The organism is Bacillus sp. FJAT-27001 (assembly GCF_019039175.1).
Taxonomy (GTDB): Bacteria; Bacillota; Bacilli; order Bacillales; family Bacillaceae; genus Bacillus; species Bacillus velezensis.
Map to the genome: position 1 here is coordinate 397,651 of NZ_JAHOAA010000003.1, position 57,376 is coordinate 455,026.

A 57,376-nucleotide genomic window follows, 5' to 3' on the forward strand; every position below is an offset into this window, starting at 1 on the left:
AGATCGTCATGCCAGCCGATTCCCTCGAGAAAATCATCTTCATCCAAAAAGGAGCCTTTAAACGTATGAACGGCCGGTGAGCGGGTTTCGATCCGCCGCCATTTTTCCAGCAGGTCATCATTGTACTGAATGTAGTCCTGGACCGCGGCTGAGAACCAGTCTGCCGTAAAGCCTTCCAGCAAAAGCTCGCGGTCTTTGAAGCGCAGGACGCCATTTTGCCAAGCCTCATAATCTGGAAGAAAATCGCCGTCGGCAATAAATTCGTATATCGTCGAAGCCGCTTCGATTAACGGTTCCGTTTCCTTTGTCAGCTGCACGGTGCTGAATGAATTGAACGAGTTTTTTCCGAGCAGCTCGACGGTCATCCACGGGCTGAGCAGAACGGCCGGAGTGCCGATGAAGCTGACGTCTTCAAGAAACGTTCCGTAAAAGGTGGACTCATGCCATTGGAACAAATGAGTCTTCATCTGACTGAGAGTAAGCGGCTGCTCCTTCTCATCATGGCTTGACAGCGTAAATGTCCAATCTTCCATTTGTTCTACATGAATGAAAATTTCCTTAAGACTCGCCATCAATCAACTTTCCTTTCTGCAATTCTTCTTGAAGGGCGCGCAGCCTCTTGTAGCTTGCGCTCAGCCGGCTGATATACCGCTCCCATACCTGCTGTTTTTTTGCCTTTTTATAAAGCGTCCGCAGTTTTTTCAGATGGCGCGCAGCCTCTTTATAGGCGCTGCGGTTTTTTTGGTCGATAAAAAAGGCCGCCGCCCGGTGATAGGAGGGGATGAGCGCTTCCGGATCACTGGCGGCAATTTCCTTCAGGATGTCCTTTTCGATTTCCCAGACGGAAAAACCGACGAGGCTGTGAATCTCCACCCACTCCGCGTACCGTCGTTTTTCGTACAGGTACTGGCTGTATTCGGTAAAGGTATAGGGAAGGCAGCCGGAAGCAAACCGTTCAAACAGCTGATCATCCCGTGAGTGCCGCGCATAATCCGCCAATAGCGCAAACAGCTCTCCGATAATGTCGCGCATTTCTTTAAACGGCTTATCAAGCTTCGTATAGTTGACGGCAAGCGGTTCGATCCGGCCATACCATGCTTTCAGCCGTTTCCAGTCTTTTTTCGCGGTGAGTTCACCGAGCCATTGAAAGGTATACGGCAGCGCTTCAGGAGGGAAGCGGGACATATCTTGGAAGACCGCTTCATCATCTTTTTGCAAAAAGGCCAGATGAAGCCGTCCGAACCGCACTTCCGGCGAAAAACGGCGCCCGCTTTCCTGTTCGAGAATCTCCTGTTCACGCGCAACCCATTTCGGCCGGTTCAAAAGCGCGCTCCACATTTCACCGAATACCCGGAGGCGTTCGTATTGAAAAAGCTCTTCTTTCACAAGCAGTCTGCGGAGCACCGGGGGCGTCCGGTCTAAAAAGGGATCGAGTGAAAAAGACAAAGCGTACGTTTTCAGTCTGTCAATGGAGGAATAAATCGTATCCATCAGCTGTTCCACGTATGGATTGATGCTGTAATAATCTTTTTCGGCATCCAATCTGCCTGACTCAATCAAAGTGAACATGTGAAGCCAGACGGCAAGCGCCGAATGAATCTGATATAAGCTTTTAAGCTCGGGTTTTTTCGGGGCGTGTTTTTTGAGCGCTGACAGATAGCCGTAATAAAGGCCCTGCATCGTCTGGCTTCCGGCCGGCGTCCGCGCCTCCCACAGCGAGAATTCCGAATCAAAAAAAGCGAGCCAGCTTGACAGCGACTCTTCATTCGGCAGCACTTTTTCCTGAAACTGCCGGCGGACAAGCTCCCTGCTGTCCTCAAGCTTTTCTCTTTCCAGCCAATGTTCGGTAAAGGTACCGACCCGCTCGAATTGGGCATATACGTAAAGAAAAACGGCCAGCACGTGGCGGCAGATCGCCTCAGACGGGCATGCGCAGCCGCTTTTCACCATGAAAAATAAGTTCAGCGTGACCCTTACAGGCACAACATCCTGCACATATGCGGAAATCTCTGTCGGGGTTTGAACCTGTATACGATAGACGGAATCCTGCCGATATAAAATGAGTGCTTTCTTCATCAGCTGAACATTGTCTTCATTGTAAGGAAGAAGTTCTTTAAGCTGTTCAGCCGCTGCGAGCACATCTTCTTTAGCAATCATATCCTGAAGCATGATTATCGCTCCTAACGAGTCACAAAATAAAAAGATTCCAATTCCTCTATTATATCGCAACACATGGCCCGGAAAAAGTTTTTCCTAAAAAAGGACATAAAAACCCGAATGTGTCGAATGATGTATTAGAGATTGCAAAACAGCACCCGACAGCATATAATAATCTTGTTTTCAATTTAATGGAAGCCGAAAGGAAACGAATGATGAAGAAAACGAAGTTAGATCAAGAGGAGTTTCTGAAGATTTTAATGCATGCGCACGACATTGGTGAGCAGTCCTCTGAGATGACCACAAAAGAAATGCTTGAGAATTTGATTTCTTATATTAAAAATGGATATGCAACATAAAATCCCGCAGGCTCTTGGCCGCGGGATTTTTTAATCTTCCTGTGACACCAGTATTTAAAGCGCTTACAAAATTAAAACAGATTGAAGTGATTGTCTATTTTTGTCGAATTTTGTCATTTGAAAAGGTTAGAAATGACAGTTTAAAACTGTATAATCGTAATTGGAAAAGATCATTGGAGGGAATGGGAATACGCGGAAAGTGATATGGAGGTTATATGGGAGAATCTACAAGCATAAAGGAAATATTCGCAATACTGAGAAAGCGTCTGCTGTTTATACTTATTATTACCGCGGCGGCATCTGCCGCAGGCGGACTCATCAGTTTCTTCGCTCTTACGCCGGTCTATGAAAACTCAACTCAAATTTTGGTCAGCCAATCCAAAAACAATCAAAAAGAAGTCCAATTCAATGATGTTCAAACCAACCTCCAATTAATCAACACGTATAATGTCATCATCAAAAGTCCGGTCATCCTCGATGAGGTGATTAAACAGCTGCATCTGTCCATGACTTCGAAAGAGCTGGAATCGAAAATCACGGTGTCCAGCGAGCAGGATTCACAAGTCGTGACGATTGCCGTGAGGGATACGGATGCTAAGCGGGCGGCCGTTATGGCAAATGCGGTTGCAGCCGTTTTTCAGGACAAGATCACCGCCATCATGAACGTGGATAATGTCAGCATCCTTTCAAAGGCCGAAGCGGCGGACAGCCAGTCACCGGCAGAGCCTAACCGTAAGCTGAACATCGCGATTGCGTTTGCCGCCGGACTTTTGGGCGGAATCGGTCTCGCCTTTTTGCTGGAACATCTGGATAATACGATCAAATCGGAAGAACAGCTGGAATCGCTGCTCGGCATCCCGATCCTGGGAACGGTTACTTCAATCAGTACTAAAGACAGCGTTGCCAAAAACTTGAGGATGGCGGAAACCAAACAAGCGGGGGGCGGACATGTTGACGCGTAAAAAAGACAAACCCGGAAAACGAAGCGTGATTGCGATGTCTGAACCGAAATCCATCAACTCAGAACAATATCGCACGATCCGCACAAACATTGAATTTTCTTCCGTTGATACGGAGGTGAAGTCCCTTTTGATCACATCCGCCGGTCCGGAAGAAGGAAAATCGACAACCGCGGCCAATCTTGCCGTCGTATTTGCACAGCAGGGGAAAAAAGTGCTTTTAATTGATGCGGATCTGCGCAAACCGACGGTTCATTTCACCTTCAAATTGGATAACGGAACCGGATTAACGTCACTGCTGTTAAAACAGATGCCGTTTCAGAAAGCCGTCCTGCCGGCTGATGAAGCAAACCTGGATATTTTAACGAGCGGGCCGATCCCGCCCAATCCGGCGGAGCTTTTATCGACGGGTGCCATGAAAGATCTTCTGTCAGAAGCCGCCGAAGTTTATGATAAGGTGATTTTGGATACGCCTCCCGTTTTGGCCGTAGCCGATACGAAAATATTAGGCAGCTACACTGACGGGGCCATTATGGTGATCTCAAGCGGGAAAACGGACAAGGAACAAGCGGCCAAGGCAAAAGAAGCGCTCGATTACTGCCCGTGCAAGCTCCTTGGGGCCGTGATGAACGGGAAGAAACAAACGAAACATTCGGACTACGCCTATTACGGACAATAATGTCATAATGGGCGCGGTCCATTCTTTTTAAGGAGGGATTGAAATATGATAGATATCCATTGTCACATCCTTCCTTCCATAGACGACGGCGCGGCGGATGATACAGAAAGCCTGAAGATGGCGAGAGAAGCGGTCAGACAGGGGATTGATACGATCATCGCGACGCCGCATCATGTGAAATACCGCTATGACACGGACCGGCATACGGTCAACGAAGCGGTCAGCCTGTTAAACAAACGTTTGAATAAGGAAGGCATTCCGCTGACTGTTCTGCCCGGCCAGGAAATCAGAACAGACGGAGATCTGCTGGCAGGTCTTCAAAGCGGCTCGCTTGTCCCGCTCCATGATACAAAGTATGTGCTGGCGGAATTTCCGGCGGATCATGTCCCGGCCTACGCTGAAAGGCTGTTTTATGAACTGCAGCTGAACGGATATGTCCCCGTCATCGCCCATCCGGAGCGGAACAGGGAAATTCGCGAAAACCCTTCCGTCCTATACAGTCTTGTGAAGAAAGGCGCGGCCGCCCAAGTGACGGCCGGCTGCATTGCCGGAGCATTCGGGCGGAAAGCGAAATCCTTTTCGCTGCAGCTGATTGAAGCGAATTTGATCCACTTTCTCGCATCTGACGCCCATAATCTCGGACCGAGAAATTTTTATTATCAGGAGGCGCTCGGCGTTCTGAAAAAAGAAGCAGGGGCGGAGCTGATTTACATGCTCACGGAAAATGCGGCGCTTCTCGCTGAAAACAAAGCCGTTTATAAGGAACCTCCGCTGCCTGTGGCCCGCCGTAAGCGCTGGGGTCTTTTTTAATCGTCGTCTCCATCCCGTTTAAATGAAGCATAAGCGGCTGTTTTGCAAGATGATTCTTTTATGCTTATGCTATTATCAGCGGCCGGCGCCGTTTTTTCCTATCATGACCTCAGGCTTCCGGCATTCAGCCGGCGCCGGGATCATATGATAATAACGGTAAGCTGCCCAGCAGCAATTTCTAAACGGTTGGGGGAACACGATGAAAATAACAGTGATCGGAACAGGCTACGTCGGTCTTGTGACAGGAGTGTCTCTTTCAGAAATCGGCCATGACGTAACATGCATAGATATTGACGAACGTAAGGTTGAGCAGATGAGAAAGGGGTTGTCCCCTATCTTTGAACCGGGCCTTGAAGATATGATGAAACGAAATATCGGCCGGCATCGGCTGGCATTTGAAACGAGCTACGAAAAAGGGCTTGCGGAAGCGGACGTTATTTTTATAGCGGTCGGAACGCCGCAAAAAGAAGACGGGCACGCAAACCTTACTTATATTGAAAATGTCGCCGAACGGATTGCCGAACATATTTCTAAAGATGCGATCGTCGTGACAAAAAGCACGGTTCCCGTGGGAACGAATGACAGGATCAGCGAAGTTATTCATTCACGGCTGAAAGCGGACGTGAACATTTCAATCGCCTCGAATCCGGAATTTCTCCGTGAAGGTTCGGCGATTCACGATACCTTTCACGGCGACCGCATCGTGATCGGGGCTGAAGACCGGCAGACGCGGGAAACGCTTGACCTGGTTTTCGCGCCGCTTGCGATTCCGGTATATCATACGGACATCAGAAGCGCTGAGATGATCAAATATGCGTCAAACGCATTTTTAGCGGCGAAAATCAGTTTTATTAATGAAATTTCTCATATATGTGAAAAAGTCGGTGCGGATGTGGAATCAGTCGCACACGGAATGGGATTGGATAAACGGATCGGCAATCAATTCTTAAGAGCCGGCATCGGTTACGGCGGTTCCTGCTTTCCGAAGGATACAAACGCCCTCGTGCAGATCGCGGGACATGTGGAGCATGATTTTGAATTGCTGAAGTCCGTCATTAAAGTCAACAATAACCAGCAGTCCATGCTGGTTGATAAAGTGCTGAACAGGCTCGGCGGTGTGACGGGGAAGACTATCGCGTTATTAGGGCTGTCTTTTAAGCCGAATACAGATGATATGCGGGATGCCCCGTCCATTGTCATTGCGGATCGTCTGGCGGCTCTTGACGCCCGGATGACAGCGTACGATCCGATCGCTTCATTCCGGGCTTCCGGGCTGCTTCCGGCTGAAGTTTCCTATCGGGAGTCCATAGAAGAAGCCGTCAGGGGAGCGGATGCCGTCCTGATTCTGACAGATTGGGAACAAATTAAACACTTCCCGCTTGAAGCGTACAAAGAGCTGATGGAAACCCCGGTTATTTTCGACGGGAGAAACTGCCACTCGCTTGAGGAAGCGGAACAGGCGGGCGTGGAATATATCTCAATCGGAAGAAGAGCCGTCGTGCCTCAGACTGATTCTGTCACTTGAAAGGCCGGCGGACCGCGCCGGCCTTTTATCATACAATCATTAGAGACGAAGGGGATATTAATCGTGGAAAAAACATGGAAACTGCCGAAGCAAATGGAATCATCCCGCGGTCTGCTGGAAACGTCAGCACGGCCTTTTATCAAACTGCACGTCAAAAAAGCTGAAACGGGGCGGTATGACAGTAAAATTGCCGGAGACCCCTATTTTCCGAAACATGAACCATATCCTAAAGATGAAAGCGGCAGGCCGATGAAGCTTCTCGCTCAAATCAATTTTGCGGATATGCCCGGACTCCCTGATTTTCCGGACACCGGCATTCTTCAGTTTTACATATCGGTCAGTGATGACGTATACGGTCTGAATTTTGACGACGGGTGCGCGCAAACGGGTTTCTGTGTCAAATATTTTGAATATGTGACAGCAGAAGAAGCGGAGCTCATGGATGATTTTTCTTTCGTTCAGGTTGAAGAGGAGTACGATTTTCCGATTCAATCAGAAGCCCTGATCACCCCTGAGCTGTCTGCTGAATGGGTGCTCCCGTCTGATTTTCAATTCAGGCAGTATGCCGGGATGGATGCCTTTGACTATTTCGAGCAGTTTGACGATGAGGTGTATGACGAATATACGGCGAACGCATTCGGCCATAAAATCGGCGGTTATGCGTCCTTCACCCAGGAAGATCCGCGGTCTTACTCCCATCAAAACCATACGATCCTGCTTTTGCAAATTGATTCAGATGATGACATTGATTCGATGTGGGGAGATGTGGGAATCGCCAATTTCTTTATCAGACCGGAAGATTTGAAGAAAAAAGATTTCTCAAACGTTTTGTACAACTGGGACTGCAGTTAACGACAGTATGATGATCATGATACAAGGCAAAGGAGACGGTTAATCACTGTCTCCTTTTTTTAGGGAATTTATCATGGATACATAGAGGAGATCAATGAATGGATATGCCGTTTATGTGAGTCTTTTGGCGTTAATGGTGAGCATCTCGGCTGCTGAAAATAAGCCATTTAACCTATTTAAGCTGCTTTCTGTCTATTTTAAAATATAATATATGGAAATATAGTATGGAAAAGTCTGTGCTTTTTGTACGACTTTTTGCGTAAGACGAGGTGAAAACAGATGAGCCATTCAAGCACATTAAGCCATATTAACAGCACGATCAGCCATAAACTGGGCGAGGTTGAACACCAAATTGATAAATTAAAAGAAGCGAAAAGAGAGATAGAATCTCTGCAGGAAGAGGGCGTATCTGAAATCAGGGACATCCTGAGGCCGCACCTGGACCATCATTGGACCGGCACTTTTGCTGAAGAATTTGATGACCGGCGCGATCAGGCCCATACAGAAGCATACAGAATCGTCACAGACAAATACGACGGTTATATTTACCGAATCGGCTTAAAGATGACACAGCTTGAAATTGAAAAAGGAGGGCTCCTTGCCGCCAGAAGCATTGCGAGAGAGGCAGAGCACCTGCTGACGCTGGGAGAAGAAGCCCTTGACACGGTCGGAGAAAAAATACAATCAATCAAAAGAAGCTGGAGTTGGTTTTAATGGCAGAAATAAAACTCAAATACGGAACCGTCATGAAGCAGCTTGAATCCGTCAGCAGCGCTTTGGAGGCCGTCTCGATCGGGAACGCCGGTTCAAACGGAAAAAACAAGCTCGACTATACCTCCAAATACCAATCCCGCGAGGCAAAGCTTGTATCGATGATCAGCGAATACAAGCAGGCCGTTCATAAGAATATCGCGGACGTTAAAGACAACGTAGATTCTTTGAAGGAACAGGACGAGGCGATCGCCGTAAAATAACGAAAGAAAGGACTTGCCGATGAGCAAAGTGTTTGAATCACAATCGTTAACGGACGAAGCAGATAAGAGAAAGAAACAATACGAAGCCCTTGAAGAGCAGCTGCGTGCGCTCAAACAAGCCTTTCAAGGCGTGGCCGATCTGGGTGATGCTTTGAAAGGGAAAGGCGCAGACAATATAAAAGATTTTTTTCAGGGACAAGCGGAAATCGCCGACAGCTGGCTGACGCTTGTCTCTGCTCAAATTGCGTTTTTAAATGGCATTTCAGGTGACATTAAAGATCAAGAACTCAGCGATACATATGTGGAGACTTCATTTTTGGAGCATGAGCTGCCCAACGCGGATTTGAAAGCTTCAGAGATTGTCTCCGCTCATAAAGCAGAAATCGATTCAATTTTGTCAGGCATCAGCGATATTATTCATCTCGACACATATACGCTGGATGATTACGCTGATAAAATGGGCGATGCCCAGAAAACCAGACGCGACACGATCACGGCAGTCGATACGCTTGATGAATCCCTGACCGCTGAATATCAAAACTTAGAATCTCTGGACAACGCAGTGCTCAGCAAATATTCTGTTCTCATGCAGGCCACCAGCAACGGGAAAAGCGCATCCCCTATGTACTATGACAAAAAAGCCTTCCACAGCAATGAAATCTACAAAAGCGTCACGGCGACAGAAAAACAGGGAACGGACTATATTGACGCAAAAGCCCAGCAGGCTGAAGCAAGACGGCTTCAGGAAAAGGCTGAAGAAGAAGCCAATAAACCATGGTACGAAAAAACATGGGACGGAATCTGCAACTTTACCGGCGAAGTCACCGGCTATTATGATTATAAAAGAGCAGCCGAAGGCGTTGATCCGGTGACCGGAGAAAGGCTCTCCACCGCAGAACGCGTCACAGCAGGAGCGATGGCCGCCGCCGGATTCATACCGGTCGTCGGCTGGGCGGGCCGCGCTTTCAAAGGCGGAAAAGCCATTTACAAAACCGGAAAAGCCGTCATTGCCGCAGAACATGCTTTAGATGCCTATAAAACAGGAAAATCCTTAGACATTCTCAAAATGACAGAAATGGGCGCATACGGCCTTGTCGCCTCAAACGGATTCTCCGAAGCCGTCACAGGCAGAGATATGTTCGGAAACAAAGTGTCCGAGGAGAAGCGGAAGCAAGGGGCACTGGAAGCTGCGCTGAGTTTGGTTGGAGCCGGTGCATTGGCGAAGCATGTAAACAAAGGCATACCGCTTGCAAAATCGCCACAAGCATCAAAAGTTGAAAAAGGAAAAAAGATTCTAGACCAAGTAAAAGAATTCAAAGTACCGACGAATGTAAAAATTCGTGTCCACAAGACTGTCACACCGGATGGCGAAACTTTCCCAATCATTCATGCTGATGTGAAAACGACTGCTGTGAAAGATCTTGGGATTGTGAAGATGGTTAGTGATGGCGTCCGTAAGGGAAAATCTCATAGTCCTAATATTTCTAAAAATCACGATAAAGTAGCGCATGATGGATATTATGGTCGCAAAGAATTTAGAACGATGCTTAATAATGCTTCGTTTACTCCGCATGGACATAAACATGTTAAGGCTAAAACACCTGAAGAAGCAAAACGTTTTAGTATGACAGGTAAAAAATCTGCTCAGTACTTACCAAATGTGAATAACAAAGCTTTAGAGAAAGAGGCACTTCTAAAAGGTCATATTATTGATAATGGAAATAACAACTATTATTTTATTTATGATGCAGGAAAAACAGTCGGTTATGATCTAGGTACACCAACAAGCTGGATTAGAGCGGAGTTTTCTGGTGGTGAATATCATGGTCATCCGATTGCTGGAAGTCGATTGGGTAAGTATTTAAAACAACTTGGTATTGATAAGTAATAGGAGGCTTTTATGAGAAAGATAAAAAAAATGCCAGAAGTAAGTTTACAATCCTTAAGGATTCCAAAAGGGTGGACCATAAATCAAAACAGTTTTAGAGAAATTGATCCGAAAAACCTAGATCCAGACGATGAAAAGTGGTTATTTTTTTCACAAGATTTATTGCAATTAACATACTCTCGTAAAAATTATTTACTTGATTTAGGGTGGTATCCAGATGCGGATGCTAATGGATTTTATCAACTAGTTTTGATACAAAATGAGGATTGGGATCAACCTGTGTGTGAATTTCAGTCAAATAGCCATATTGAAATAGTTGAAAATATAGAATCTTTATTAAACAAAGTTACGAATAATGAAATGTAGTTAAACATTCATTTAAACTATTAAAAAAGCTTGCAGGGCCTGAAGCTGCAAGTTTTTAAACTAGAATTTTTAAAGTGAAAATAAATACAAAAAAAAGACACTAGTTAACAAGAGGTAGGATTGATTTTAGATGCATGTTAAACAAATACATCTTTTCAAACTAAGCAAAGAAGAATTTGTTCAAACACAACAATCCCTAATACATAAAATCAACCTATCCCCCGTCATCCATCCAGACTCCGTCAACCTGCGCAGGCGTCGACCTCGCTTATTGGGATCAGGACGGGGAACCGTACGGCGTATGCAGTATCATCGTGATTGACGCTGATACAAAAGAAGTGATTGAAAAAGTGCACAGCATGGGGAAAATCAGCGTGCCGTATGTTTCCGGTTTTCTTGCGTTTCGCGAGCTGCCGCTGATCATTGAAGCGGCCGAAAAGCTGGAGGCGGAGCCGGATGTGTTTTTGTTTGATGGCAACGGGTATCTGCATTACAATCATATGGGCGTTGCCACCCATGCGGCTTTTTTTCTGGGTAAGCCTACAATTGGGATTGCGAAAACCTATCTCAAAATCAAAGGCTGCGATTTTGAGATGCCCGAAAATGAAGTCGGCGCCTACACCGATATTCTCATTGACGGCGAGGTATATGGCCGGGCGCTTCGGACACGGCGGGACGTGAAGCCTATCTTCTTGTCTTGCGGACATAACATTGATTTAGAAAGCAGCTATCAGATCACAATGAAAATGATCAATCGAGACAGCAGGCTGCCGATCCCTGTCCGTCTGGCTGACCTTGAAACGCATGTTTTGCGAACGTTTTATCGGAAAAATCACGTGTAACACTTGCAGTCCGGGAGGCTGCAAATGTTTTTTATTGATCAGGCCATCTGGGGGGATGACAGGAACCACATGTAAGAAGCATAGACGAAGAAACAGTTATCTATATCGAACAACATATCGGGACTGAAACAAAAAGCACCTGTCCAGGTGCTTTTTTCTATAAATGAGGAACCACAAGACCTCCATACAAAAACGCCGCGATAATCAGGAAGGCCGGATGCATCTTGAATTTTGTCAAGGCAAGGAGGGAAATCCCCGCAATCATTATCGCTTGAACCCAGCCGATCGCTTTGATGCCGTCTGCGCCGATTTGCCAGGTAAGAATGAGCATCATGACGGCGATGACAGGCTGGACGGACAGCGTCATACCTTTGATGACGGGAGATTGGCGGAAGCGCTGAATGATGCGCAAGAGGACGATCAATGCGAGCGCCGACGGTACGACGGTGGCGATCAGCGCAATCAGGAACCCGGGCCACCCGCCTGCGCTGTAGCCGACATACGCGGCGATTTTGGTGGCGATCGGGCCCGGCAATGCGTTCGCAAGCGCGAGCATATTTGAGAATTGATCGTTTGAGAGCCAGCTGTATCTGTTGACGACTTCTTCAAACATCAGCGGGATCGACGCCGGTCCGCCTCCATATCCGAGTACGTTTGCGGCAAAAAACGCCATAAATACATAAATCATGATCATGAGGCAGACATTCCTTTATCTTTTGAACGTTTATTTGTGATTTTGTCCTTTAATTTAAAATGAAACGCACCGTACGCTAAGAAAATGATAATGACAAAGCCGGGATTGATCTGTAACGTTTGCAGGCCGATAAAAGCGATGATAAAAAACAGAATGCCCGTGACCCAGCCGAAACCTTTTAGCGCTTTTTGGCCAAACTCGTACGCCATGATGCCGAGCATGACGGCGATCACCGGGGTGACGGCGCCAATCATGCCGGCAACAATTGCTGAGTGGCTTAAGACATTGACAGCGGCAAACAAGCCCGCCATAGCAAGGCATGTAGGCAGAATGTGGGCGAGGGTTGCCAAGATTGCGCCTAACGTGCCTTTCAGCTTGAAGCCCAGATACGCAGCCATTTTTGTGGCAATCGGTCCGGGAAGCGCATTAGCGATCGCTAATATTTCTCCGAATTCATCATCATCTATCCATTTGTACTTATTGACGGCTTCATGGCGGATGAGCGGGATCACCGACGGGCCGCCCCCGAATCCGAGAATGCCCGTTCGGACCATCGCCGCCGTAATGTCCCAATAGGGATGTTTCATGGCTATGTCCTCCTTACAGCTTCATGCCCGTTCTGCTTTTATACCGTTTAATCAGCATTTGGCAGTCGACGCTGACGACGCCTTTTTGCGTATAGAGCCGTTTTGTCAAAAACTCTTCCATCTCCTGATCATTTGCGAAAATGCCGTGCATATGCAGCTTGCTCGGTCCGGTCATATGATAAAGGCTTGTCACGGCCGGCTCCTTTTCAAGCTTTAATGCGGTTTCCTCCAAATACTGCGGCTCCACCTCCACATTAAAAAACACGGACACATGGCGGCCGATTTTCGCCGGGTTGATGACAGCGGTGAATTTTTCAATCACACCGGCATCCAGTAAATGCTGAATGCGGTGCTGAACCGCCACTCGCGACAGGTTAACCCGCTTTCCTACGTCTGTATAGGAAATCCTCCCTTCCTCGTGCAAAATCGAAAGAATCTGTTTATCCGTTTCATCAAGGACAAGATTCGGAATGCTGTATTCATGTTCCAACCCGCTTCACCTTCCTTCATTTGGTAAACATTATTGTATCATGAAACGTTACGGTATGAAGGAAGAAAATTTGTATTGTTTTCGATACGTAATGACTTAGAATTATTTCTTATCGAAAAGTAAATAGTGTGTGAGATTTTCTTTCAGGAATGTGGATGGCCGCGAAGCCGCTTTTTATAATTGAGAAAATTTGTAAAGGGGCTTGCCATGAATACTTCAACCATCGGAACGAAACAAATGGTCGTCAGTCCGCATTATCTCGCTTCTCAGGCGGGGGCCGGCATTCTGGAAAAGGGCGGAAACGCGTTTGACGCGGCAGTGGCGGTCAGCGCCTGTCTGGCAGTCGTGTATCCGCATATGACGGGTCTTGGCGGGGATTCATTTTGGCTCACTTACCATAAAGAAACGGGACGAATCAAAGCTTATAACGGGAGCGGCCGTTCAGGGAAGCATGTGACGAGAGACTTGTATCGGGGCAGAGAAGCGATCCCTCTGCGCGGGACAGAAAGCGCCATTACCGTTCCGGGAATGGCGGACAGCTGGGATGCCGTGCTTTCGGCGTACGGGCGTCTTTCGCTCGCTGAGGTGCTGAAGCCAGCTCTTGATTATGCGGCAAACGGATTTCCGGTGTCCGCCGACCAGTGCGCCCACACAGAACGTAATCTCGCTCTTTTAGCCTCGACGCCTTACACCTCGGCCATTTTTACGAGAAACAAAAAAGCGCCCATGCCCGGTGAACGGTTTGTCCAGAAGGATCTGGCGGCCAGCTTGGAGCAGCTTGCCGAGAAAGGCAGAGGCGCTTTTTATGAAGGAGATCTCGCTCAACGCATTACATCCTTTTTGCAAAACAACGGCGGCCGTCTGACACTTGATGACTTTAAAGCCCACCGCGGCGAGTGGACGAACCCGGTATCCTCCGATTACCGCGGGTGCAAAATCTATCAGGCTCCGCCGAATTCACAGGGTTTTACAGGCTTAATGACGCTCAATATATTGGAAAACTATGATTTTTCTCAGATCGAACACGGTTCCTTTGACTATTATCATCTGCTGATCGAGGCGCTGAAGAAGAGTTTTCAGCACCGGAATGAAGTGCTGACTGATCCGGCATTTTCTCATATTCCGCTGGATCGGCTGCTTGATAAACGGTATGCAAAGCAGCTTGCGGAAGAAATCGGTAACGTGGCTGCGCCGGCGGTAAGCCGGCCGGTCGGAAGCGACACAGCTTATGCCGCCGTCGCCGATGCGGAAGGAAATGCCGTTTCCTTTATTCAGAGCCTCTATTTCGAGTTCGGATCTGCCGTTACAGCGGGGGAGACGGGCATTCTGCTGCAAAACCGCGGGTCATTTTTTTCGCTGGACGGATCCCATGTCAATACACTTGAACCCTGCAAGCGGACGTTCCACACCCTCATGCCGGCGATGACCTGTAAAGAAGGAAAGCCTCACATCCTGTACGGAACCCAGGGAGGAGAAGGCCAGCCGCAAACTCAGACAGCGATGATTACGCGCATCATTGATTACAAAATGGACCCCCAGCAGGCGATCAATGAGCCGCGCTGGGTCTGGGGACGGACATGGGGAGAGGAGTATGAAGGGCTGAGGGTTGAAAGCAGAATCAGCCCTGAAACGAGAGAAGCCCTAAGGCAGAGCGGCCACCGCGTCGAGACCGTTGGTGATTTTGACGGGCTTATGGGCCATGCGGCAGCGATCGTCATTGATGAAGAAGGCTTTCTCCAAGGCGGGGCCGACCCGCGCGGCGACGGAGCGGCCGCAGGAGTATAGAGCTACGCTAACTGATGAAAAAAATAAGCACGCCAAGCGCGGCAGAAAGACCCGCGTAAAACGAATCGTACACATATTGCTTTTCCTCCCGCCGGTGCCGCCATTCCATTAAGCCGCTGCAGAAAAATAGCATGAAAACAACTCCCGCAAATCCGTACATTTCATTGAAAAAAGTCACCGCTGCGATGCCCGTAATAAGCAGTGTGATTTCGATTAATCGATGTGTGCCGTTTATCGGCTTCTGCTTTTTAACAGGCTTTGGCAAATTGAGAACTTTGACGGCAAATACTTGAAACATAAGGCTGAGCAAAATAAATACGGCTGAAAAAACCAGTAACTGAATGAAATCCATCGTCTGCCTCCTAAAAATGTGTCACTCGTTTCATACGGGTGAGGGCCTTGTAAGTTTCGGCATTCTATAAGACATTAGGCTGAGTTACATGGTAAAAGACTCAAAAAAGACCCCTTACGAAAGGGGTCTTTTTGACTAGTTTCTTCTATTATAATGGTTCCTGCTTCAGGTCGGGCGTACAAGTGTATATGTCTTCCCGAGTCTGGCGTATTCGTTCCCCGCGAGCCTTGCCGCAGGCTTCAGCTCATCTGTCCGTATGTAGCCTTTATCGGCGTCATATACTTGGTCATTCAAATGAAAACAAACGACTCTGCCGATGATGAGGTCTGTCGTCGTTTCTCCGCTGTCATTTTGGAACGGAAGATGGCGTTCGAGTATACATTCAAACCTCACTTTTGCTTCTTTTATACCGGGAACGCTGATGCAAGCGCTGTCTGTCACAGAAAAGTCTGTCATGCCAAGTTCACTGACATCAGGATCAAGCCTTGCCGCCGTTTTGTTAATGTCTTCAATAATGGACTCATCACTGACGTGCACCACGAATTCCCGATGAGCGATTGCGTTTCTCGCGGTGTCTTTCTGCCGACCGTCCGCGCGGCTGACTGAGATGGCCAGAAGCGGCGGTTCTGCGGAGACAACGTTATAGAAACTGAAGGGCGCCGCGTTTACGGCGCCGTTGATGGATGACCGCGTAGTGACAAATGCGATCGGCCGGGGAACAACTGTGCCCGAAAGCAATTTGTAAGTGTCTTTTGCGTTCAGTTCGTCTGCTCGTAAGATATGCATGATTTCGGCCGCCTTTCTTTATCGTATGACCTGATTATACAGAAAGAAAATTCGGAAACACAACAAAAGAAAACCGGCTGCATATCTTATCACGTGGCATATATCTGATTGAGGAAAAAGGCTTCCGTTTAGCCGGCAGCCTATTTACGAATGGTGTTACTTGTAGTTTTTCTTTACAACCCAGATGTTCCCGTCTTTCCAGTACTCTGTTTTGCTGCAGTAATCGTCTTTTTTGCAAGGGTCTTTTTTATGAGGACGATAAGTTTTTTTCTGCGTGCGTTTTTTCTTGCGGCGGCATGATTTTTTGTGGCTGCGAGATTTTTTGTGAGACCGGCATGATTTTTTACGGCTGCGAGATTTTTTGTGAGAGCGGGATTTTTTATGGCTGCGAGATTTTTTGTGAGAACGGGATTTTTTATGGCTGCGAGATTTTTTGTGAGAACGGGATTTTTTATGGCTGCGAGATCTTTTGTGAGAGCGGCACGATTTTTTATGACTGCGAGATTTTTTGTGAGAACGGGACTTTTTATGACTACGAGATTTTTTGTGAGAACGGGATTTTTTATGCTTGCGAGATTTTCTCTTCTTACTGCTTTTTGGTTCTTGGTACAAATAATCTTCCAATCCCTCGGTGCTTGCGGACTTTACTGCTTCTTCGATATCAGAATGGGAATAGTGGCCCATTTTGAAACCTCCTCATGATATATGTTTTAAGGATGCGATCCTTACTACCACATAGTACGCATGAATGAAAAAAGTGTATGTGTGATTCGCTGAGTTTTATATAAAAAGCACAGCCTAAATTAATACAGGGAGGTTTACCGATGAAAGACCAATCAACATTGCCTCTATACCAGCTGTTTATTCACCCGAAAGACTTAATGGAGCTGAAAAAAGACATTTGGGATGATGATCCGGTGCCCGCGGTGCTGAGAGTGAATCAAAAACGGCTTGACATTGATCTGGCGTACCGCGGCTCTCATATAAGAGATTTTAAGAAAAAATCGTATCATATCGCTTTTTATTCGCCGAAAACATTTCGCAGGGCGAAAGAGATACATTTAAACGCTGAATACAAAGATCCGTCGATGATGCGGAATAAGCTGTCTCTCGATTTCTTCGCGGAGCTTGGGACGCTGTCACCAAAGGCGAATTTCGTAACCCTGCAAATCAATGGCAGACATGAGGGGGTGTATCTTGAGCTGGAGTCAGTGGATGAATATTTTCTGGCGAAACGGAATTTGGCGGACGGCGCTGTTTTTTACGCGGTTGATGACGACGCCAATTTCTCCCTCGTCAGTGATCTGGAGCGGGATACGAAAACATCGCTCGAACTTGGTTATGAAAAGAAAACGGGAACGAAAGAAGACGATTTATACTTGCAGGATATGATCTATAAAATTAATACCGTGCCGAAGTCAGAGTTCAAGGGGGAGATCGTCAAACACTTGGACGTCGATAAGTATTTGCGGTGGCTTGCGGGCATCGTGTTTACCTCAAACTACGATGGATTTGTTCATAATTACGCTTTGTACCGGAATCATGAAACGGGACTTTTTGAAGTCATTCCGTGGGATTACGATGCGACGTGGGGAAGAGACATTCATGGTGATCGGATGGAGGCCGATTATGTCAGAATACAAGGGTTTAATACCTTGACTGCAAGGCTTCTGGATGAACCGTATTTCCGCAAAGCGTACAAACGGCTTTTGGAAGAGACGCTTCAGACCCGGTTTACCATTGAACATATGAAGCCGAAGGTCATGTCACTGTATGAGCAGATCAGGCCGCATGTCGCGAAGGATCCATATAAGAAAGAAGAGATTGATTGCTTTGACCGGGAGCCTGAAGTGATTTGCGAATACATTAAGGAGCGGTCAGCCTTCATCAGCAGTGAGTTAGAGCGGTGGAATATCTGATTTGGAAATGAAGAAAGATTTTTTACAAATAGGCTGGTGAATCAGTTCCCGAAAATAATCGTGATACGTATATATGCATTATGCTTTTTACATTATGAGAAAAATGACTAGGAGGACAATAGATGAAACGCAATACGAAGCGGCAGCGGTCTGATGACAACTTTTTGCATGCAATGGAAGGAAAAGTGATTACTGTCTACCGGGGAGGCCCGGAGTCCAAGACAGGGAGATTAGCAGACATTCAATCGGATTATATCGCTCTTCAGGTTGATAATAAAATCGTTTATTATCAATGGAAACACGTGAAAAGTGTGACGGAAAATACGAGTGAAACCGTATCGCCGGCCGAAGCGGCAGAATGTGAAAAAGCTGATGATTTTCAAGACCTGATCAGCCGGATGACCAATCGCACGGTGCAATTGAATCAGGGAGGTCCGGAATCGAAAAGAGGAAAGCTTCACGAAACAGGGGATGATTTTCTCGTGCTGGAAACAGAAGATGACGGAATTGTATATTTTAACGCCGACCATGTCAAAAGCATCAGCGCGGAACAAGAAGAGGACGGCCAAGAGGAGGAGCGCCCGGAATTTGAAATGGCTGATGATTTTCACGGCATATTTAAACGCCTGATCCACAAATGGGTATCCATCAACCGCGGAGGTCCTGAAGCAGTTGAAGGTATACTTGTGGATAATTCCGACGGCCACTACACTCTTGTGAAAGATAAAGAAGTGCTGCGGATCTATCCTTTTCATATCAAGAGCATCAGCGAAGGGGCAAAAGGAGCAGCTAAAAAAGAGGAGAATAAAGACGACGAGAATAAAGGTGAGAAAGAGAGCGCCGAAGAAGAAAAGCCGCATGAAGAAGAATCACGCGAAGAGCAGCGTACTTCCTCCAAAAAGTCGAAAAGATCATCAAGATCCGTTCGATCTTCAAAACGGGAGGAAGAGAACTCTTATAGCTACGCCACTGTATTAAGGACAATAGATTATCGGTGGAAACGCGGCCGTAAATGATTGGAAAGATTGTCCGTAAACGCGGGAGAGGGGGGAATGAAATGGCTGGATTAAGCAGATTTCTGGATAAACAAGTCGATATTGAGATATCGGGGAATACGACATTTTCAGGAACTCTTTTGGATATCGGTCAGGATATCATTGTGATTCATGACGGCCGGACGTTTCTTTATATTCCGCTGCTGCATCTTCAGAGGATGACATTGACGCTCCCGGACGAAGAGAATAAAGAACCGTACGCAAGAAAAAAAAGTCCGCATCCCGAAAAACAGGAACATTCCTTTTCTTACCGGAATACCCTCCAGCATATAAAAGGCAGATTCACAGAAATATTTGTTACGGGAGACCGTTCCATTCATGGGTATGTGACAAGTGTTTTAAATGATTATTTTGTTTTCTTCTCTCCGGTTTATAAGACTCTTTTCATCTCGATGCATCATTTGAAATGGCTGACACCCTATTCCGATGAGCAGACGCCGTATACATTAAACAGTTCAGAGCTGCCGGTTGTTCCCGCTAATGTGCCCCTTGTCCGGAATTTTGAGGAACAATTAAAAAGATATATCGGGAAGCTGATTATTCTGGATTTAGGAGATATACCGAATAAAGTGGGGCTGTTGCAGGATGTCTCAGATAATATTCTTGAATTGACCAATGCAGACGGCGATACTGTTTTTTGGAAATTGAATCATTTAAAAACCATGCACCTGCCATAAATGATAAAACTGCCTCTCTTATACAGCAGGCAGTTTTTTTTCATGGGAGCTAAAGGTAAATCCAACTGATCCAAACATATAAAACGGTAATGGTAAACACGACAGTGAGAGGGACAACGATAATGGTCGTTTTGATATATTCTGACCAAGAAACTTTTTCGCCGTGCTGTCTGATGATATGCATCCAGATCAGCGTGGCTAATGTCCCGATCGGCAGAAGCAATGATCCGATATCACTGCCGATAATATTAGCCAGATAAATGATTTTTACGGTTAATGGGTCGATGGACATTTCAGTTAAGGTCAAAGTGCTGATCATTAAGGCGGGATGGTTATTGAACAAATTAGAGAGGACGGATGTAGCAATGCCCATAATAGATGCAGCGTGGGCAATGCTTTGTGAGACATAAGGCTCAATAGACTGAACAAGCAGCGCCGTCAGTCCGATATTATGCAGTCCGTAGATGATAATGTACATAGTGAAGGCAAAAATAAAGATATGCCAAGGCGCTTTCCTTAATAAATCTGCCGGTCCGATTTTTAAATAAAACCATCTCCAGCCAAGCAGGATGACTGAACTGATGACAGCCACGAGCGAAACGGATATGCCGTTGTAAGAAGCTGCAAACAGACTGATCCGGACGAACAATACAAATGCCAAAACACAAAACATGATGTTCGTACGGCTGTTTTGGGTCGGGTCTGGCGGAGGCTGAAGCGGATGATATCGTTTGTGTTCCAGCGAGTCAAAATGAACCGGAATATCGGGGAGCTGTTTCGGCAAACGGCGGTAAAAAACGGCAAACAGCAGAAAGGCCATAAACACCAGTCCCAGCGTGCCGGGGATAAACATCATATTGGTGTACAAATAAAGGTCCATGCCTATCATTTTGAGAGAAATTAAATTGACGATATTACTGACGCCGATCGGGGTGCTTGCGGCTGTCGCAATTAATACGCCGCTTATTAAATACGGTGTTTTCTGATGTCTTTTAAGTCCGAGATATTGTAAGACCAATAGTAAAATAGGAGTGGTGATTAAGACGCTGCCGTCATTATTCAGAAAGAGCGTCATTGAAAAACAGAGCAGGTTGGTCAGCCAAAAAAGCCGGATGCCCGATCCCTTGGCGCGGTGAAGCAGTTTGGCCGCCGCCCAGTTAAAAAAACCGAAGCTTTCCAGCGCGATTGCCATAATCATTGTGGAGATAATGGTTATTGATGCTCCGGTGACTTTTGACCCTATATCCCCCAAATCATGAAAGGAAACGGTTCCGCATAACAAAACGAGAATGGCGCCCAGCGACGCCGGAACGGCTTCATTTAATCCCCCGGGTCTCCAAAATATAAAAATAATGCTCACAAAGAAAGAAATCAGGGTCAAAATGACGGTAATATGTGTAATGTGTTCTGCCTCCTTTTAGATGGGTCATTGCCGCCCCGTTATTTTTATCCCTCCTGATCAGTTGTACTGTATGTATACGGGTACAGGTCGTAAGGTGTACTGAGCGTTTCTACCAATTTAGTAAAAATCCATAAAAGCACAAAAAAAGAGGCTGCTTTCGGCGGCCCTCTTTTTTATGCATTTTCCTTATCCGCCTGCAATAAAGCCTGGCGTTTATTCATAATATCCAGAAAATGTTTCAGAATCGGATTTTGATTATCCTTGCGGTAGGCAATGACCCATTCGGCCGTGAGCTGCACCTGATTAATGCCGCGGTAGGCGACTTCGAGATTAAACAGCTTTTTAGCAGAAGAAGGCACGAAGGTTACACCGATGCCGGCACTAACCAATCCGATCACCATTTGATACTCCGTCGCTTCCTGAACGATTTTCGGTTTGAAGCCCGCCTGCTCGCAGTAGTTTACAAACTCTAGGTATAAAGTCGGCCATGTTTCTTTCGACAGTGTGATAATCGGTTCATTTTTTAAATCCTGAATGTCGATTGTCTGTTTAGCGGTAAGCGGGTGCTGCTTCGGCAAAGCCAGAATGCACGGGCTGCTCTGCACCTTTTCCATATGTAACGCGGAATGCTGTAAAGGCGGATGAAGGATGCCGATATCAATGTTCCCCTTCAGAAGTTCTTCCTGCTGTCTGAAAGAAGAAATTTCACGCAGATCAAGCTTGACGGAGGGGAATTTTTCGCGGAATTCCCGAATGATCGGCGGCAGAAATTCATATGTGGCCGAGCCGACAAAACCGACGACAAGGCGGCCGAGCTCTCCCCGCGCCGTTCTCTGCGCCATTTCAATCGCTTTGTCTATTTCTTCGATCGCGTTTCTGCTGTGTTTTAAAAAACTTTCTCCGGCAGCTGAAAGCTCTACAACCCGTTTCGTGCGCTTTAATAAGGTCACGCCGACTTCCTTCTCAAGCTGTTTGATCTGCTGGCTGAGAGGCGGCTGTGTCATATTTAACCGAAGCGCAGCTTTGCCGAAATGAAGTTCTTCGGCAACGGCAATAAAGTATTGAAGATGGCGAAGCTCCATCCTTATCCATTCCTTTCTCTTTGTTAATTATTCGTGAAACATATTAATCATACGGCGAATTGATATTGGAGGTCAATTTCCAAAGAGTGTATAGTGAATAATATCACAAATTACTTAAAATTTTATATTTAATATGCATAATAAGGAGTGAGGGTGTTGGCAAAAGCAACAAATGAACTAAAAACCTCTGGAAAAAATCGGGGGGCGGAGCTTGTTGTTGATTGCTTAGTGGAGCAAGGTGTCACACATGTTTTTGGCATTCCGGGTGCAAAAATTGATGCAGTATTTGATGCGTTAAAAGATAAAGGACCTGAACTGGTTTTATGCCGTCACGAACAGAACGCTGCATTTATGGCTGCGGCTGTCGGAAGACTGACTGGAAAACCAGGCGTTTGTCTCGTTACTTCAGGCCCGGGGGCATCCAACTTGGCGACCGGCTTGTTAACGGCTAATACAGAAGGTGATCCGGTAGTGGCGCTGGCGGGTAACGTAATTCGCGCCGACCGGTTAAAACGGACACACCAATCATTGGACAATGCGGCGCTATTTCAGCCGATTACAAAATACAGTGTAGAAGTACAGGAAACAGGGAATATACCAGAAGCGGTAACAAACGCCTTCAGGGCAGCGTCAGCAGGTCAGGCAGGCGCGGCTTTCGTGAGCTTTCCGCAGGATGTTGTGAATGAAATCACAAATGTGAAAAACGTACGCAGCGTGCCGGCGCCGAAACAAGGCCCTGCACCGGAAGAAGCGGTCAGCGCGGCTATCGCGAAAATCCAGACGGCAAAACTTCCCGTTCTGTTAGTCGGCATGAAAGGCGGAAGACCGGAGGCGGTAAAACAAATCCGCAAACTGCTTGCCAAAACAAAACTGCCTTTCGTAGAAACGTACCAAGGGGCCGGCACATTGTCCAGAGAGCTGGAAGACCAATATTTCGGCCGGATCGGACTGTTCCGCAACCAGCCGGGCGATCTTCTGCTTGAACAGGCGGATGTCGTATTAACGATCGGTTATGATCCGATTGAATACGATCCGAAGTTCTGGAACGTAAACGGTGACCGTGCTATTATCCATCTTGACGAAATCCAGGCCGATATCGATCATGCCTATCAGCCGGAATTAGAATTATTAGGCGATATCGCCGCTACGGTTAAACAAATTGAACACGACGCTGTGACATTTGATATGGGCAGCCGTGAACAAGAAGTGCTGAGCGAATTAAAACAGATGCTCACAGACAGCGAGAAGGCGCCAAGCGACCATAAATCCGACAGAGTGCATCCTCTGCAAATCGTCCAAGAACTGCGCAATGCAATTGATGACGACGTAACCGTCACTTGCGATATCGGTTCTCACGCGATCTGGATGTCCCGCTACTTCCGCGCTTATGAGCCGCTGAAACTGTTGATCAGCAACGGCATGCAGACATTGGGCGTAGCGCTTCCTTGGGCGATTGCCGCCACATTGGTGAATCCGGGTGAAAAAGTCGTATCCGTTTCAGGAGACGGAGGATTCCTGTTCTCTGCAATGGAATTGGAAACGGCAGTCCGCTTAAAAGCGCCGATCGTTCACCTTGTATGGAATGACAGCACATATGATATGGTCGCATTCCAGCAAATGAAAAAATATAACCGTACATCATGCGTAGATTTCGGAAACATTGACATCGTAAAATATGCAGAAAGCTTCGGCGCCACCGGCTTGCGCGTTGAGTCACCGGAACAGCTGGCAGACGTGCTGCAAAAAGGCTTGAACACAGAAGGCCCTGTCATCATTGACATTCCTGTCGATTACAGTGACAATGTCCATTTATCAAGCGACATGCTTCCGAAGCAATTCAAAGAAAAAATGAAAGCAAAAGCTCTCTAGCACTCTGCGCACCATGACCTGTTTTCTAAAACAGCCCAATTTAAAAGGAGTGAAGGGAATATGAAAAACGCAAGCGACATCCATATGATGAGCCGCGGAGAAAAAGGCTCACCTGAGGATCAGATCTATCAAGTATCAACAATGACATCTCTGCTGGACGGAGTATATGACGGAGATTTTGATATGGCTGACATTCCGAAGTTCGGTGATTTCGGAATCGGCACGTTCAATAAACTGGACGGCGAATTAATCGGATTTGACGGAGAATTTTACCGTCTGCGCGGCGACGGAACGGCTACGCCTGTTAAAGGCGGAGACCTGTCACCATTCTGCTCATTCACATTTTTCACGCCGGATATGACGCATACGATCGACGGCGAAATGACCCGTGAAGAATTCGAGCAGGAAATCGCCAGCCTTCTGCCTAGTAAAAACTTATTTTATGCGATCCGTTTGGACGGCGTATTTAAAAAGGTGCAGACAAGAACGGTAGAACGCCAGGAGAAACCGTACGTTCCGATGATCGAAGCGGTAAAAACACAGCCTGTGTTCAACTTTGACGACATTCAGGGTACAATCGCCGGCTTCTGGACGCCGGGTTACGCAAACGGCATTGCTGTTTCCGGATATCACCTGCACTTCATTGATGAAGGACGCAATTCCGGCGGACACGTGTTTGACTATGTCATTAAAGATTGTAAAGTGACCATTTCTCAAAAAATGAATATGAACCTCAAGCTTCCGAATACGGCGGACTTTTTCAACGCAAATTTAGATAATCCGAATTTTGCGAAGGATATCGAAACAACCGAAGGAAGCCCGGAATAAATTAAAAAAGAAAGCCTTATTTTTCTCGGGGGCTTTCTTTTTATTTGGCTGAACCGGCAAAGATTAGGTAAAATACAGTCAAAAGGGAAAGGTGTGGTAGCTGTGAAAGTATTGGTATTAGCGGTTCATCCTGACATGGACAACTCAGCGGTCAATAAGGCGTGGACAGAAGAATTAAAAAATCATGATGAAATCACGGTCCGTGAGCTTTATAAAGAATATCCGGACGGGAAAATAGATGCGGAAAAGGAACGGCAGCTGTGTGAACAGTATGACCGGATCGTATTTCAATTCCCGCTGTATTGGTACAGTGCGCCTCCGCTTTTAAAAACATGGATGGATCATGTGCTGGCGTATGGCTGGGCTTACGGCTCCAAAGGAAAGGCGCTGCACGGCAAAGAATTGCTGCTGGCTGTTTCCGTAGGTGCCGGAGAGGATGCATATCAGGCAGGCGGGTCTAACCATTTTTCACTGAGCGAGCTCTTAAGGCCGTTTCAGGCAATGGCTAATTTTACGGGTATGACCTATTTGCCGGCTTTCGCGATGTACGGGGTTAGCAGCGCCGATGCTGCGGCTATCCGTGACAATGCCAAACGCCTGGCGGATTACATAAAGAAGCCATTTTAGAGTCGTATGCATTCATCTTCATCCGACAATATTTCCTGAGAAATATTTCGAACCTTAGACGTTTCTGACTGCTCAAGAAAGAAAAAACGGATTTCGCGCTGAATTTGCGAAATCCGTTTTGATATTATGTCAGTTTTTGCAGATCTTTTGTGCTGATATATCCCGTTGCGCCCCCGTAATCGACAAGCGCCCAGCCGAAGTCAATGCCGCCGCCGGCTGTCTTTTTCCATCCGAGGAAAGAAACGCTCGTGTTTTTAGCAAGGGAAGCTTTGACCGCTTGTTTGTCTGTATATACTTTTGTTTTTGCCGTTGTTTTTACGGTTGTTGCTTCTTTAACAATATAATGAGTAGATACAAATCCTGTTTTTCCGTTTTTATAATGTACTTTTGCCCAGTCAGCGTTCTGGAATGAAACGATCTTTAAGCTGTCGCCTAAATGAAGGGTATCAGCTCTCGGACTGGCTGCTGATGCTTTTGTTCTGACGTTCAATGCTTCCGCGGAAACGAGATAAGAGTCAAGCGGGTAGCTGTACAGATCGTCAATTTTGACCGCTTCTTGCGCGTGTGTCTCGGGAAGAGGCGTTATTCCGGCAGCTGAAGCCGCTGTTATTCCCGCTGCAAGGGTCAGAATGGATGCCGCTTTGGCTGTTTTCTTCATCTGTATCTCTCCTTTTACTTCATCCTTTCACGTTTTACCGGAAGTCTAAACATCGGCCGGTTATTTTTGTGTTTGAAGTTTCAATGGAGCGGAAATGGTTTTTTTGACTTTTTCTCCTTTGAGCACCTGCTCCGCCGCTTCGGCCGCCAGTTTTCCGATCAGCTCCGGCTGCTGGGCGACCGTGGCTGTCAGCTTTCCGTTTTTAATGGAAGAAATCGCATCTTTATTTCCGTCGAAACCGACGACCAGAATGTGTTTGCCTGAGCTGTTAATCGCTTCGAGCGCGCCGAGTGCCATTTCATCATTATGGGCGAACACGGCTTTAATATCCGGATGTCCCTGCAGCAGGTTTTCCATGACGGTCAATCCTTTTGTACGGTCAAAATCCGCCGCTTGCTTTGTTACGACATCCAGCTTTTTGTCGGCAATATGATGAAAGCCCGTTCCGCGTTCCCGTGTCGCGGATGCGCCCGGCACCCCTTGTAATTCAGCCACTTTGGCGCCTTTTCCGAGCTGATCGGCGAGGTAGTCAGCCGCCATTTCTCCTCCTTTGACATTGTCAGAGGCGACAAGCGTTTCGACTTTGCCGTGTTCGGCTGAACGATCAAGCGCAATGACGGGAATGCCGAGGGAATTTGCCGATTCGACGGCTGTTGAAATCGCTGATGAATCGGTCGGGTTGATCAGCAGCGCATCGACTCCCTGCTGGATCAAATCTTCTACGTCATTTGACTGTTTAGATGAATCATTTTGGGCATCGACAATAATGACCTTCATGCCCCGTTTTTTGGCTTCCTTTACAACGCCTTCTTTTAATGAAACGAAGAACGGATTGTTCAATGTGGAGACGGAGAGCCCGATAGTGAATTCTTTTTTATGTTTTGTGTTTGACGGTTTTGCCCATTGTGGCGGTTCAAGTGAACAGGCGGACAGCAAAAACAGTGATAATGCCGCGATCGTGATGATGGCTTTCTTCATAATGGTCCTCCTACTATGCCGATTTTTTGCGGTCCAGCAGCACCGCGATTAAAATGACGATTCCTTTGACGACGAGCTGATAAAAAGATGATACGCCGAGAAGGTTCAAGCCGTTGTTCAGCGTACCGATAATCAAAACCCCGATCAGTGTACCGATGATGCGCCCTCGACCGCCGGACAGGCTCGTTCCGCCGAGAACGACCGCTGCGATGGCGTCCAGCTCGTATGATTCCCCGGCCGTCGGCTGTGCGGAATTTAAGCGTGATGTCAGAATCGCTCCCGCCAGCGCCGATAATAAACCTGTCAGAGAATAGATCATGATCTTGATGCGGGGCACTTTGATTCCCGATATCAGCGCCGCTTTCTCATTGCCGCCGATGGCGTATGTCCGGCGGCCGAACGGTGTTTTGTGCAGAAGAACCCACAGGGTTGCAAATGCAATCAGCATCGTAATGGCAGGTACGGGAATGCCGAGAAAATAACCGCGCCCGAATAATTGAAATGCGTAACTTGAACCGAGTCCCGTAATCGGATTTCCGTCCGTATAGACGAGGGTCAGTCCGCGAAAGACGGTCATTGTCGCCAAAGTGGCGATGAACGGCGCCATTTTTCCTTTTGTGATTAATAATCCGTTTATCATGCCGAGTACGGCGCCGATTACGCAGCCGATGATGACGGCTAAGATCGGGTCGATGCCTGAGACCATCATACCTGCGACCAATGCGCTCGATAAGGCGAGGATGGCTCCGACAGAGAGATCAATGCCTCCCGTTAAAATGACAAACGTCATTCCGAATGCAATCAGAGCGTTAATCGCAACCTGCCGAAGAAGGTTGAGAATATTGAGGGGTTCAAGAAAACTCGGGTTTAAAACGGAAACGATCAGCACAAGAATCAGTAAGCCGAGAAACGGACCGAGTTTTTGTGTGAAGGTGTGAATGGAAAATCGCTTTTGTTCAGTTGATGTCATTGGTTCAGTTTTCATACTGCTGCCCTCCCGTGGCAAGTGTCATGATGTGTTCTTGTGTTGCGCCGGCCGCATTGATTTCTCCGCTGATGCGCCCTTCGTGGACGACGATGATTCTGTCACTCATGCCGAGAACTTCCGGCAGCTCGGAAGACACCATGATGATGGCGACTCCGCGATCGGTCAGTTCATTCATTAATGAATAGATTTCCCTTTTCGCGCCTACGTCGACGCCTCTTGTCGGTTCATCAAGGATGAGAACTTTCGGGCCGATTCCGATCCATTTGGCGATGACGACTTTTTGCTGATTTCCTCCTGATAAATGCCGGGCGGCGGTTTCCGGAGATGCGGTCTTAATGGTCAGACGCTTGATGAGCAGCTCAACGAACTCCGCCTCGCGTTTTCGGTCAATGATGCCTTTCGGAGAGAAGCTGGTCAGGTTCGGCAATGAGATATTTTCACGAATGGACGTATCCAGCAGCAGCCCTTCATCTTTGCGGTTCTCCGTAATCAGGCCGAGTCCCTTACGGATGGCATCGTACGGACCCCGAATGCCGGTTTTTCGGCCGGAAATCCAGATCTCTCCGGAATCGAGCCTGTCAATTCCGAACAGCGCCCTCATGATTTCTGTCCGTCCGGCACCCATTAAGCCGGAAACGCCGAGGATTTCTCCGGCGCTCACATGGAAACTGATCTGTGAAAAGCTTCCTTTTTTTGAGGCGTTTTTCACTTCGAGCACCTTATCGCCGAGTGACGGCGTGCGAGTCGGATACCGATCGGTCAGCTCCCGCCCGACCATTTTTTTGACCACTTCATCAAAATTAGTTCCTTTAATATGCGCCGTATCGACAGTGAGGCCGTCCCGCATAATGGTGATCCGGTCGCAAATCGAAAATATCTCTTCCATTCGGTGCGAAATATAGACGATGGATACGCCGTCCCGCTTTAACGCCGTCATCACGTCAAACAGTTTGCTGATTTCCCGTTCGGTCAGCGCCGCGGTCGGTTCGTCCATAATAATGACTTCGGCGTTTGTCATCAGCGCTTTGGCAATCTCAATCATCTGCTGCTGTCCGACGGAACATTGTCCGGCTTCCCGGTCAAGAGGAAGAGAGACTCCCAGTTTTTCAAGCTGTGATTTTGCTAGCGCTTTCATTTTCTTCGTTTCCAAAACGCCGAACGCCGTCGTCAGCTCTTTGCCGATAAAAAGGTTTTCAAGCACCGTCATGTCCGGCCATATATTCAGTTCCTGATGGATAAAGGCGATTCCGTGCTTTTCGGCTTCCTTTGGATTGGAGAAGCTCATATTTGTTCCGTTTATCGTAATGTTTCCCTTGTCGAGCCGGTAGAGCCCGGTGAGCAGATTCATTAACGTCGATTTGCCCGCTCCGTTTTCTCCCATTAAAGCGTGGATTTCTCCCGGCAGAAGCTCAAATGAGACGCCGGAGAGCACTTGGTTTTTGCCGAATGCTTTATGAATGTCTGTCATGCCGATGTGCATGCTGGATCCCTTCTTTCTAGAAAATCACACCCGCCTGCAGGATGCAGTTGGCGTATGGTGTCATTTCACCCGTTCGGATGACGGCTTTTGCTTTCTGTGTGAGCCGTTTGAATTCCTCATGGGACATGTACTCGATCGTCTGCGCTGAGAAATGGCTTTCTATGAAACTTGCATTCTCAGGATTTGCGTCTTTGATCTCGGAAGCGGCGATCACCTTTTCGACTGCCATCTCCCCGGCTACCAGGCTGGTCACGTCCCGAAAGGCGGGAACGCCCGCCGTTAAGGACAAATCAATTTTAGGGACGCCGTCAGGGACGGGGAGACCCGCATCGGCGATTGCGATGAGGTCTGTATGCCCGAGATCGGCTAATACTTTGGCAATGTGGCTGTTTAACATTCCGTGTTTTTTCATGACAGCAGCTCCTCAACTTCTTTTCTGGCCGGCATCCCGCCTTGGGCGCCGAAGTGCTGCACAGACAGGGAGGCGGCGCGGTTGGCAAACAGGAGCGCTTGCTCAATGTCCCGTCCTTCCGCGAGTGCGACGGCAAGTGCCGCATTAAAGGTATCGCCGGCTCCCGTCGTGTCGACCGCTTCTGCAGGGAAGGCGGGAACAAGCCGTTCCGCGGTGCCGTCTGAGTAGCGCACGCCTTGTTTTCCTTCGGTAATGAACAGTTTGCCGGGATAGCCGGCGAGCGCTTCTTCTTTCGTCCGGTCAGGAAATAAAATGGACGCTTCATGTTCGTTCGGCGTAAGATATGCGGCATCCTCAATCGTCGATTGTTTCAGCGGCCGGGCCGGCGCGGGATTCAGGATAACCGGAATTTGCTGCGCGCGGCAGTAGCTGCACACTTCTTCAACGGTTTCTTCAGGAATCTCCTGCTGGATCAGCACGATATCAATGCCGGGAAGTTTTGCCAGCGCACTTTTGGCATAATCGGGGGAGATGTCATCGTTTGCGCCTTTTACGACGACGATGCTGTTGTCTCCTTCTGCGAGCACAATATGAGCCGTTCCGCTTTTTTTATGTGTAACCGTTTCCATATAGTCCGTATTGACACCGTTTGCCTTCAGGTTTTCAATAATCGCTTTTCCGTAGCTGTCATTGCCTGCTTTTCCTACCATATATACGTTTGCGCCCAGGCGGGAAGCGGCTACGGCCTGATTTGCGCCTTTTCCTCCGGGCACGGTTTGAAAGTCTGTGCCCAGTACGGTTTCTCCGGCTTTCGGACGCCGTTCGGATGTGACGACCAGATCCATAGAACAGCTTCCGATAACACAAATTTCACTCATGGTGATCATCCTTTCTCGTCGTTTGTCTTCTTATGTAAGTCACGGGCATTTGAATGGCCGTCTCTTTCGGCGGCTCTTTCTTTATCAATTGCAGCAGCAGGTTTGCCGCTTGTTTTCCCATCTCATATGCAGGCTGGCGGATGGTTGAAAGCGGCGGAAACAAAAGCCTGCTCTGCGGAATATCGTCGTATCCGATGATCTGAATCTCCTCCGGAACTTTTTTGCCGAGCCGCAGCGCCTCATGGAGGACGGCAGCCGCCGCAATGTCGTTGCTGGCAATGACTCCGTCGGTTTCAGGGTATGCTGCAAACAATTCTTCTGCTAAAATGGCGGCATCCTTGATGGAAAATGAAGCGGCGGAGATGACATTGAACTGCGCGTTCGCTTTTTGCAGCACGTTAAGTGCGCCGTTAAAACGTTCCTGAGCGGTCGAAAGGTGGGCTGGGCCTTTGACAAGCGTGATGCTTGTGCTTTTGCCGCGAAGCATTTCCTCAGCCGCCCGTTTTCCGCCTGCCCGCCCGTCACTGAATACGGATGGGGCGCCTTCTTTTGTCCGGTCCAGAAATACGACCGGGTAAAGGCTGCCGCTGTATTCGGGAAGGTCGGGGTAATGGGTGGCCGCCAAAATACCGGCAACTTGATTTTGTTTAAATGTTTGCAGGTAGTCGAGTTCTTTTTCCAATTCTTCATCGCTGTTGCCGATGATCAGCCGGTATCCTTCCCGCTGCAACTCGTCTTCAGCGCCGCGGGCAAGCTGAGGGAAAAAGGGATTCGTAATATCCGGAAGCAAGAGCCCGACCAGTCTGGATTCTCTTTTATAAAGAGAGCGGGCAACTTCATTCGGATAATAATTCAGCTTCTCCATGGCAAGCATGACCTTCGTTCGTGTATCTTCATGCACGTAGCCGTTGTCATTGAGGACACGCGAGACCGTGGCAACAGAGACGCCGGCAGCGCCTGCGACATCTTTAATCGTTGCCAACAAACACTCCTCCTTCACTTATGTAACCGTTTACATAAAAAGAGTAACACGAATCATTTCGGTTGGCAACAAAAAAAGAGACCGGGGTCTCTTTTAGTTCACGATGCCGATTTGTGAGATATTCACTTTGATATCAGGGATGATCTCGATGGAAGGATAGACCTTACGCCAATTAAGCCGCTTGCCCCGCTCATAATAATGGGTTTGATATTTCCGGCCGATGCCGAGGATATCCGAGTTGTGCTCCTGAATATGGCTGATCACCGATCTGGCCTGGCTGTTCAAATTTGCTGAGGCTTGTTTGTTTATTTGGTCGATTGCCGTATAAGAATTCAGCTTGTCCTTTGGATATTCCAAGACGCGTGCATTCAGTTTTAAACGGATTTTCACTTTTATATGCTGCGGATCTGTATCTATAAATACAATCTTTCGCGTGGCATCCGTGATGCCGAGAGAAAGATAATTTTCAATATCCATTTTGTATTTGTCCCACAGCTTCAGATTAATATTAGCCGATTTATTAAATTGCCCGCTTAAAAGGGTCAGGAGGGTTGAATCCTGACCGAGCACCTCAGTCACTTTCCGCTGGCCGCTGAACAGGGCAGAACCCTCTATCTTTATCGTCTGTCCGTTAATCGATAAATAAGGTAGGGCGAAATCCTTATCAGCCGTCAGCATGCTTGAACGGATGGATTGCAAATTCTCCATGCTGATATTTGATTCCGCATTAGCGCTTGTTAATAAATTCGTTAAATACTTGCTGACGATCAATTTCTGCCGGACGATCAGCTTCAGCACTTCAATCGCCTCGCCGTCTTTTACAACCGCCGGATGAGCGAGAAGCGGGCTTTTCGGATCTCTGTAAAAGACATCGAGATAAGGAAAAAGCGGTTTTTCCGCCATTTTCTCACCGATTAATAAGACTCTTTGCTTGGACGTGTCAATGCGCTGGTCGACAAGCTTATCCAATTGAAACCGCGCTTCACGGATGGTGTGCCCGGAAGCGCTGAGCACCGTCGTAATGAATGAGCCGCCCGTTTCCTGTTCCGCCTGGGAGGACTGAACCTTCCGATAGGTGATGCCGATTTTATTTTTACCGTCATGATCAACATCAAGGCTTGCGGTCAGCACGAGAGAAATATCTTTCAGCAAATTTTGATCCCAGCAGCCCGCAAGTGTCAGGCTTGCGCACATGAGACTGATAAGAACCGCTTTTTTAATGCGCATGGCGGACACCCTTTTTGCGTACAAGGATAATCAATACCATAAACAAAGGAAACAAATACACAAACACAATATCGGAAATGCGGAAAAACTGATCCAGCTGCTGTATCGTTTTATCTGTGCTTGTGGCCCAAATAGACAGAAGGAAGACGAGCAGGGCCAGCGGATAAACAAACCGGCTGTGATCTTTTTGATTGAACAGCTTGGCAATGCCGGTGCTTGCCAAGTAAAACACGTTGGCCAGCGTTGAAAAGACGGTCACGAACCAAAACGTCAAAAAGAGCAGATCCGTCCGTTCGATAATTCTGAATGAAACGGTTTTTAACAGGTACAGCACAGGCTCCGGGATCATTTTTATTTCTTCGGGGCTGATTGTGACAAAGCAAGTAAGGGTGATATACAGGTAATAAAGGATAATCAAGATGTTTGAAATCGTCAGTATTTTGTAGCGCTGGCTGACGGTGCAGTTGATTAGGGGCCCGATCACGAGCGCCGCCTGAAAGCCGGTAATGCTGACAAGTGTTTGCTGCACCCCGGTAAGCATGTCTTTTGCGGTTCCGTGAAAAATCGGCATAATGTATGTGATATCGGCTTTTCCCAGCGTGTATAAAAGCGGCAGAGAGATCAGCAGCAAAAACGGCGTTAAAATAAAGCTGAACCTGGCGATCGCATTCAGCGGAGCCTGGGCGATATAGACAGAACCGAGGATCAGCATTAAGCTGATCACCCAATTCGGAGTCTGAGGGAGCACCCAGATATCCAATATCCGTGTAAATACAGAAAGAATGAGCGTGCAGAGAAACGCGAAATATAAAATATACAGCACCTGCACCCCTTTGCCGGCAAGTGTTCCGAACACCTCCTCCAGCATTTCGTACAGGTTCAGCTTCGGAAACCGGTGAAATAATATCATATACAGGCTGAATGTAAGCTGGACGAGCAATCCGGTAAGCAGAATGGAAATCCATCCGCTGCTTCCCGATTTCATCATCAGTAAATGGGGCAACGCCAAAATGCCGATGCTGATCTGCGTCTGATTAATGAAAAACACGCCTTGAAGCCGGCTTATTTTTTTAGGCTTCATCTTTTCTCCACCCCCGAACATGTTTCATCTGCTTTGAGTCTTGCGGTCTCAAATAAAAAGGCCTTCTTTTAATAAACCAAGCCGGCAGCCGGATAAATGCATCCTTCAAGTCGCTGAAATGAAACGGCGTCAGAGATGATAAATAAGGGACGCCGAGTGATTCAAGCTTGCACAGGTTCATCAGAATAAGCCCGAAGCCGAGTGCAATGCCGATAAAACCGAACGAGGATGCCAGAAACATAAGCGGAAATCTGAGCGTTCGGATGGACGTGCTCATTTCATATGAAGGAAGCACAAAAGAAGAAACGGCCGTAACGGCTACGACGATAATCATCATATTAGAAATGAGTCCCGCCTGAACGACTGCGTCACCGATCACGAGACCGCCGACAATGCCGATCGTCTGACTGATCGGTTTCGGCAGCCTGATACCGGCTTCGCGGATCAGTTCAATCGTAATCTCCATAATCATGGCTTCTATCAGCGGAGGGAAGGGAATATCAACAATTGAATTTTTCATGGTGATAATCAGATCGTTGGGAATGACTTCAAAATGAAACGCAATCAGCGCGATATAAAAAGCGGGCAGCGTAATCGCGATCATAAAGGCGAAAAATCTCAGCACTCTTAAAAAACTGGCGGAAATCCACCTCGTGCTGTAGTCATCCGGAGATTGAAAAAAAGAAAAGAATGTGATCGGCGCAATCAAAGCCGACGGACTCCCGTCCATCATGATCAGTACACAGCCTTCCATCACGCATGCTTTTGCTTTATCCGGCCGTTCCGTATGAATGATCTGCGGAAAAATGGAAAACGAATTATCTTCTATTGATTCCTCGATAATCCCGGGCGCAAGCACGCTGTCTATACGCAAGTATGACAGGCGCCGCTTCACTTCCTCGACAATCTCCGGATTGGCGATATTCTCAACAAAGATAACCGCAACCTTTGATTTGGCTCTTTCCCCGATATCCATATAATGAACGGAGAGATGGCGATCCTGTATGTGAAACCGCAGCTGATGAATGTTCGTTTCCAAACTTTCCACAAACCCGTCATGGGCGCCGCGGACGATACTTTCAGATTCGGGTTCCATAATGGAACGCAGCGGATTCTGCCCGACGGAAAACAGCTTCGCTTTTCTCGATGCATCGCTGAGAAAAACAACCTGTCCGGCCAAAATCCCGTCAATGAGTTTTCTGGTTTCATCCGTTTCCGCACTGCTGACGGCATTCATCGTTTCCTCAAGCGGGCCGTTCTGCAGGGTGTCGCTTAACAGAAACTCATTCAGCTTCTGTTCTTCTATCATCTGTTCAATATAAAAGAAAGCGGTATGACGGTCCTGCAGTTTGATCCTTCGTATTTTAAAATCACCGCAAACACACATCAGCTCCTGCATTTCCCGTACAGCCGATTCAAAATCGCCGGGAATCCGTTTGTTTTGTTTATCCGCAGACATCAGACCGCCTCCTTCCCCGGTTATCTGTAGTTTTCAGCGGGTATTCCTTTTTTATGCATTTTATAAAATAGAGGAGTTCCTCGATGTTTTACCAAGAACTTCACAATTATGGATGAATATTTCTTGAACGAATATAAAGATTTATTAAAATTATTTCAAAAGAGTGATAAACGTCCTGTAAATGGTTTAAAAGGAGAAAGGCTTTCCGCATATAAAATGTGTATTTCTTGTAAACACTCCGGACCCGTCTTTTTCTGTCATGTACCAGTCATTCCGCTAGTTATTTTGGAATGGGACTGAAAGCAGGATACGGGGGAAAAATGAATGACTTTAAGACCTTATCCTTAACAAAACAGGCAGTCTGCACACAGCGGACAGAGAGTCCCGAAACGTATGCGCAGTGCGAAAAACGCTGATACAAACGGGCTGGAAAAGATGGATTATCATTACATCTTTTTCTTCCGGAACGCGAATAGTTCCATTGATCCAAATGAATTTCTGCGTGAAAATGTAAACGCATTCATTTTTCTTTTGAAAAATTGAAGTAAGGTTGAAGTCCTGCCTATTCCCAAAAAAAGCAATTCGATAATAGGAAGAATAGCGTCACTAATAGAGAAGTTTGGCTCAGTGAAAGCGGGAAGATTATGTTACATAATGCCGATTGAGAATTCATAGTGAAGCTATATACTGATGAATGAATTTATCAATACAGAAGGAGATGTCAAAAATCAATGTGGTTACTCATTATAGCCTGTGCTGCCGTACTAATCATCGGAATCATTGAAAAAAGGCGGCATCAGAAGAATATCGATGCTCTGCCAGTACGCGTCAATATTAATGGTATCCGCGGAAAGTCAACCGTAACGAGGCTGACGACCGGAATACTGATGGAGGCGGGCTACAAAACAGTCGGAAAAACGACGGGAACAGATGCAAGGATGATCTATTGGGATACACCTGAGGAGAAACCGATCAAACGGAAACCGCAGGGCCCGAATATCGGCGAGCAAAAAGAAGTAATGAAGGAAACCGTAGAACGGGGCGCCAATGCCATTGTCAGTGAATGTATGGCGGTAAACCCGGATTATCAGATTATCTTTCAGGAAGAACTCCTTCAAGCCAACATCGGCGTCATCGTGAATGTGCTTGAAGACCATATGGACGTCATGGGGCCGACGCTTGATGAAATCGCTGAAGCATTTACCGCGACGATACCGTATAACGGTCACCTTGTCATTACAGACAGTGAATACACAGACTTCTTTAAAGAAAAAGCCGCAGAGCGGAATACCGAGGTCATTATTGCGGATAACTCTAAAATTACAGATGAATACCTTCGAAAATTTGAATATATGGTCTTTCCTGATAACGCTTCCCTTGCGCTCGGCGTTGCCCAGGCTCTTGGGATAGATGAAGAAACGGCGTTTAAAGGAATGCTGAATGCGCCGCCTGATCCTGGCGCCATGAGAATCCTGCCGCTGCTCAGCACGAAGGAGCCCGGTCATTTCGTAAACGGCTTTGCCGCAAATGATGCATCTTCTACTTTAAATATATGGAAACGTGTAAAGGAAATCGGCTACCCGACAGATGAACCGATCGTTATCATGAACTGCCGCGCCGACCGTGTGGACAGAACGATTCAGTTCGCAAACGACGTGCTTCCGTACATTAAAACGAAGGAACTCATACTCATCGGCGAGACGACAGAACCGATCGTCAGAGCTTATGAAGAAGGCAAGATTCCTGCCGATACATTGCACGATCTGGAATATAAATCAACAGACGAAATCATGGACGTGCTGAAAACAAGAATGCAAAACCGTGTCATATATGGCGTCGGCAATATCCACGGTTCAGCGGAACCATTAATTGAAAAAATTCAAGAGTATAAGGTGAAACAGCTCGTTAGCTAGGAGGAAAAGGATAAATGTTCGGATCAGATTTATACATCTCACTTATTTTAGGCGTGTTAATCAGTTTAATTTTCGCGGAAAAAACAGGTATCGTACCTGCCGGTTTAGTCGTGCCGGGTTATTTAGGGCTCGTTTTTAACCAGCCGGTCTTTATTTTACTCGTATTGTTAGTGAGTCTTCTTACATACGTGATCGTCAAATACGGTTTATCCAGATTTATGATTTTGTACGGACGCAGAAAATTCGCAGCTATGCTGATAACGGGAATCTGCTTAAAAATCGCCCTTGATTTCCTTTACCCGATCGTACCGTTTGAGATATCAGAATTCCGAGGAATCGGTATCATCGTACCGGGTCTGATCGCCAATACCATTCAGAAACAGGGATTAACGATTACATTTGCCAGCACGCTGTTCTTAAGCGGCGCAACTTTTGCCATTATGTTTGCTTACTACTTAATCTAATGTAAGGTGTGTCAAACGATGAAAAAACAATTAAGCTTTCAAGAAAAACTGCTGAAGCTGACCAAACAGCAGAAAAAGAAGACCAATCTTCACGTTTTTATCGCGCTGCCGATCGTCTTTTGCCTGATGTTCGTCTGCATCCTGACAGGGAAGGCGGAAACGCCGAGTGTGAAAAGAAATGCCGATGACCTTGTATCAGCCTCATTCGTCGGAGATATTATGATGGGCCGGAATGTCGAGAAAGTGACAAAGCATAAAGGCACGGAGAGTGTCTTCCGTTACGCAAAGCCATTCTTCGAAGCATCCGACTATGTGTCGGGGAACTTTGAAAACCCGGTTACATATAAAAAGAACTACAAAGAAGCAGAAAAAAATATCCACCTTCAGTCAAACAAAGATGCCGTAAAAGTATTGAAGGACATGAATTTCACCGTGCTCACGGCAGCCAACAACCATGCGATGGATTACGGCCCTCAAGGAATGCGGGATACGGTTGAAGAGTTTTCAAAGCAAAATCTTGAACTTGTCGGCGCGGGCCTCACGCTGAAGGAAGCCGAGCAGAACATTTCGTATCAAGATGTAAACGGAATCAAAATCGCAACACTGGGTTTCACTGATGTTTCCGGAAAAGGCTTTGCAGCTAAACGAAATGCGCCGGGTGTGCTTCCGGCCGATCCAGAGCTGTTTATTCCGATGATTTCTAAAGCCAAAAAGAAAGCCGATCTTGTCATTGTTCAAACACACTGGGGACAGGAATACGATAATGATCCGAATGACAGACAGCGCCAATTGGCAAGAGCAATGTCAGATGCCGGAGCGGATATTATCGTCGGACACCATCCGCACGTGCTAGAACCGATCGAAATGTACCACGGCACTGTTATTTTCTACAGCCTGGGCAACTTCGTATTCGACCAGGGGTGGACAAGAACGAGAGACACGGCGCTTGTTCAATATCATCTGCAGAAAAACGGCACGGGACGCTTTGAAGTCACGCCGATGAATATTCATGAAGCAACGCCTGCACCGGTTAAAAAAGGCAGCATCAATCATAAAACAATCGTACGTGAACTGACGAAAGAATCGAATTTCAAGTGGAGCGTCAAGGATGGAAAATTAACGTTTGATGTGGATCACAGCGATATCTTAAAAAAGAAAGCGGAGTGAAAAACAAATGAAAATCATTAAAGCGGGATGGCCGTTTGCCGCGATCATTATGGTATTTATGTTTATGTCAGCGTTTAAATACAATGATCAGCTCACAGATCAGGAAAAACAAAAAATTGACACGGAAATGCAAAAAATTCAGCAAGAGGACACAGCGGGCGCAAAATAAGCGCATGATTCCGCTTGCCGGCATATTGTTTGTTCCGAATCCAGTAAAGAATGCCCATAACGGGCATTCTTTTTTTGTGTGCTCTCCTAAACATTTGTTAAAAGTTACCGATGTAAAAACTACTAAAAATGAGGAGAGTGAATAGAAAACATGCTCACAAGCTGGAGGAAGTACATCCTTGCCGGCCTTATGATTTGTCTTGTGGCACCCGCAGTAACGAGAACGGAAATTGCTGAAGCGGATTCTCAAGTTTCTGTCCTGATGGTTTCAGACGCGCAAAAACTTGTCGGAAATAAATATGTTTACGGAGGCGAAGAGCCTGAGGACGGTTTTGACCCGTCCGGATTGATGCATTATCTTTTCACCAGGCAGAACATCCATCTGCCGAGAACGGTCAGTGATCAATGGAAGATTGGAACCGCCGTCAAAGAAAATGACCTTTTACCGGGAGATCTTGTGTTTTTCAAAAAGTCGGATTCAACACAAAACGCGCCCGTCCATGACGGTCTTTATATCGGAAACGGAGAGATGATACACAGTTCTCCGTCAGAAGGCGTAACCGTCACACGGTTTCAAAAAAGCAGTTATTGGATGAATTTATATCTTGGCGCAAAGCGGATGACAAAAGATCCGGAACTGGCTGATGACCCGATCGTTCAGGAGGCAGCCCGTTACCTCGACATTCCGTATGTATTCGGCGGAAGCACGCCCGAGGAGGGATTCGACTGTTCGGGGCTGGTCCAATATGTTTTTGAAAACAAGCTTCACATTTACCTGCCGAGATCAGCGGAACAGCAGTGGCTGGTCGGTGAGAAAATCAAACTGAGCGGCATAAAGCCCGGGGACGTGATTTATTTCAGCGACACGTATAAAAAAGGAATTTCCCATGCGGGCATTTATGCGGGAGAGGGAAGGTTCATCCAAGCGAGCCGCTCCGCAAAAGTCACCATTTCTTACTTGTCGGAAGATTACTGGAAAAAACATTTTACAGGGGTGCGCCGATTCAGCAATTTAGCCATTTCTAAAGAAAATCCCGTTGTGTCCACAGCGGCCGATCATATCGGAATTTCTTATCTGAAAGGCGGCGTTTCACCGGAAACCGGCTTTGATACGGCGGGATTTGTTCAATACATCTATCAAAAAGCGAAAGGAATCAGCCTGCCGCGTTATGCGGACAAGCAGATGCAGGCGGGCGTTCCGGTCGATAAACAAGATCTGAAGCCCGGCGATCTGGTCTTCTTTAAAGCGGAAAGCCTGAATCCGGCCATTTATATCGGGAACGGACAAGTGATTCATGTCACCGTGTCCGCAGGCGTTACCATAACAAATATGAACACAAGCGCTTATTGGAAGGACAAATATGCGGGCGGCATCCGGCTTCCGTAAAAAAAGACGTCAGAGAGTGTCTCTGACGTCTTTTTCTTTTACCGTTTCGGCGCTCTGTATCCGGCCGCTACCGCATCCTCTACGGAACAGAACATTTCCGCGGGATCTGTCGTCCGGTCGTAGTATGTACTTCCCGGCGTGTGATAAATGCCGTTCCGGCTGCCTTTAATGTCGCATCCCTGTGAGGTGCCGGCTGCTTTCGTTTCGGCATGTCCGCCGGAGGAAGGGGCGTTGTTTTGCGCCGTTTCCGTGTTTTCGGATGTTTTTGTTTCTGCTTTCTGCCGCTTTAAAGTTTTATTTTCTGACTGAAGCGTTTCAGCGGTCTTTTCGAGCTTCTTTTGTGAATTTTTTAATGTCTCATTGTCTTGTTTGAGTGATTTGTTTGTTTTTTTCAGCTCGCTTATCTCTTGGCTGAGTTTGCTGAGTTTTTCTTCATTGCCGGCTTCGGCTTCGGATTTCTCCTTTTCGGCCGCGGCACTGATGCTTTCATATTTTTTCTCAAGCGCCTGGTGTTCCTTCGTTAGTTTTTGATAAGCGGTATCAAGGGTGCTGTATTTCTCCTCTGCCTTCACGGCCGAGGCGTCCGGCTCTGCGAGGGAGGCGCCGGTCAGAAGCAGGATAAATCCGCCGATGAGAAGGGGCCAAAACAGCTTTTTTGAAAAACGTTTTTCTTTTTTGGCAGCTTTGCATATGAGGTGGAAAATTCCGTATCCGACTGCGCAGAGAAAAGCTAAACATCCTATGATAGCGATTGCATTCGACATCATGAAACTCCTTTTTTCTTTATCTTACAATTTATTTTCATTTTTGGGAATTTCTTTTTTGGGAAACGTGAAAAGCCAGGCCGTGAAAGACCTGGCTTTTTCCTTTTATTGATCGTTGTCGAGAAGCCGGTTGATGAAATATGCGACGCCGTTTTCATCGTTGCTTTTTGTAATATACGTGCTTTTTTCCTTCAGTTCATCAATCGCATTGCCCATGGCGATGCGATTTCCCGCCGCTTCAAACATGGAGAAATCATTCGGGCTGTCGCCGATGGCGTAAATATCTTGTTTTTCAATTCCGTACAGTGAGGCAAGCTCCGTCAGAGCACGTCCCTTTCCGGAACCGGCAGGGAGGATTTCGATAATGTGTTTTCCGGAAGATGTCTGGGATAATTTCGGATGATGTGTAATTTCTTCTTTGGCGTTTCTCAGTTTTTCCATATCAAAAGAGAAACAAAGAAGCTTGTAAACATGTTCGTCTCCGTTAAAAATCGCCTGTATATCCTGTACGGGTTTAATGCCGAATTGTTTGAACTGCGTCTTTGCGCCCTCCCATAATGTATGAATATCTTCCTTAGGATTGGCGCTTTTCAGAATATCCAGTTCTGCCTGCAGTTTGGACTCGCCGTCAAATGGGGACAGCAGATGATCATCTGTATAGACCTCAAAGTAAATGTCTTTGTCCGTTAAATAAGCGGCGATATCCTTCCCGGCCTGCTGATCCATTAAGAGCCGGCTGACGAGGCGGTATCCTTTGTCATGGACTGTCCCGCCGTTTGCCGCAATGATCGGAATATCTAAATCCTTCAAGAGCGCTTTTACATCAAACGTGGCTCTGCCCGTGCAGATGGCCACGAGAATGCCCGCTTCATCCGCTCTTTGTAAAGCCGCTCTGTTTTCCGGAGAAATCACACTGTCCGAGTTCAGTAATGTGCCGTCTAAGTCAATGGCTATCAATTTCATATGTATGGATGCCCTCCTTAAAAATAAAGCTGCTTCATGTAGTATGTTCAGCTTTGTGCGAAATCAGCAGAAAGCCGTCAGTTAAAGGCTATACCTTCATGTCCTTTTTTTCAACAGAAAAACGGCGGGATTTGCTAATCCTGCCGTGACGTCTTACGCGTTTAAATCATTTTTTAATTTTGTTTTTACTTCTTGAAGGTTTTCCTCATTCAGCTTGAAGTAATAAATATTTTTGCCGTACTGAGGAGTGTAAATATAGCTGTCTGAACCTGTCAGCTGCAAAGAATCCACCGATTTCAGCGATGTGATAAACGGGAACAGACCGATGGCGTCATTAAGAGATAAGTTCATTTTTAAGTTTTTCCCTAAGCTGTCGACGATATCGTCATAAGAAGGGATCGAGCTTAACGATTTAGATTTTTTAATAATGGCGCTCAGCACTTCCATCTGTCTTTGTCCGCGCATCAGATCGGTGTCCGCTTTGCGTGTTCTTACATAAGCCAGTGCCTGCTCACCGTCAAGCGTCTGGACGCCCGGCTTCAGCACGACTTTTCCTTTTGTATCGACTTTAATACGATCGGCAATTTTCTGGCTTTTCACATTTACCGTAACGCCGTTCAACTCATTGACGACATCGCGGAACGCGTCGAAGTTGCTCTCAACCACATAATCTACCGGAATATCAAGCATGTTTTCTACTGTTTTATAAGTTAAATTATAACCGCCGTAAGCATGTGCGTGCGCGAATTTGTCATAGCCGTGTCCCGGGATGTTGACATAGGAATCCCGCGGAATGCTGAGCATCGTCGCTGTTTTCTTTTTCCGGTTGAAGGTGACGAGCACGTTGGCGTCACTTCTTGCGTCATCTACTGATTCGCCCTTATTGTCACGGGCGTCTATTCCTAAAAGCAATACGGTGAAAGAATCCTTCTTCGGGTCAAATTCTTTGATCCGTTTTACGGACTGGTCGCCGCGGTCAAGGCTGACGTGCGCTTCTTTGGTCGCATTATTCAATTTCACAAATGCGTAGGTGCCGACGGAACCGGCGATCACCAATAAGAAAGCGGCGAATACCAGTACAAATTTCACCCATTTTCTGAGGCGTCTTTTCTTTTTTCTGCGTTGAGATCGTTCTTCCATATCATTACCTCTCGTTTCTATTCTTTGTGAAGCGTACCATAATTGTTGACTTGGAGCAACTCTGCAAATGAGAAAATTCCAAATCTTTCTCTCTATTTCGACAACATCTACTGTTATTTTTGCATCAGGTTCACATTATATTGGACGGCAGGAAGCGGGAAATGTTTCGTCGCTTTGTAAAAAATAATTAGTAAAATAATGGATATTAACGGTGCGGAAGGTTTGAAACGGACGGAAACAGGCAAAAGAAGCAGTAGAACAATTCCGCGCGGATACAGCGTTGGATGAAGGGAGTCTATAACATGAAAAGCATACACTCGAATAAATGGCTCTATTTTTTCGGCGCACTCGGCGGCGCGTTATACGGATATGATACCGGAGTCATTTCCGGAGCTATTTTATTTATGAAAAAAGAACTGGGACTGAACGCCTTTACAGAAGGCCTCGTCGTCAGTTCGTTATTGGCGGGGGCGATTCTCGGATCGGGATTCGCCGGCAAACTGACCGACCGGTTCGGCAGGCGGAAGGCCATCATGGGAGCGGCGCTGCTGTTTTGTATAGGCGGTTTAGGAGTCGCTTTTGCCCCGAATACAGAGGTGATGGTTCTTTTCCGGATCATTCTCGGACTGGCTGTCGGAACATCTACAACGATCGTTCCGCTCTATTTATCGGAGCTGGCTCCGAAGCATAAACGAGGGGCGCTTTCTTCGCTGAATCAGCTGATGATTACGGTCGGAATCCTCGTTTCTTATATCGTGAACTATATATTTGCCGATGCAGGCGCTTGGCGCTGGATGCTTGGACTTGCGGTTGTGCCGTCAGTCATTCTGCTGATCGGAATCCTATTTATGCCGGAAAGCCCGCGCTGGCTGTTTACGATCGGCAAAGAAGAGAAAGCAAGAGAAATCCTTTCATCATTGCGGGGAACGAAGAATATTGATGATGAGATTGATCAGATGAAAGAAGCGGAAAAGGAAAACGAAGGCGGCTTGAAAGAATTGTTTGAGCCGTGGGTGAGACCCGCGCTGATTGCCGGCCTCGGACTTGCCTTTTTGCAGCAATTCATCGGGACAAATACAATTATTTATTACGCCCCTAAAACATTTACCAGTGTGGGGTTCGGCAATTCCGCGTCTATATTGGGAACGGTCGGAATCGGCGCCGTCAATGTCATCATGACGCTTGCGGCTATTAAAGTCATTGATAAAATTGGCCGGAAGCCGCTGCTGCTGGCCGGAAATGCGGGCATGGTCATCAGTCTGCTCGTATTGGCCGCGGTCAATCTTTTCTTTGAACATTCAGCAGCCGCATCATGGACAACGGTGATTTGTTTAGGCCTGTTTATCATTGTATTTGCGGTCAGCTGGGGGCCTGCTGTGTGGGTCATGCTTCCTGAATTATTCCCGCTGCATGTCCGGGGTATCGGGACGGGTGTCTCCACTTTAATGCTGCATGCCGGAACATTGATTGTCTCATTAACCTATCCGATGTTAATGGAAGCAGTCGGCATCAGCTATTTATTTCTCATTTATGCCGCGATCGGGATACTGGCATTCCTGTTCGTCCGGTTTAAAGTGACCGAGACGAAGGGGAAAAGCCTTGAAGAAATTGAGCAGGATCTGAAAAGCCGTAACGGAGGCTCGGGATCAGAATCAAATCGGCGGACAGTTCATCCGTAATATTCAGTTTTAGGGGGCGGTTATTCACCGGCCCCTAAAAACGGATGCCGTGCGGGCGCCCGGTCACATAAATGACGGGGATATGTCATACGTTGTATAAAGTCACGATAAAGGCGGGGATGCCGGTGAAAACGAGTATTATTATCCTTACATATAATGAACTTGAGCTGACGAAAAAATGTCTGGCCAGCATTGAACGATACACCGACAAAGATAAGATTGAACTGATTATAGTTGACAACGGTTCCTCAGACGGAACGAGAGAATACATATCAAATCTGCCTGACGTCAAAGTCATCCTAAATGAAAAAAACCTCGGGTTCGCCAAGGGGTGCAACCAGGGAATCGAAGCGGCAGGGGGAGAAAATCTGCTGTTTCTGAACAACGATACGATGGTCACGAAAAATTGGCTCACCTCCATGCTGAGGGTGCTGTATCAATCTGAAAAAACCGGTATGGTCGGGCCCGTCAGCAACTATGTCAGCGGCGCGCAAATGATCCACGACGCGTATCAATCGCTTGATGAGCTGGAGCCATTCGCGGAGGCATATTGCGCACGGGAAAAGCATCATACAAAGCGGGTGCTGCGCCTTGTCGGTTTCTGTCTTCTGGTGAAAAGAAGCGTCATTGAAGACATCGGCCCGTTCGATGAACAATTCGGATACGGTTCTTTTGAAGATGATGACCTATGTCTGCGCGCCCTGCAAAAAGGCTACAGCCTGCACATCGCCCTCGATGCCTTTGTGCATCACCACGGGCACGCGACGTTTACGGCTAATCAGGATATCAATATCAATCAGTTATATTCGGAGAACCGCCAGCGTTTTACGGAAAAATGGGGCACTGATTTTACGTACTTTACTCATCCGAGACCGGAAATTGCGGAGCTCGTTCCCCGGGAGGCGAAACGGATACTTGATGTCGGCTGCGGCGCGGGGGCTACGGGGCTGGAACTTCAAAACAGACAGCCTTGCGAACTGTACGGAATAGAACTGCACCCGCTGGCGGCGCAAGCGGCAAAAGGACACTATGAAGCGGTTCTGCAGGAAGATGTCGAAGAAGTGAAGCTGCCTTATCCGGAGGGTTTTTTTGATTGCATCATTTTCGCCGACATCCTTGAGCACTTAAAAGACCCGTGGCGCGTCATTGAAACGTACTCATCCTATTTGTCGCCTGCCGGATCAATCGTTTGCAGCATTCCGAATATTTCCCACGCCGAAGCGCTGTTTCCGCTTCTGCTCGGTGACTGGACATACAGAGACGCCGGCATTCTCGACCGCACCCACTTACGGTTTTTTACGCCGCAGACGGTGCGCACGCTCTTTCCGGAAGAGACATTTGCTGTGAAAAAGCAGTCCTATACGTATGTTCACGTGGATGAGCGGGTGCAGCTGTTTTTACAGGAAATCACACGAATGGCGCAATCGATGCAATTTCCGGTGATACAGCTGCCCGAACAAAGCCGGATTTATCAGATTCTCCTCCGTGTCGAAAAAACAGGCTGAAGGCTACCGTCCCATCGTTCCGAAGTTGGTAATCTGAATGGAAACATCATAGTCAAAGGCCGCTTCGGAGAAGGTCTCATCCCAATGATGCTTTACTTTCTTCCAATAGTCGGGATATTGAATGCGGACTCTGTCAGAAAAGAATACAGGGTCCGTTTCATATTGATTCTGCAGCTTATCGATGACTTCTTTCACATCGCTTTTCAGTTTTTTTTCGAAAATCTTTTCCAGCCCGTTTAAATAGTGCTGATCGAATGAATCTTCTCCGGCATATTGGTCCTCTGACAAAAGTCCTTTTGTTTTTACCGCTACATGAAATGACAGCTTCCCGTTTTTCAGCCTGGGAGTGATGGCGGATGTTGATTTTTTGATCTCGAAGGTAATCGGGTGCCCCCCTTTATCCAAAGCGGGCAGCACGCCGCCCCGTATCGTCCCCATCAGCCAATTCAGGCTCTGTATTTCGTATGATGACAGAAAGCCCGCCAATCTGTTTTGTTTTGCGTTTTTGATAATGGCCGCTCCGTCATACACCGTTTTTCCTTTTTGATTGCTGACGGCCTGAATGAGAAAACTGAGTTTATTATGGCAGTAAATCGAAGCTCTCCCGATTCGGAGCGGTTTTAAAATCTTCCCGTTGTAGCCGCCGTTGTTCGTAAGGTCGATCAGCTTTTCCGCGGCCATGGGCTGCTGCTGATTCGGCGTCGGCTCCGTCAGAATATCGGACGCTTTTCCTCTTGCCGCGAAGAGATAGCTGCTCCGCCTTAATTCATCATCGCGGATAAAATGATTCATCATCTGCAGTATATTTTGGTCGGCCAGCAATTTGTCGCTGAATATCAGCACTTTTAAATGATCGCTGTAAACAGGCGGATCTTTTAAAGAGACTTCACTGACGGCTTCAAGAATGGTATCCCCCCGCGTCGTCACATTGACAAACACGGGCCGGCCGGAAGCCTGGCTGTTTTCACTTTGGGGCAGCAGGTTTTGATAGGTTAATTTATATCGGCGGTCACTCGTCTCGTCTATCGCCAGTCCCCGGGCGAAAGATAGCTTTTCGACTTCCTTCGCGTCCCAGCATCCTGAAAGCGTCATCAGTATGAAAAGCGCCGCCGTCCATTTTATGAAAAGTGTCATGACGTCTGTTTCCTCCCGGCTATTTTTTTCATCCAGCTGACAAACCAGATGAGAAAAGGAATCATAATGACGGCAAAAAACGTATACCCGAGAATATTCGCGAATGCAAACACACTGTTGATATCATCGGGGTACATTGAAAGGCCGAATGTCACTGCCAATAAGCCTCCCAGCAGCCAGGCATTGTTTTTATTTTTCAGTTTGAAAATGGTGTTTAATCCGAGATGCGCCCCTTTAAAAGAACCGAGCATACAGGTGAACTGCTGGCATGTCCACGTAATTAAAAGAAAGATATCAAACCGCGCTATGAAAATGCCCCGGATTTCCAAGGCATGAATCAGGGAAATGGTCGGATACGTCACCGTTTTGGCTTCAGCGACCGACATACAGCCGATGACGACAAGCAGCGTAAAGCTGTAAAAAATGCTCGCGCCTGCGATGCCGAAGACAGCCGCCTTTTTCGCCTGCTTCGGGTTTTTCATAAACGGCACCAGATAAAGAATCACCTCAAGTCCCGAAAAATACAGAAGGGTCCGCGGAAACAGCTCAAAAAAGCTTTTGTAGCCTCCTTCCATGACCGGGCGGACGAAATCCAGCTTAAAAAGTCTCAAACTGAATATGAGCAGCGTAATCAGAATGACGATCGCAATCGGAAACAGATAGGCATAAAGCTTTGAAATGGGATAGACCCCGCCGGTCACATGGTAAATGCCGACCGCCAGAAAGATGAATATGACGACACCCATCGGCGTATTTTTCAGTAAAAAGTAATTGATGACTTCACCGAGAAAACGGGCTTGAAAACAGACGGTGACGACAAAATAACAGCTGATGAATAAATTCAAAAGAGAACCGATAGCGCGGCCCATGATGCTTTGATTCAGCTCATAAATGGTTTCCCCGCTGTTTTTCTGCAAAAACGGCATAAAGAGCAGGACGATGCCGATAAACACGACACTCTGCACAAGAATAATGATCCATCCGCTCGGACTGTCCGCTGTTGCGGCGGAGCGCGGCAGTGTTAACACGCCCGCTCCGATCATTGTTCCGCTTACCATGAGAAGTGTCTGCATAAACGACAGCTTGTCTTCCGGTTTTTTCATGGGGATCACCTTTGCTTGATTTTATCTTTCGTCTCTTTTCTGGTCGGCCGTTTTTTCAAAAGAGGCGTCGGCAGTCTGACGATCGTATCTTTTAAGTCTTGGCCAGGCTGCGCCATGATCGGAATAAGATAGTCCTGACCGAAGCTTTTCAGGCGCATCAGATGGCCGATGACAAGCAGATAGCACATGATCAGTCCGTATAAACCTAAAATCGCCGACAGAATCATTGAAAAAATACGGATGAGCCTCAGCGGAAAATTGAACGCATAGGAGGGCGCCGTAAAAGAAGCCAATGCCGTAACGGATACGACAATGACCATCATCGCGCTGACGATGTTCGCCTGAACGGCGGCCTGCCCGATCACCACGCCTCCGATCAGGCCGATCGTCTGTCCGATCGGCTTCGGCAGCCTGAGTCCGGCTTCTCTGATCATCTCGATCGTAAAAATCATGATGAACGCTTCAACAAAAGGAGGGAACGGGACATTCAATCTGCTTCCGGCAATCGTAACCGCCATTCTCGTCGGTAAGAGCCCCGTGTGAAACGTAACGAGCGATATGTAAAGGCCGGGTAAATAAATCGTGATTAAAATGCATGTATACCGAAGCAGCCTGAGAAAGGTAACCGGAACCCACCGCTGATTATAATCGTCAGGGGAGTGGATAAATTCATCAACGGTAGCCGGCACCAAAAGGGTAAAAGGCGTTCCGTCTACAAGAATGGAAACCCTTCCTTCCAAAAGAGCGCCCATAACCCGGTCGGGCCGTTCGGTCGTCAAGACGGTCGGGAAAATGGAGTACGTGTTATCTTCAATAAGCTGCTCGATCGCTCCTGATTCCGGAATGTCGTCAATGGTGATGGACTCCAGTCTTTTCATCACTTCTTTTACGACATCATCAGGCGCGATATCCCGAATGTAGGCAACGGCGATCCGCTTTTTTGTCCGTTCGCCGAGTGTGATCTCTTTGATCTGGAGGTTGGGATCACCGGATTGCTCGCGCAAAAGCGCCGTGTTCGTCCGAAGCTTTTCGACAAAACCTATCCTCGGCCCCCGTTCAAGCACTTCAGAAGACGGTTCTTCAATATCACGCATTTTAAATGTTTCCGTCTCAAACGAAAGAGCTTCCTCCCACCCCTCCGCCAGCAAAACCGATTTGCCGGAGAAAATGTCTGCCTCCGCGTCCTTAAGTGAAGAAAGCCGGGTATGACGATAGCCGAAAGAGATGGATGACGGCGGTGTTTCAGCCGGTTCCTCTTGATGCCGGGCGGCCGCCTGCACGGGCGAAATAATATATTCCGCAAGCAATTGATTGTCGGTCAGTCCGTCTATATAGATAAGACAGGCGTCACATTTGCCGTTTCCGTACGTAAACGAATAAAACATCATGTCATCGCTTTGGCCGAACCGTTTTTTCAGCACTTCAAGGTTTTTGCCGAGCTCCGCATGTATCGTCACAATGTTCCCCCCTTTCCATCAGTTATTTTAATTTGCGACAAACAAGGCATTTTATTCTGGAATAGGAAATGACTGAGCATTCCGCCCCATCCGAATGGTATAATGAGCAGGTCAGCCATTTTATACATATTGTTTTTAACCGCGGCTCCCTCCGTGTTTTAAAAAAGACACAGGGGGAATGGGATATGAGCCGCTTTTTAAGGGGAGGGGAACGAACATGACGCAAGAGCCGATTTTTTTACAGCCTGTATGTAAAGAAAAACTATGGGGCGGCACGCTATTACGCGAACGATTCGGATATGACATACCTTCAGAAACAACCGGCGAATGCTGGGCGATATCAGCCCATCCGCACGGAATGAGCACGGTCAAAAGCGGTCCGTATCAAGGGAAAACCTTGATGGAACTGTGGGATCAGCATAGAGAATTATTCGGCGGAACGGAAGGGGACCGGTTTCCGCTGCTGACGAAAATACTGGACGTCAAACATCATCAGTCTGTTAAAGTCCATCCTGACGATTATGACGCCGAGGAGCATGGACAGGGTGAAACGGGGAAGTCTGAGTGCTGGTACATTATCGACTGTAAAGAAAATGCGGAAATCATATACGGTCACACGGCCCGTTCGAAAGCGGAACTTGTCACCATGATTAACAGCGGTGACTGGGAAGGCCTGCTGCGCCGTGTGAAAATCAAACCCGGCGATTTTTATTATGTGCCGAGCGGAACCATCCATGCCATTTGCGCGGGGGCGCTCGTGCTTGAAACACAGCAGAATTCAGAGGCCGCCTACCGGATATATGATTACGGGCGTACAGATCAAAACGGCCAGGCGCGTGAGCTGCATATCCGCGATGCCGTCAACGCCGCCACCGTTCCTCATGTGGACGGATTTTTAGATGAATCAACTGAAACGAGAAAAGGCGTCACCATCAAAACCTTTGTGCAGGGAGAATATTTTTCTGTATACAAATGGGATATCAGCGGGACGGCGGAAATGACCCAGGACGCTCCGTTTATGCTGTGCAGCGTCACAGAAGGAAGCGGCTCCATCCTCTGTGAAGGCAAGTCCGCCAAGCTTGAAAAAGGCGCGCATTTCATACTGCCGGATCAGATGCCTGACTTTACGATAAACGGAGATTGCACGATCATCGTTTCTCATATATAAAACCAAACTTAATCCCAGCTCTGGGATTAAGTTTTTTTTATTTGGAAAATTGGGTGATTTCTCTCTGTAAAAATGAAGAAGGCCGGCCGATAAATAAACTAGTTTGATAGAAACCAATTGAATCAGAAAGAGGAGAAGGAATGAAAAAGAGATTCGTTGCACCTATGTTATTGTCCGCCGTTTTCCTTATCTTTTGCACCCTTACACAGCCCGCAGAGGCCGCATACAGCGACTACTCCGTTTACGAGCTGGAAACGAAGCAGCAATTTGCTTCTGAGAACGAGGCGCTTCAAGCGGCAGCGAAATTGAAAAAGGATACGGGGTGGCAGGCTGACGCAAAGAAAGCCGGAAATACGCCGCTCACTTATCAAATCTCAGCTTCAGGATTACACGATGAAACGGATGCGAAAACCGTGCTGAAAGATTTTACGAAGCAGACGGGCGTGGCCGGCACTTACAGCGCAAGCGGAAGCAAACTGCCGTACGTGACCGTCACATCAGGCGTTCTATCAGACGAGCGGCAGACGAAAAATCTTCTTGCCGAACTGACGAAAAAAACGGGCGTGACCGGCGCCGTCAAGCCGGCGGGGACAAAACAGCCGTACATGCAGGTCGTGACTGCTGAGATGGCGGCCGAAGCGGACGCAAAAGCGCTCTCGCAAGCGTTGACGAAGCAGACGGGCGTGAAAGCGTCATACCGTCAGATCAAACGGGAAACAGCCCGGTTTCAGATCCAATCAGGAACAATCTCCGGCGATCAAAAAGCCGCTCAAATCCAAACTGATTTTCAAAAGGAAACAGGATTGCAGGCGTCGCTGAAAGTCACGGCAAAGGCCAGTCCGAATATCACCGTGACAGCCTCTGACATTTCAAATGCAAATGATGCGGCAGGTTTAGCGAAACAGCTGCAGCAGAAAACGGGCGTCAAAGGGAATGTTCAAAAGTATGCCCATAGCAAAACAGCAACCGTGTACAACGTGCAGTCAGGATATTTTAACGGAGTAAGCGCCGTACAAAATGCTATCACCCAAATCAAGAAGAATACGGGTGTCAGCGGAAACTATCAAAAAGCCGGCAAGAAAAATAATTACACGGTCGCGATGAGCGGACTGACGGCTAAGCAGCTGCAAAGTGTTCAAGCTTTCTTTAAAAAGAAAAAATGGCATTGCGACGCATCGCCTGTCAAAAAGACAGCATCAGTGTCCGTTTATCGGATCACGGCAGGGCAGCTTACCGCTGCACAGGCAGATCAAGCGGAGGCGTTTTTCCGCCAGCAGCATGTAAAGACGGCAAGAACAGCGGCGGGAAAAACAGCAGAAAACGAATATCAGCTGCTTTCTCAGCAGACGGCAGACCAGTCGAGGATAAAAAAAGGATTGAATCTGCTGGCGGGATATAAACTGACCGCCATTTCAAAAACAATATCCAAGCAGACGGACACAACGTACGAAGTCACAACCGAATCACTGCTTGATACGGCAAAGATCAATCGTTCGCTGGACTTTTTCAAAGGGAAAAAAGTATCCGCCTCCGCACAGAAAACAGGTGAAGCAGCGTATACACAATTCAGAATTGAAACGGCACCGCTGCTTAAAAAGGAAGACATTGACCGCGTGACTGCTTTTTTCAAGCAAAACAAAGCGGCCGGCACTGTGAAGGAGACGGGGAAAACCGGCTCTGCACAGTACGTCATCAAAACCGAAACATTCAGCAGTAAAACCGTTTTAAATAAAAGCATGAGCTTTTTCAGCGCCAAACAATTACAGGCCGGCTATACGAGTGAAAGCCATCCGGTTTATGAACTCCGCATTCGCGATCAATTCACGGGAGCGCAGTCAGCGGACGCCGCCTCCCAAAAGCTGAAAAAGCTGTACGGATGGACGATGGCTATTTTGAAAATAAAAAACGGACCGCAAATCATGAATACCAATTACAACATCTCGCTGGCAGATATGGTCAAAAAACAAATGACAGTCAGCCCGCAGACTGATGCCGCGGCTTATGCATCGCTTACGTACATCAATACGGCCTCCGGAACGGTCACAGCCGACGTCCTGAACGTCCGGTCAACCCCGGAAGTCAGCTCCGGCAATATTATCGGGCAGTTGAAAAAAGGCGATAAAGTCAGCATCACAGGCCAGACAAACGGCTGGGCCAAACTCAGCATGGGCTGGAGAAACGCCAGCAGTGACGAAGTCGGGCAGTATGTCAATCCGGCTCACTTCGCACAAGACAGCAAGTATTACTTTCAATTTCTGAAGCTCTCTCAGACAGCCGGACTGAACGCATCGGAACTGAATCAAAAAGTACTGGTCAATAAAGGAATACTGACAGGGAAAGGCCAGGCCTTTATTACAGCCGCCGGCAAATACAGCATCAATGAAGTGTATTTGATTTCGCATGCTTTGCTTGAAACGGGCAATGGCACGTCAGAGCTTGCGAACGGCATTATGTATAATGGTAAAAAGGTTTACAACATGTACGGCATCGGGGCTTATGACAGCAACCCGAATTACTACGGCGCACAATACGCGTATAATCAAGGCTGGTTTACACCGGAAGCCGCGATTATCGGCGGAGCCCAATTTATCGGTGCGTCTTATATTCACAATCCTTCATACGAGCAGGATACGCTGTATAAAATGAGGTGGTCTCCAGCCGCGGCCCATCAATATGCGACAGACATCGGCTGGGCGTATAAGCAGGTAAACCGCATGTACAGCTTATACTCACTGCTGGATGACTATACGCTTTACTATGATGTTCCCGTGTATATGAAAGTATAAAAAAAGGGCTGAAGTGTATGCTTCAGCCCTTTCTTCATGCAAAAAACACCCGCCGTCGGATTCAGGCAGGTGCTTCAGCACAATTCTTCATTTTTGTTTCCGCAAATTTCAATAACGCTTCACTCGAATTCCCATCTGAATACATATTCCATTTGTCTGAGAACCGCTTCATTTCTTCTGCACGAAATGGCTTTTTCGTCATTTCCTCCAGAAGGGCTTCGCTGTCATGACAAGCCTTTCCTGGAATGACGGAAGTATAATTGTCGATTAAACCGCGTTTTCGATCATATTCCTCCAGATCATATGTGAAAAAGAAAATCGGTTTATTTAAGAGCGCGAATTCAAAAGGCACGGAAGAGTAATCCGTAATTAAAATATCAGCCGCTTTCAAGAGATCATGAAGACGCATGTCAGACACGTTCTTGATCAGTTCGCTTTCAAACGAAGCCGAAATCTGATGCAAAACGGCAGGGTGAAGCTTTACAAGCAGCATATACTCTCCGTTTAACGCGTTTGTGAGCTGTTCTTCGGTGAATGGCAGCCGAAAGGATTGCATATCATAATCCCTGAATGTCGGTGCGTACAGGATGATTTTTTTCGGCCATTTGTGCTTCAGTTCGGGCTTGTGTTCTTCATAATAGACGTCAGTCAGGGGGACACCCGTTTTTAACAGCTGGCCGTCCCGTATGCCGAACGACTTTTTAAAAACGTCAGCCATCGCGTCTGAACCGACGGTGACAAAGTCAAACGAGCGGTACACTTTTTTAAACCGGCTGATATCTGATGCCGGACGGTTTTGATTCGTCACATCCTCAAGGCCGAACTTTTTCAAAGAGCCGTTCGCATGCCACACCTGAATGCATGTCGTTTGCGGCCGGCGGTTTAAGACGCTTGTCATGAGGAAATAGTTATCCGTTATCACCGCTTTGCTCTTAAAAAGGATCAAAACAGCCTTCAAAAGATGCAGCGGATGTTTTTCGTTCAGATAAAAAGAGCCGATACCTTCCAGCTCTTTTTTCAGACTGACGGCATGTCTCGTATACAAAACCGTCATTTCATAAGAAAGCGATTCAGCGTGCGCTTTGTAAGAACGGATGAGAGCCTGCGCATTCTCTTCAAAAGATACCAGCAGGGTCAGGTGGTTCTTGGGCTTTACAGGCTTGAACAAAACGCCGAGAACAGACAGATATATAGAATAAAAAGCGGCGAATAAAGATCGCAAGTTCATAGATTACCAATCTCTTTTGCTGTTTTATTTGTTTAAAGCTGTTTCGTTTGATCTTCGGCCTGCTTGGAATACAGGCTTTTATTTGATTTATTATTTCTCAAAACGGTAAAAGCATACTTCGGAATGTTCAGCATCCTTTTCCATCTCCACGGATTCGTCACCAGTCTGTACAGCCATTCCAGATTCGTTTTGATCATCCATTCAGGGGCGCGTTTCACCGTTCCGCTGAACACATCAAAGCTTCCGCCCAAACCGATCGATACAGCCTGAGGGAAAAGATGTTTGTATTCATAAATAAATTGTTCCTGATGGGGATATCCTAAGGCGACAAACACGAGATCGGGTTTCGCCCGGGAAATCTGTTTGGCGACGAAGCGTTTATCCGCTTCATAACCGTTGCTGGCTCCGACAACCTCAATATTCGGATACTCTTTGCTGATCCGGTTCAAAACGGCGTCAAGCACGTCTTGCTTAGCTCCGTATAAAAATATTTTTTTAGACTGCCGGTTTGCGAGGCCGAGCAGCGCAAGAAACACATCGAATCCCGCAATTCTTGATTTCAGCGGGTGCTGCGTCAAACGTGACATTAACACGACGCCGATACCATCCGGCAGGACGAAATCCGCGGAAGAAATGACTTGATGATAACCTTTGTCTTTCGCCGCAGCGTATCCGATCTCAGGATTGACCGTCGCAATGACGGCTCCTTGCTTTTGTGCGATATAATAAGTGTCTAAATATGAAATAAACTCCTGTAAATTTCCATTAACGTAAGAAAGGTTGTGCACCATTTCAGTCTGCATCTGCCGTCCTCCTTTTTGTACGGGATTTTCTTTCACTTTTTCGTGACTTAGGCTAAGCTTTATTTTAACATAATACCTTCAGATAAACTTAACAATAGTTTTACAAAAATATAAATAAGATAACAATTTCTTTAATCATACGCGCAAAAACCCTGCTAAACTCCTATTGTAATAACATTTGTTAATAAGTGGAATGTAACTTCGTTTTACATTGGCTTAACCTTTTCAGGGCTATGTGATATAATGAGGTTCCATGAGTACGAAATTGGCACTTTAGTGATTAAGGATACAGCTGCGCAGCATTTCAGAGCAGTTGCTTGTTATACGTATGATGATAGAAAGGAGCTTTTGTTTCATGAAGAAGGTCATTACTTACGGAACGTTTGATTTACTGCATTGGGGTCATATTAAACTGCTTGAGCGCGCAAAGCAGCTTGGAGATTACCTTGTTGTTGCCATCTCAACAGACGAGTTCAACCTGCAAAAACAAAAAAAGGCCTACCACAGCTATGAACACAGAAAGCTGATTCTGGAAACGATCCGTTATGTCGACGAAGTCATTCCGGAAAACAGCTGGGATCAAAAAGTACGTGACGTAGCGGATCACAACATCGACGTGTTCGTAATGGGAGACGATTGGGAAGGCAAATTCGATTTCCTTAAAGATCAATGCGAAGTCATCTACCTCCCTAGAACCGAAGGCATTTCCACCACACAGATTAAAAAAGAAATTGCCGGGGTGTAATTGAAACATTCGGATATACAGATGATAAAGAAGTACTCCCTCCGGATAGGGAGTACTTCTTGTAATATAAGGTTATTTTCGCTATATTTGTTATG

General features: G+C 47.1%; 55 protein-coding genes and 1 pseudogene (1 of these 56 cut by a window edge). 28 read left to right on the top strand and 28 right to left on the bottom strand.

The genetic code is table 11. From position 1 onward, the window contains the following. Together BGM27_RS12220 and BGM27_RS12225 are read right to left on the bottom strand one after the other, a co-directional pair. Nucleotides 1-572, bottom strand: the 5' portion of a protein-coding gene (locus BGM27_RS12220) for a DEAD/DEAH box helicase (RefSeq protein WP_007407554.1). Its footprint begins 2,203 nt before the window's first position; the window shows 572 of its 2,775 coding nt (coding positions 1-572); its start codon is at nt 570-572; the stop codon falls past the left edge of the window. After that, on the bottom strand, nt 559-2,169 hold the full coding sequence (locus BGM27_RS12225; RefSeq protein ID WP_007407553.1) for an SWIM zinc finger family protein: 1,611 nt from the start codon (nt 2,167-2,169) through the stop codon (nt 559-561). The genes BGM27_RS12220 and BGM27_RS12225 overlap by 14 nt, the downstream gene beginning before the upstream one ends. A gap of 203 nt (nt 2,170-2,372) precedes the next feature. On the opposite strand from BGM27_RS12225, the gene BGM27_RS12230 reads away from it, so the two are divergent. From BGM27_RS12230 to BGM27_RS12280, 11 genes and pseudogenes are all read left to right on the top strand, one after another. Then, nucleotides 2,373-2,516, top strand: coding sequence for a YwzD family small protein (locus BGM27_RS12230; RefSeq protein WP_003151259.1), 144 nt, complete (start codon nt 2,373-2,375; stop codon nt 2,514-2,516). A gap of 215 nt (nt 2,517-2,731) precedes the next feature. Beyond that, complete coding sequence (gene tkmA, locus BGM27_RS12235) at nt 2,732-3,478, top strand: protein-tyrosine kinase activator TkmA (RefSeq protein WP_007407552.1); 747 nt, start codon at nt 2,732-2,734, stop codon at nt 3,476-3,478. Further along, entirely contained in the window at nt 3,465-4,154 is a 690-nt protein-coding gene (locus BGM27_RS12240) for a CpsD/CapB family tyrosine-protein kinase (RefSeq protein WP_007407551.1), read from the top strand. Before tkmA ends, BGM27_RS12240 begins: the two co-directional genes overlap by 14 nt. 45 nt (nt 4,155-4,199) lie before the next feature. Then, complete coding sequence (locus BGM27_RS12245) at nt 4,200-4,964, top strand: tyrosine-protein phosphatase (RefSeq protein ID WP_007407550.1); 765 nt, start codon at nt 4,200-4,202, stop codon at nt 4,962-4,964. A gap of 199 nt (nt 4,965-5,163) precedes the next feature. Beyond that, the gene (locus BGM27_RS12250; RefSeq protein ID WP_007407547.1) at nt 5,164-6,489 is read left to right on the top strand and encodes a UDP-glucose dehydrogenase family protein; all 1,326 of its coding nucleotides are present in this window, start codon (nt 5,164-5,166) and stop codon (nt 6,487-6,489) included. A gap of 63 nt (nt 6,490-6,552) precedes the next feature. Next, nucleotides 6,553-7,341, top strand: coding sequence for a YwqG family protein (locus BGM27_RS12255; RefSeq protein ID WP_007407546.1), 789 nt, complete (start codon nt 6,553-6,555; stop codon nt 7,339-7,341). Nucleotides 7,342-7,620: 279 nt separating this feature from the next. Then, nucleotides 7,621-8,055 (top strand): coiled-coil domain-containing protein, encoded by a 435-nt coding sequence (locus tag BGM27_RS12260; protein ID WP_007407544.1) that lies wholly within the window; start codon nt 7,621-7,623, stop codon nt 8,053-8,055. Continuing rightward, the gene (locus tag BGM27_RS12265) at nt 8,055-8,315 is read left to right on the top strand and encodes a YwqI/YxiC family protein (protein ID WP_007407543.1); all 261 of its coding nucleotides are present in this window, start codon (nt 8,055-8,057) and stop codon (nt 8,313-8,315) included. The genes BGM27_RS12260 and BGM27_RS12265 overlap by 1 nt, the downstream gene beginning before the upstream one ends. 19 nt (nt 8,316-8,334) lie before the next feature. Beyond that, nucleotides 8,335-10,203: a ribonuclease YeeF family protein gene (locus BGM27_RS12270; protein ID WP_007407542.1), complete on the top strand. Its 1,869-nt coding sequence runs from the start codon at nt 8,335-8,337 to the stop codon at nt 10,201-10,203. Nucleotides 10,204-10,215: 12 nt separating this feature from the next. Further along, on the top strand, nt 10,216-10,569 hold the full coding sequence (locus BGM27_RS12275; RefSeq protein WP_007407541.1) for a hypothetical protein: 354 nt from the start codon (nt 10,216-10,218) through the stop codon (nt 10,567-10,569). 130 nt (nt 10,570-10,699) lie between these two features. Next, nucleotides 10,700-11,411 (top strand): annotated as a pseudogene (locus BGM27_RS12280) (endonuclease V). Between the two features lie 157 nt (nt 11,412-11,568). Here the strand turns inward: BGM27_RS12280 and chrA are convergent. From chrA to chrS, 3 genes are read right to left on the bottom strand one after another with little or no spacing between them, the layout of a single operon-like run. Then, the gene (chrA, locus tag BGM27_RS12285; RefSeq protein ID WP_007407539.1) at nt 11,569-12,105 is read right to left on the bottom strand and encodes a chromate resistance efflux protein ChrA; all 537 of its coding nucleotides are present in this window, start codon (nt 12,103-12,105) and stop codon (nt 11,569-11,571) included. Next, nucleotides 12,102-12,692 (bottom strand): chromate efflux transporter subunit ChrB, encoded by a 591-nt coding sequence (chrB, locus tag BGM27_RS12290; protein ID WP_007407538.1) that lies wholly within the window; start codon nt 12,690-12,692, stop codon nt 12,102-12,104. Before chrB ends, chrA begins: the two co-directional genes overlap by 4 nt. A gap of 13 nt (nt 12,693-12,705) precedes the next feature. Then, nucleotides 12,706-13,182, bottom strand: a complete 477-nt coding sequence (gene chrS, locus BGM27_RS12295; RefSeq protein WP_007407537.1) for a chromate efflux transcriptional regulator ChrS — start codon at nt 13,180-13,182, stop codon at nt 12,706-12,708. A 207-nt stretch (nt 13,183-13,389) separates the two neighbouring features. Here chrS and ggt point away from each other — a divergent pair, with 207 nt between their 5' ends. Further along, nucleotides 13,390-14,967: a gamma-glutamyltransferase gene (gene ggt / locus BGM27_RS12300; protein WP_007407536.1), complete on the top strand. Its 1,578-nt coding sequence runs from the start codon at nt 13,390-13,392 to the stop codon at nt 14,965-14,967. Between the two features lie 7 nt (nt 14,968-14,974). On the opposite strand, the gene BGM27_RS12305 is transcribed toward ggt, so the two are convergent. The 3 genes from BGM27_RS12305 to BGM27_RS12315 all read right to left on the bottom strand — a co-directional run bounded on the left by BGM27_RS12305 (nt 14,975) and on the right by BGM27_RS12315 (nt 16,789). Continuing rightward, nucleotides 14,975-15,319, bottom strand: a complete 345-nt coding sequence (locus tag BGM27_RS12305) for a DUF4181 domain-containing protein (protein ID WP_007407535.1) — start codon at nt 15,317-15,319, stop codon at nt 14,975-14,977. A gap of 165 nt (nt 15,320-15,484) precedes the next feature. Then, entirely contained in the window at nt 15,485-16,105 is a 621-nt protein-coding gene (locus BGM27_RS12310; RefSeq protein WP_007407534.1) for a flavin reductase family protein, read from the bottom strand. A 156-nt stretch (nt 16,106-16,261) separates the two neighbouring features. Then, on the bottom strand, nt 16,262-16,789 hold the full coding sequence (locus BGM27_RS12315; RefSeq protein WP_038462306.1) for a CotG/ExsB N-terminal domain-containing protein: 528 nt from the start codon (nt 16,787-16,789) through the stop codon (nt 16,262-16,264). A 140-nt stretch (nt 16,790-16,929) separates the two neighbouring features. Between BGM27_RS12315 and BGM27_RS12320 the strand changes: the two genes are divergently transcribed. From BGM27_RS12320 to BGM27_RS12330, 3 genes are all read left to right on the top strand, one after another. Then, entirely contained in the window at nt 16,930-18,024 is a 1,095-nt protein-coding gene (locus BGM27_RS12320; protein WP_007407532.1) for a CotH kinase family protein, read from the top strand. A 122-nt stretch (nt 18,025-18,146) separates the two neighbouring features. Continuing rightward, nucleotides 18,147-19,040, top strand: coding sequence for a hypothetical protein (locus BGM27_RS12325; protein WP_007407531.1), 894 nt, complete (start codon nt 18,147-18,149; stop codon nt 19,038-19,040). A 41-nt stretch (nt 19,041-19,081) separates the two neighbouring features. Next, nucleotides 19,082-19,756, top strand: coding sequence for a hypothetical protein (locus tag BGM27_RS12330; protein WP_007407530.1), 675 nt, complete (start codon nt 19,082-19,084; stop codon nt 19,754-19,756). 49 nt (nt 19,757-19,805) lie between these two features. On the opposite strand, the gene BGM27_RS12335 is transcribed toward BGM27_RS12330, so the two are convergent. Both BGM27_RS12335 and alsR read right to left on the bottom strand, forming a co-directional pair. Further along, nucleotides 19,806-21,137 (bottom strand): arsenic transporter, encoded by a 1,332-nt coding sequence (locus tag BGM27_RS12335; protein ID WP_020954345.1) that lies wholly within the window; start codon nt 21,135-21,137, stop codon nt 19,806-19,808. A 194-nt stretch (nt 21,138-21,331) separates the two neighbouring features. Beyond that, nucleotides 21,332-22,240 (bottom strand): acetoin biosynthesis transcriptional regulator AlsR, encoded by a 909-nt coding sequence (alsR, locus tag BGM27_RS12340; protein WP_007407528.1) that lies wholly within the window; start codon nt 22,238-22,240, stop codon nt 21,332-21,334. 156 nt (nt 22,241-22,396) lie between these two features. Here alsR and alsS point away from each other — a divergent pair, with 156 nt between their 5' ends. The 3 genes from alsS to BGM27_RS12355 all read left to right on the top strand — a co-directional run bounded on the left by alsS (nt 22,397) and on the right by BGM27_RS12355 (nt 25,564). Then, entirely contained in the window at nt 22,397-24,109 is a 1,713-nt protein-coding gene (gene alsS, locus BGM27_RS12345) for an acetolactate synthase AlsS (RefSeq protein ID WP_007407527.1), read from the top strand. A gap of 60 nt (nt 24,110-24,169) precedes the next feature. Continuing rightward, on the top strand, nt 24,170-24,937 hold the full coding sequence (gene budA / locus BGM27_RS12350; protein ID WP_003151318.1) for an acetolactate decarboxylase: 768 nt from the start codon (nt 24,170-24,172) through the stop codon (nt 24,935-24,937). A 102-nt stretch (nt 24,938-25,039) separates the two neighbouring features. Next, nucleotides 25,040-25,564 (top strand): NAD(P)H-dependent oxidoreductase, encoded by a 525-nt coding sequence (locus BGM27_RS12355; RefSeq protein WP_007407526.1) that lies wholly within the window; start codon nt 25,040-25,042, stop codon nt 25,562-25,564. 124 nt (nt 25,565-25,688) lie between these two features. Here the strand turns inward: BGM27_RS12355 and BGM27_RS12360 are convergent, their stop codons facing one another. The 10 genes from BGM27_RS12360 to BGM27_RS12405 form a co-directional block, all read right to left on the bottom strand. Next, nucleotides 25,689-26,222, bottom strand: a complete 534-nt coding sequence (locus BGM27_RS12360; RefSeq protein WP_007407525.1) for an SH3 domain-containing protein — start codon at nt 26,220-26,222, stop codon at nt 25,689-25,691. Between the two features lie 60 nt (nt 26,223-26,282). Then, a complete protein-coding gene (gene rbsB, locus BGM27_RS12365; protein WP_007407524.1) occupies nt 26,283-27,200 on the bottom strand; it encodes a ribose ABC transporter substrate-binding protein RbsB in 918 nt (305 codons plus the stop codon). 13 nt (nt 27,201-27,213) lie between these two features. Further along, the gene (gene rbsC, locus BGM27_RS12370) at nt 27,214-28,185 is read right to left on the bottom strand and encodes a ribose ABC transporter permease RbsC (RefSeq protein ID WP_007407523.1); all 972 of its coding nucleotides are present in this window, start codon (nt 28,183-28,185) and stop codon (nt 27,214-27,216) included. Then, nucleotides 28,175-29,668, bottom strand: a complete 1,494-nt coding sequence (locus BGM27_RS12375; RefSeq protein ID WP_007407522.1) for a sugar ABC transporter ATP-binding protein — start codon at nt 29,666-29,668, stop codon at nt 28,175-28,177. Before BGM27_RS12375 ends, rbsC begins: the two co-directional genes overlap by 11 nt. A gap of 16 nt (nt 29,669-29,684) precedes the next feature. Then, on the bottom strand, nt 29,685-30,080 hold the full coding sequence (gene rbsD, locus BGM27_RS12380) for a D-ribose pyranase (RefSeq protein WP_007407521.1): 396 nt from the start codon (nt 30,078-30,080) through the stop codon (nt 29,685-29,687). Next, a complete protein-coding gene (gene rbsK / locus BGM27_RS12385) occupies nt 30,077-30,958 on the bottom strand; it encodes a ribokinase (RefSeq protein ID WP_007407520.1) in 882 nt (293 codons plus the stop codon). The genes rbsD and rbsK overlap by 4 nt, the downstream gene beginning before the upstream one ends. Beyond that, nucleotides 30,951-31,940, bottom strand: coding sequence for a LacI family DNA-binding transcriptional regulator (locus BGM27_RS12390; protein ID WP_007407519.1), 990 nt, complete (start codon nt 31,938-31,940; stop codon nt 30,951-30,953). Before BGM27_RS12390 ends, rbsK begins: the two co-directional genes overlap by 8 nt. A 93-nt stretch (nt 31,941-32,033) precedes the next feature. Continuing rightward, nucleotides 32,034-33,167 carry a Ger(x)C family spore germination protein gene (locus BGM27_RS12395; RefSeq protein WP_007407518.1) on the bottom strand — a complete coding sequence of 378 codons (1,134 nt, stop codon included), beginning with the start codon at nt 33,165-33,167 and terminating at the stop codon, nt 32,034-32,036. Further along, nucleotides 33,157-34,248 carry a GerAB/ArcD/ProY family transporter gene (locus tag BGM27_RS12400; protein ID WP_007407517.1) on the bottom strand — a complete coding sequence of 364 codons (1,092 nt, stop codon included), beginning with the start codon at nt 34,246-34,248 and terminating at the stop codon, nt 33,157-33,159. Before BGM27_RS12400 ends, BGM27_RS12395 begins: the two co-directional genes overlap by 11 nt. Beyond that, nucleotides 34,238-35,707 carry a spore germination protein gene (locus BGM27_RS12405; protein ID WP_007407516.1) on the bottom strand — a complete coding sequence of 490 codons (1,470 nt, stop codon included), beginning with the start codon at nt 35,705-35,707 and terminating at the stop codon, nt 34,238-34,240. Before BGM27_RS12405 ends, BGM27_RS12400 begins: the two co-directional genes overlap by 11 nt. A gap of 731 nt (nt 35,708-36,438) precedes the next feature. Between BGM27_RS12405 and pgsB the strand changes: the two genes are divergently transcribed. The 5 genes from pgsB (at nt 36,439) to BGM27_RS12430 (ending at nt 40,806) form a co-directional block, all read left to right on the top strand. Continuing rightward, nucleotides 36,439-37,620 carry a poly-gamma-glutamate synthase PgsB gene (gene pgsB, locus BGM27_RS12410; RefSeq protein ID WP_003151337.1) on the top strand — a complete coding sequence of 394 codons (1,182 nt, stop codon included), beginning with the start codon at nt 36,439-36,441 and terminating at the stop codon, nt 37,618-37,620. Nucleotides 37,621-37,634: 14 nt separating this feature from the next. Next, complete coding sequence (pgsC, locus tag BGM27_RS12415; RefSeq protein WP_003151340.1) at nt 37,635-38,084, top strand: poly-gamma-glutamate biosynthesis protein PgsC; 450 nt, start codon at nt 37,635-37,637, stop codon at nt 38,082-38,084. Between the two features lie 18 nt (nt 38,085-38,102). Then, nucleotides 38,103-39,251: a CapA family protein gene (locus tag BGM27_RS12420; protein WP_017418784.1), complete on the top strand. Its 1,149-nt coding sequence runs from the start codon at nt 38,103-38,105 to the stop codon at nt 39,249-39,251. A gap of 7 nt (nt 39,252-39,258) precedes the next feature. Beyond that, nucleotides 39,259-39,420, top strand: a complete 162-nt coding sequence (gene edmS, locus BGM27_RS12425; RefSeq protein WP_003151344.1) for an extrachromosomal elements maintenance protein EdmS — start codon at nt 39,259-39,261, stop codon at nt 39,418-39,420. Nucleotides 39,421-39,570: 150 nt separating this feature from the next. Next, nucleotides 39,571-40,806: a C40 family peptidase gene (locus BGM27_RS12430; RefSeq protein ID WP_020954343.1), complete on the top strand. Its 1,236-nt coding sequence runs from the start codon at nt 39,571-39,573 to the stop codon at nt 40,804-40,806. 38 nt (nt 40,807-40,844) lie between these two features. On the opposite strand, the gene BGM27_RS12435 is transcribed toward BGM27_RS12430, so the two are convergent. The 3 genes from BGM27_RS12435 to BGM27_RS12445 form a co-directional block, all read right to left on the bottom strand. Next, entirely contained in the window at nt 40,845-41,570 is a 726-nt protein-coding gene (locus BGM27_RS12435) for a sunset domain-containing protein (RefSeq protein ID WP_007407513.1), read from the bottom strand. Nucleotides 41,571-41,675: 105 nt separating this feature from the next. Further along, nucleotides 41,676-42,533 (bottom strand): Cof-type HAD-IIB family hydrolase, encoded by an 858-nt coding sequence (locus tag BGM27_RS12440; protein WP_007407511.1) that lies wholly within the window; start codon nt 42,531-42,533, stop codon nt 41,676-41,678. Nucleotides 42,534-42,686: 153 nt separating this feature from the next. Then, entirely contained in the window at nt 42,687-43,673 is a 987-nt protein-coding gene (locus BGM27_RS12445) for an LCP family protein (RefSeq protein WP_007407510.1), read from the bottom strand. A gap of 302 nt (nt 43,674-43,975) precedes the next feature. On the opposite strand from BGM27_RS12445, the gene BGM27_RS12450 reads away from it, so the two are divergent. Then, nucleotides 43,976-45,352 carry a sugar porter family MFS transporter gene (locus BGM27_RS12450; RefSeq protein WP_007407509.1) on the top strand — a complete coding sequence of 459 codons (1,377 nt, stop codon included), beginning with the start codon at nt 43,976-43,978 and terminating at the stop codon, nt 45,350-45,352. Between the two features lie 92 nt (nt 45,353-45,444). Further along, complete coding sequence (locus BGM27_RS12455; protein ID WP_007407508.1) at nt 45,445-46,857, top strand: bifunctional glycosyltransferase family 2 protein/class I SAM-dependent methyltransferase; 1,413 nt, start codon at nt 45,445-45,447, stop codon at nt 46,855-46,857. A gap of 3 nt (nt 46,858-46,860) precedes the next feature. On the opposite strand, the gene BGM27_RS12460 is transcribed toward BGM27_RS12455, so the two are convergent. From BGM27_RS12460 to gerBA, 3 genes are read right to left on the bottom strand one after another with little or no spacing between them, the layout of a single operon-like run. Next, the gene (locus BGM27_RS12460) at nt 46,861-47,991 is read right to left on the bottom strand and encodes a Ger(x)C family spore germination protein (protein ID WP_007407507.1); all 1,131 of its coding nucleotides are present in this window, start codon (nt 47,989-47,991) and stop codon (nt 46,861-46,863) included. Then, nucleotides 47,988-49,094 carry a GerAB/ArcD/ProY family transporter gene (locus tag BGM27_RS12465; RefSeq protein WP_217031266.1) on the bottom strand — a complete coding sequence of 369 codons (1,107 nt, stop codon included), beginning with the start codon at nt 49,092-49,094 and terminating at the stop codon, nt 47,988-47,990. The genes BGM27_RS12460 and BGM27_RS12465 overlap by 4 nt, the downstream gene beginning before the upstream one ends. Nucleotides 49,095-49,099: 5 nt before the next feature. Next, nucleotides 49,100-50,551, bottom strand: coding sequence for a spore germination protein GerBA (gene gerBA, locus BGM27_RS12470; protein WP_007407505.1), 1,452 nt, complete (start codon nt 50,549-50,551; stop codon nt 49,100-49,102). A 217-nt stretch (nt 50,552-50,768) separates the two neighbouring features. Here gerBA and manA point away from each other — a divergent pair, with 217 nt between their 5' ends. Together manA and BGM27_RS12480 are read left to right on the top strand one after the other, a co-directional pair. Continuing rightward, the gene (gene manA / locus BGM27_RS12475; RefSeq protein ID WP_007407504.1) at nt 50,769-51,719 is read left to right on the top strand and encodes a mannose-6-phosphate isomerase, class I; all 951 of its coding nucleotides are present in this window, start codon (nt 50,769-50,771) and stop codon (nt 51,717-51,719) included. 140 nt (nt 51,720-51,859) lie between these two features. Continuing rightward, nucleotides 51,860-54,505 (top strand): N-acetylglucosaminidase, encoded by a 2,646-nt coding sequence (locus tag BGM27_RS12480; protein ID WP_020954340.1) that lies wholly within the window; start codon nt 51,860-51,862, stop codon nt 54,503-54,505. A gap of 61 nt (nt 54,506-54,566) precedes the next feature. Here BGM27_RS12480 and BGM27_RS12485 read toward each other — a convergent pair whose 3' ends face one another. Both BGM27_RS12485 and BGM27_RS12490 read right to left on the bottom strand, forming a co-directional pair. Beyond that, nucleotides 54,567-55,733, bottom strand: a complete 1,167-nt coding sequence (locus tag BGM27_RS12485) for a CDP-glycerol--glycerophosphate glycerophosphotransferase (RefSeq protein WP_007407502.1) — start codon at nt 55,731-55,733, stop codon at nt 54,567-54,569. Nucleotides 55,734-55,765: 32 nt separating this feature from the next. Next, nucleotides 55,766-56,536: a WecB/TagA/CpsF family glycosyltransferase gene (locus BGM27_RS12490; protein WP_007407501.1), complete on the bottom strand. Its 771-nt coding sequence runs from the start codon at nt 56,534-56,536 to the stop codon at nt 55,766-55,768. A 355-nt stretch (nt 56,537-56,891) separates the two neighbouring features. Here BGM27_RS12490 and tagD point away from each other — a divergent pair, with 355 nt between their 5' ends. After that, entirely contained in the window at nt 56,892-57,281 is a 390-nt protein-coding gene (gene tagD, locus BGM27_RS12495) for a glycerol-3-phosphate cytidylyltransferase (protein ID WP_003151361.1), read from the top strand. The last annotated feature ends 95 nt before the right edge of the window (nt 57,282-57,376 follow it).

What these genes read in the sequence shown, in the direction of transcription:
- BGM27_RS12360 (WP_007407525.1), bottom strand. Translation starts at nt 26,222, where the DNA reads ATGAAGAAAACAGCCAAAGCGGCATCCATTCTGACCCTTGCAGCGGGA.
- rbsB (WP_007407524.1), bottom strand. Translation starts at nt 27,200, where the DNA reads ATGAAGAAAGCCATCATCACGATCGCGGCATTATCACTGTTTTTGCTG.
- BGM27_RS12395 (WP_007407518.1), bottom strand. Translation starts at nt 33,167, where the DNA reads ATGCGCATTAAAAAAGCGGTTCTTATCAGTCTCATGTGCGCAAGCCTG.
- BGM27_RS12265 (WP_007407543.1), top strand. Translation starts at nt 8,055, where the DNA reads ATGGCAGAAATAAAACTCAAATACGGAACCGTCATGAAGCAGCTTGAA.
- BGM27_RS12240 (WP_007407551.1), top strand. Translation starts at nt 3,465, where the DNA reads ATGTTGACGCGTAAAAAAGACAAACCCGGAAAACGAAGCGTGATTGCG.
- alsR (WP_007407528.1), bottom strand. Translation starts at nt 22,240, where the DNA reads ATGGAGCTTCGCCATCTTCAATACTTTATTGCCGTTGCCGAAGAACTT.
- BGM27_RS12465 (WP_217031266.1), bottom strand. Translation starts at nt 49,094, where the DNA reads ATGAAAAAACCGGAAGACAAGCTGTCGTTTATGCAGACACTTCTCATG.
- BGM27_RS12330 (WP_007407530.1), top strand. Translation starts at nt 19,082, where the DNA reads ATGGCTGGATTAAGCAGATTTCTGGATAAACAAGTCGATATTGAGATA.
- BGM27_RS12485 (WP_007407502.1), bottom strand. Translation starts at nt 55,733, where the DNA reads ATGAACTTGCGATCTTTATTCGCCGCTTTTTATTCTATATATCTGTCT.
- BGM27_RS12420 (WP_017418784.1), top strand. Translation starts at nt 38,103, where the DNA reads ATGAAAAAACAATTAAGCTTTCAAGAAAAACTGCTGAAGCTGACCAAA.
- rbsD (WP_007407521.1), bottom strand. Translation starts at nt 30,080, where the DNA reads ATGAAAAAACACGGAATGTTAAACAGCCACATTGCCAAAGTATTAGCC.
- BGM27_RS12375 (WP_007407522.1), bottom strand. Translation starts at nt 29,668, where the DNA reads ATGCACATCGGCATGACAGACATTCATAAAGCATTCGGCAAAAACCAA.
- BGM27_RS12230 (WP_003151259.1), top strand. Translation starts at nt 2,373, where the DNA reads ATGAAGAAAACGAAGTTAGATCAAGAGGAGTTTCTGAAGATTTTAATG.
- budA (WP_003151318.1), top strand. Translation starts at nt 24,170, where the DNA reads ATGAAAAACGCAAGCGACATCCATATGATGAGCCGCGGAGAAAAAGGC.
- BGM27_RS12325 (WP_007407531.1), top strand. Translation starts at nt 18,147, where the DNA reads ATGAAACGCAATACGAAGCGGCAGCGGTCTGATGACAACTTTTTGCAT.
- BGM27_RS12260 (WP_007407544.1), top strand. Translation starts at nt 7,621, where the DNA reads ATGAGCCATTCAAGCACATTAAGCCATATTAACAGCACGATCAGCCAT.
- BGM27_RS12225 (WP_007407553.1), bottom strand. Translation starts at nt 2,169, where the DNA reads ATGCTTCAGGATATGATTGCTAAAGAAGATGTGCTCGCAGCGGCTGAA.
- BGM27_RS12450 (WP_007407509.1), top strand. Translation starts at nt 43,976, where the DNA reads ATGAAAAGCATACACTCGAATAAATGGCTCTATTTTTTCGGCGCACTC.
- BGM27_RS12305 (WP_007407535.1), bottom strand. Translation starts at nt 15,319, where the DNA reads ATGGATTTCATTCAGTTACTGGTTTTTTCAGCCGTATTTATTTTGCTC.
- BGM27_RS12275 (WP_007407541.1), top strand. Translation starts at nt 10,216, where the DNA reads ATGAGAAAGATAAAAAAAATGCCAGAAGTAAGTTTACAATCCTTAAGG.
- rbsK (WP_007407520.1), bottom strand. Translation starts at nt 30,958, where the DNA reads ATGAGTGAAATTTGTGTTATCGGAAGCTGTTCTATGGATCTGGTCGTC.
- edmS (WP_003151344.1), top strand. Translation starts at nt 39,259, where the DNA reads ATGAAAATCATTAAAGCGGGATGGCCGTTTGCCGCGATCATTATGGTA.
- rbsC (WP_007407523.1), bottom strand. Translation starts at nt 28,185, where the DNA reads ATGAAAACTGAACCAATGACATCAACTGAACAAAAGCGATTTTCCATT.
- pgsB (WP_003151337.1), top strand. Translation starts at nt 36,439, where the DNA reads ATGTGGTTACTCATTATAGCCTGTGCTGCCGTACTAATCATCGGAATC.
- pgsC (WP_003151340.1), top strand. Translation starts at nt 37,635, where the DNA reads ATGTTCGGATCAGATTTATACATCTCACTTATTTTAGGCGTGTTAATC.
- BGM27_RS12250 (WP_007407547.1), top strand. Translation starts at nt 5,164, where the DNA reads ATGAAAATAACAGTGATCGGAACAGGCTACGTCGGTCTTGTGACAGGA.
- BGM27_RS12430 (WP_020954343.1), top strand. Translation starts at nt 39,571, where the DNA reads ATGCTCACAAGCTGGAGGAAGTACATCCTTGCCGGCCTTATGATTTGT.
- BGM27_RS12460 (WP_007407507.1), bottom strand. Translation starts at nt 47,991, where the DNA reads ATGACACTTTTCATAAAATGGACGGCGGCGCTTTTCATACTGATGACG.
- BGM27_RS12405 (WP_007407516.1), bottom strand. Translation starts at nt 35,707, where the DNA reads ATGTCTGCGGATAAACAAAACAAACGGATTCCCGGCGATTTTGAATCG.
- chrA (WP_007407539.1), bottom strand. Translation starts at nt 12,105, where the DNA reads ATGATCATGATTTATGTATTTATGGCGTTTTTTGCCGCAAACGTACTC.
- BGM27_RS12245 (WP_007407550.1), top strand. Translation starts at nt 4,200, where the DNA reads ATGATAGATATCCATTGTCACATCCTTCCTTCCATAGACGACGGCGCG.
- BGM27_RS12315 (WP_038462306.1), bottom strand. Translation starts at nt 16,789, where the DNA reads ATGGGCCACTATTCCCATTCTGATATCGAAGAAGCAGTAAAGTCCGCA.
- tagD (WP_003151361.1), top strand. Translation starts at nt 56,892, where the DNA reads ATGAAGAAGGTCATTACTTACGGAACGTTTGATTTACTGCATTGGGGT.
- tkmA (WP_007407552.1), top strand. Translation starts at nt 2,732, where the DNA reads ATGGGAGAATCTACAAGCATAAAGGAAATATTCGCAATACTGAGAAAG.
- BGM27_RS12310 (WP_007407534.1), bottom strand. Translation starts at nt 16,105, where the DNA reads ATGCATATCTTACGAGCAGACGAACTGAACGCAAAAGACACTTACAAA.
- chrB (WP_007407538.1), bottom strand. Translation starts at nt 12,692, where the DNA reads ATGAAACATCCCTATTGGGACATTACGGCGGCGATGGTCCGAACGGGC.
- BGM27_RS12480 (WP_020954340.1), top strand. Translation starts at nt 51,860, where the DNA reads ATGAAAAAGAGATTCGTTGCACCTATGTTATTGTCCGCCGTTTTCCTT.
- BGM27_RS12320 (WP_007407532.1), top strand. Translation starts at nt 16,930, where the DNA reads ATGAAAGACCAATCAACATTGCCTCTATACCAGCTGTTTATTCACCCG.
- BGM27_RS12490 (WP_007407501.1), bottom strand. Translation starts at nt 56,536, where the DNA reads ATGCAGACTGAAATGGTGCACAACCTTTCTTACGTTAATGGAAATTTA.
- BGM27_RS12445 (WP_007407510.1), bottom strand. Translation starts at nt 43,673, where the DNA reads ATGGAAGAACGATCTCAACGCAGAAAAAAGAAAAGACGCCTCAGAAAA.
- manA (WP_007407504.1), top strand. Translation starts at nt 50,769, where the DNA reads ATGACGCAAGAGCCGATTTTTTTACAGCCTGTATGTAAAGAAAAACTA.
- BGM27_RS12400 (WP_007407517.1), bottom strand. Translation starts at nt 34,248, where the DNA reads ATGAAGCCTAAAAAAATAAGCCGGCTTCAAGGCGTGTTTTTCATTAAT.
- BGM27_RS12440 (WP_007407511.1), bottom strand. Translation starts at nt 42,533, where the DNA reads ATGAAATTGATAGCCATTGACTTAGACGGCACATTACTGAACTCGGAC.
- ggt (WP_007407536.1), top strand. Translation starts at nt 13,390, where the DNA reads ATGAATACTTCAACCATCGGAACGAAACAAATGGTCGTCAGTCCGCAT.
- BGM27_RS12435 (WP_007407513.1), bottom strand. Translation starts at nt 41,570, where the DNA reads ATGTCGAATGCAATCGCTATCATAGGATGTTTAGCTTTTCTCTGCGCA.
- BGM27_RS12270 (WP_007407542.1), top strand. Translation starts at nt 8,335, where the DNA reads ATGAGCAAAGTGTTTGAATCACAATCGTTAACGGACGAAGCAGATAAG.